Annotated in this window: 52 protein-coding genes, 5 tRNA genes and 2 pseudogenes (1 of these 59 cut by a window edge); 33 read left to right on the plus strand and 26 right to left on the minus strand. The window is 37.1% G+C overall.

Annotated elements, in window-relative coordinates; all coding sequences use genetic code 11:
* Positions 1-172 precede the first annotated feature (172 nt).
* Positions 173-820, plus strand: a complete 648-nt coding sequence (locus AC4PG0_RS08080) for a GntR family transcriptional regulator (RefSeq protein ID WP_492167702.1) — start codon at positions 173-175, stop codon at positions 818-820.
* A gap of 608 nt (positions 821-1,428) precedes the next feature.
* Here AC4PG0_RS08080 and AC4PG0_RS08085 read toward each other — a convergent pair.
* The 3 genes from AC4PG0_RS08085 to AC4PG0_RS08095 are packed head-to-tail and all read right to left on the minus strand — an operon-like array spanning position 1,429 to position 4,049.
* Positions 1,429-1,902, minus strand: coding sequence for a GNAT family N-acetyltransferase (locus AC4PG0_RS08085; protein ID WP_033532828.1), 474 nt, complete (start codon positions 1,900-1,902; stop codon positions 1,429-1,431).
* Positions 1,903-1,918: 16 nt separating this feature from the next.
* Positions 1,919-3,154 carry an ABC transporter permease gene (locus AC4PG0_RS08090; RefSeq protein WP_033532829.1) on the minus strand — a complete coding sequence of 412 codons (1,236 nt, stop codon included), beginning with the start codon at positions 3,152-3,154 and terminating at the stop codon, positions 1,919-1,921.
* A complete protein-coding gene (locus tag AC4PG0_RS08095) occupies positions 3,147-4,049 on the minus strand; it encodes an ABC transporter ATP-binding protein (protein ID WP_003763442.1) in 903 nt (300 codons plus the stop codon). Before AC4PG0_RS08095 ends, AC4PG0_RS08090 begins: the two co-directional genes overlap by 8 nt.
* Positions 4,050-4,243: 194 nt before the next feature.
* On the opposite strand from AC4PG0_RS08095, the gene AC4PG0_RS08100 reads away from it, so the two are divergent.
* From AC4PG0_RS08100 to AC4PG0_RS08125, 6 genes are read left to right on the plus strand one after another with little or no spacing between them, the layout of a single operon-like run.
* On the plus strand, positions 4,244-5,701 hold the full coding sequence (locus AC4PG0_RS08100) for a BglG family transcription antiterminator (protein WP_492167701.1): 1,458 nt from the start codon (positions 4,244-4,246) through the stop codon (positions 5,699-5,701).
* Positions 5,702-5,712: 11 nt separating this feature from the next.
* On the plus strand, positions 5,713-6,186 hold the full coding sequence (locus tag AC4PG0_RS08105) for a PTS sugar transporter subunit IIA (RefSeq protein WP_003769729.1): 474 nt from the start codon (positions 5,713-5,715) through the stop codon (positions 6,184-6,186).
* A gap of 12 nt (positions 6,187-6,198) precedes the next feature.
* Positions 6,199-6,510: a PTS fructose transporter subunit IIB gene (locus AC4PG0_RS08110; RefSeq protein WP_045553931.1), complete on the plus strand. Its 312-nt coding sequence runs from the start codon at positions 6,199-6,201 to the stop codon at positions 6,508-6,510.
* Between the two features lie 16 nt (positions 6,511-6,526).
* Positions 6,527-7,618 (plus strand): PTS fructose transporter subunit IIC, encoded by a 1,092-nt coding sequence (locus AC4PG0_RS08115; protein WP_077918186.1) that lies wholly within the window; start codon positions 6,527-6,529, stop codon positions 7,616-7,618.
* 17 nt (positions 7,619-7,635) lie between these two features.
* On the plus strand, positions 7,636-8,490 hold the full coding sequence (locus AC4PG0_RS08120) for a class II fructose-bisphosphate aldolase (protein WP_492167700.1): 855 nt from the start codon (positions 7,636-7,638) through the stop codon (positions 8,488-8,490).
* Between the two features lie 16 nt (positions 8,491-8,506).
* Complete coding sequence (locus AC4PG0_RS08125; RefSeq protein ID WP_003769725.1) at positions 8,507-9,406, plus strand: ketose-bisphosphate aldolase; 900 nt, start codon at positions 8,507-8,509, stop codon at positions 9,404-9,406.
* A gap of 40 nt (positions 9,407-9,446) precedes the next feature.
* Here AC4PG0_RS08125 and AC4PG0_RS08130 read toward each other — a convergent pair whose 3' ends face one another.
* Positions 9,447-10,148 (minus strand): Crp/Fnr family transcriptional regulator, encoded by a 702-nt coding sequence (locus AC4PG0_RS08130; RefSeq protein ID WP_010991081.1) that lies wholly within the window; start codon positions 10,146-10,148, stop codon positions 9,447-9,449.
* Positions 10,149-10,637: 489 nt separating this feature from the next.
* Here AC4PG0_RS08130 and AC4PG0_RS08135 point away from each other — a divergent pair, with 489 nt between their 5' ends.
* A complete protein-coding gene (locus AC4PG0_RS08135; RefSeq protein ID WP_153648668.1) occupies positions 10,638-11,339 on the plus strand; it encodes a Crp/Fnr family transcriptional regulator in 702 nt (233 codons plus the stop codon).
* A gap of 93 nt (positions 11,340-11,432) precedes the next feature.
* On the opposite strand, the gene AC4PG0_RS08140 is transcribed toward AC4PG0_RS08135, so the two are convergent.
* The 5 genes from AC4PG0_RS08140 to AC4PG0_RS08160 all read right to left on the minus strand — a co-directional run bounded on the left by AC4PG0_RS08140 (position 11,433) and on the right by AC4PG0_RS08160 (position 11,990).
* Positions 11,433-11,505: transfer RNA gene (locus AC4PG0_RS08140), tRNA-Lys, on the minus strand.
* A gap of 9 nt (positions 11,506-11,514) precedes the next feature.
* Positions 11,515-11,586 (minus strand) — tRNA-Gln (locus AC4PG0_RS08145).
* 11 nt (positions 11,587-11,597) lie between these two features.
* Positions 11,598-11,681 (minus strand) — tRNA-Tyr (locus AC4PG0_RS08150).
* A gap of 9 nt (positions 11,682-11,690) precedes the next feature.
* Positions 11,691-11,764 (minus strand) — tRNA-Thr (locus tag AC4PG0_RS08155).
* A gap of 154 nt (positions 11,765-11,918) precedes the next feature.
* Positions 11,919-11,990 (minus strand) — tRNA-Glu (locus AC4PG0_RS08160).
* A gap of 335 nt (positions 11,991-12,325) precedes the next feature.
* On the opposite strand from AC4PG0_RS08160, the gene AC4PG0_RS08165 reads away from it, so the two are divergent.
* The 3 genes from AC4PG0_RS08165 to AC4PG0_RS08175 all read left to right on the plus strand — a co-directional run bounded on the left by AC4PG0_RS08165 (position 12,326) and on the right by AC4PG0_RS08175 (position 16,086).
* Complete coding sequence (locus AC4PG0_RS08165) at positions 12,326-14,149, plus strand: APC family permease (RefSeq protein ID WP_003767874.1); 1,824 nt, start codon at positions 12,326-12,328, stop codon at positions 14,147-14,149.
* A 596-nt stretch (positions 14,150-14,745) separates the two neighbouring features.
* Positions 14,746-14,982, plus strand: coding sequence for a hypothetical protein (locus tag AC4PG0_RS08170; protein ID WP_003769712.1), 237 nt, complete (start codon positions 14,746-14,748; stop codon positions 14,980-14,982).
* 138 nt (positions 14,983-15,120) lie between these two features.
* Positions 15,121-16,086 carry a LacI family DNA-binding transcriptional regulator gene (locus AC4PG0_RS08175; RefSeq protein ID WP_003763422.1) on the plus strand — a complete coding sequence of 322 codons (966 nt, stop codon included), beginning with the start codon at positions 15,121-15,123 and terminating at the stop codon, positions 16,084-16,086.
* A 35-nt stretch (positions 16,087-16,121) separates the two neighbouring features.
* Here the strand turns inward: AC4PG0_RS08175 and AC4PG0_RS08180 are convergent, their stop codons facing one another.
* Positions 16,122-16,757, minus strand: coding sequence for a CPBP family intramembrane glutamic endopeptidase (locus tag AC4PG0_RS08180; RefSeq protein WP_003763419.1), 636 nt, complete (start codon positions 16,755-16,757; stop codon positions 16,122-16,124).
* Positions 16,758-17,001: 244 nt separating this feature from the next.
* Here AC4PG0_RS08180 and AC4PG0_RS08185 point away from each other — a divergent pair, with 244 nt between their 5' ends.
* The 9 genes from AC4PG0_RS08185 to glmM all read left to right on the plus strand — a co-directional run bounded on the left by AC4PG0_RS08185 (position 17,002) and on the right by glmM (position 29,599).
* A complete protein-coding gene (locus AC4PG0_RS08185; protein WP_492167600.1) occupies positions 17,002-18,777 on the plus strand; it encodes a glycoside hydrolase family 13 protein in 1,776 nt (591 codons plus the stop codon).
* Between the two features lie 214 nt (positions 18,778-18,991).
* Positions 18,992-20,251 carry an extracellular solute-binding protein gene (locus AC4PG0_RS08190; RefSeq protein ID WP_003724548.1) on the plus strand — a complete coding sequence of 420 codons (1,260 nt, stop codon included), beginning with the start codon at positions 18,992-18,994 and terminating at the stop codon, positions 20,249-20,251.
* Between the two features lie 87 nt (positions 20,252-20,338).
* Entirely contained in the window at positions 20,339-21,646 is a 1,308-nt protein-coding gene (locus AC4PG0_RS08195; RefSeq protein WP_003767867.1) for a sugar ABC transporter permease, read from the plus strand.
* Positions 21,647-22,498, plus strand: coding sequence for a sugar ABC transporter permease (locus AC4PG0_RS08200; RefSeq protein ID WP_003763416.1), 852 nt, complete (start codon positions 21,647-21,649; stop codon positions 22,496-22,498).
* A 27-nt stretch (positions 22,499-22,525) separates the two neighbouring features.
* A complete protein-coding gene (locus tag AC4PG0_RS08205; protein WP_003763415.1) occupies positions 22,526-23,359 on the plus strand; it encodes a DUF1189 domain-containing protein in 834 nt (277 codons plus the stop codon).
* Between the two features lie 15 nt (positions 23,360-23,374).
* Positions 23,375-25,636 carry a glycoside hydrolase family 65 protein gene (locus AC4PG0_RS08210; RefSeq protein ID WP_492167601.1) on the plus strand — a complete coding sequence of 754 codons (2,262 nt, stop codon included), beginning with the start codon at positions 23,375-23,377 and terminating at the stop codon, positions 25,634-25,636.
* A 174-nt stretch (positions 25,637-25,810) separates the two neighbouring features.
* The gene (gene dacA / locus AC4PG0_RS08215) at positions 25,811-26,632 is read left to right on the plus strand and encodes a diadenylate cyclase (RefSeq protein WP_003763411.1); all 822 of its coding nucleotides are present in this window, start codon (positions 25,811-25,813) and stop codon (positions 26,630-26,632) included.
* Positions 26,632-27,990 (plus strand): CdaR family protein, encoded by a 1,359-nt coding sequence (locus AC4PG0_RS08220; RefSeq protein ID WP_010991076.1) that lies wholly within the window; start codon positions 26,632-26,634, stop codon positions 27,988-27,990. The genes dacA and AC4PG0_RS08220 overlap by 1 nt, the downstream gene beginning before the upstream one ends.
* Before the next feature lie 256 nt (positions 27,991-28,246).
* Positions 28,247-29,599, plus strand: a complete 1,353-nt coding sequence (glmM, locus tag AC4PG0_RS08225; protein ID WP_003763407.1) for a phosphoglucosamine mutase — start codon at positions 28,247-28,249, stop codon at positions 29,597-29,599.
* Positions 29,600-29,635: 36 nt separating this feature from the next.
* Here the strand turns inward: glmM and AC4PG0_RS08230 are convergent, their stop codons facing one another.
* On the minus strand, positions 29,636-30,097 hold the full coding sequence (locus tag AC4PG0_RS08230; protein WP_187983895.1) for a GNAT family N-acetyltransferase: 462 nt from the start codon (positions 30,095-30,097) through the stop codon (positions 29,636-29,638).
* 61 nt (positions 30,098-30,158) lie between these two features.
* Between AC4PG0_RS08230 and AC4PG0_RS08235 the strand changes: the two genes are divergently transcribed.
* Entirely contained in the window at positions 30,159-30,992 is an 834-nt protein-coding gene (locus tag AC4PG0_RS08235) for a hypothetical protein (RefSeq protein WP_112120288.1), read from the plus strand.
* A gap of 17 nt (positions 30,993-31,009) precedes the next feature.
* Here the strand turns inward: AC4PG0_RS08235 and AC4PG0_RS08240 are convergent, their stop codons facing one another.
* From AC4PG0_RS08240 to AC4PG0_RS08255, 4 genes are all read right to left on the minus strand, one after another.
* A complete protein-coding gene (locus AC4PG0_RS08240; RefSeq protein ID WP_010991073.1) occupies positions 31,010-32,950 on the minus strand; it encodes an ABC transporter permease in 1,941 nt (646 codons plus the stop codon).
* Positions 32,937-33,704: an ABC transporter ATP-binding protein gene (locus AC4PG0_RS08245; protein WP_003763402.1), complete on the minus strand. Its 768-nt coding sequence runs from the start codon at positions 33,702-33,704 to the stop codon at positions 32,937-32,939. Before AC4PG0_RS08245 ends, AC4PG0_RS08240 begins: the two co-directional genes overlap by 14 nt.
* Positions 33,705-33,903: 199 nt before the next feature.
* Positions 33,904-34,659 (minus strand): hydrogen peroxide-dependent heme synthase, encoded by a 756-nt coding sequence (gene hemQ / locus AC4PG0_RS08250; RefSeq protein WP_003763401.1) that lies wholly within the window; start codon positions 34,657-34,659, stop codon positions 33,904-33,906.
* 82 nt (positions 34,660-34,741) lie between these two features.
* Positions 34,742-34,972 (minus strand): helix-turn-helix domain-containing protein, encoded by a 231-nt coding sequence (locus tag AC4PG0_RS08255; RefSeq protein ID WP_045552854.1) that lies wholly within the window; start codon positions 34,970-34,972, stop codon positions 34,742-34,744.
* Positions 34,973-35,094: 122 nt separating this feature from the next.
* Between AC4PG0_RS08255 and AC4PG0_RS08260 the strand changes: the two genes are divergently transcribed.
* Both AC4PG0_RS08260 and manA read left to right on the plus strand, forming a co-directional pair.
* Positions 35,095-35,826 carry an NADPH-dependent oxidoreductase gene (locus AC4PG0_RS08260; RefSeq protein ID WP_003763397.1) on the plus strand — a complete coding sequence of 244 codons (732 nt, stop codon included), beginning with the start codon at positions 35,095-35,097 and terminating at the stop codon, positions 35,824-35,826.
* 79 nt (positions 35,827-35,905) lie between these two features.
* A complete protein-coding gene (gene manA, locus AC4PG0_RS08265; RefSeq protein ID WP_070753774.1) occupies positions 35,906-36,862 on the plus strand; it encodes a mannose-6-phosphate isomerase, class I in 957 nt (318 codons plus the stop codon).
* 71 nt (positions 36,863-36,933) lie between these two features.
* Here the strand turns inward: manA and AC4PG0_RS08270 are convergent.
* From AC4PG0_RS08270 to AC4PG0_RS08280, 3 genes and pseudogenes are all read right to left on the minus strand, one after another.
* Positions 36,934-37,725, minus strand: a pseudogene (locus tag AC4PG0_RS08270) (alpha/beta fold hydrolase).
* Between the two features lie 41 nt (positions 37,726-37,766).
* Positions 37,767-38,909, minus strand: coding sequence for an N-acetylglucosamine-6-phosphate deacetylase (gene nagA, locus AC4PG0_RS08275; protein ID WP_045553921.1), 1,143 nt, complete (start codon positions 38,907-38,909; stop codon positions 37,767-37,769).
* A 5-nt stretch (positions 38,910-38,914) separates the two neighbouring features.
* Positions 38,915-39,676 (minus strand): DeoR/GlpR family DNA-binding transcription regulator, encoded by a 762-nt coding sequence (locus AC4PG0_RS08280; RefSeq protein WP_194317307.1) that lies wholly within the window; start codon positions 39,674-39,676, stop codon positions 38,915-38,917.
* Between the two features lie 219 nt (positions 39,677-39,895).
* Between AC4PG0_RS08280 and AC4PG0_RS08285 the strand changes: the two genes are divergently transcribed.
* The gene (locus AC4PG0_RS08285) at positions 39,896-40,750 is read left to right on the plus strand and encodes a metallophosphoesterase (protein WP_045552858.1); all 855 of its coding nucleotides are present in this window, start codon (positions 39,896-39,898) and stop codon (positions 40,748-40,750) included.
* Positions 40,751-40,780: 30 nt separating this feature from the next.
* Here the strand turns inward: AC4PG0_RS08285 and AC4PG0_RS08290 are convergent, their stop codons facing one another.
* The 3 genes from AC4PG0_RS08290 to AC4PG0_RS08300 are packed head-to-tail and all read right to left on the minus strand — an operon-like array spanning position 40,781 to position 43,188.
* Positions 40,781-40,963: a FeoB-associated Cys-rich membrane protein gene (locus tag AC4PG0_RS08290; RefSeq protein ID WP_003769684.1), complete on the minus strand. Its 183-nt coding sequence runs from the start codon at positions 40,961-40,963 to the stop codon at positions 40,781-40,783.
* Positions 40,964-40,969: 6 nt separating this feature from the next.
* On the minus strand, positions 40,970-42,964 hold the full coding sequence (feoB, locus tag AC4PG0_RS08295) for a ferrous iron transport protein B (protein WP_194317303.1): 1,995 nt from the start codon (positions 42,962-42,964) through the stop codon (positions 40,970-40,972).
* The gene (locus tag AC4PG0_RS08300; RefSeq protein WP_003722363.1) at positions 42,961-43,188 is read right to left on the minus strand and encodes a FeoA family protein; all 228 of its coding nucleotides are present in this window, start codon (positions 43,186-43,188) and stop codon (positions 42,961-42,963) included. Before AC4PG0_RS08300 ends, feoB begins: the two co-directional genes overlap by 4 nt.
* A 319-nt stretch (positions 43,189-43,507) precedes the next feature.
* Between AC4PG0_RS08300 and pta the strand changes: the two genes are divergently transcribed.
* Positions 43,508-44,485, plus strand: coding sequence for a phosphate acetyltransferase (gene pta / locus AC4PG0_RS08305; RefSeq protein WP_003769680.1), 978 nt, complete (start codon positions 43,508-43,510; stop codon positions 44,483-44,485).
* Positions 44,486-44,523: 38 nt separating this feature from the next.
* On the opposite strand, the gene pdxT is transcribed toward pta, so the two are convergent.
* Positions 44,524-45,090 carry a pyridoxal 5'-phosphate synthase glutaminase subunit PdxT gene (gene pdxT, locus AC4PG0_RS08310; protein WP_003769677.1) on the minus strand — a complete coding sequence of 189 codons (567 nt, stop codon included), beginning with the start codon at positions 45,088-45,090 and terminating at the stop codon, positions 44,524-44,526.
* A gap of 1 nt (position 45,091) precedes the next feature.
* Positions 45,092-45,979, minus strand: coding sequence for a pyridoxal 5'-phosphate synthase lyase subunit PdxS (gene pdxS, locus AC4PG0_RS08315; RefSeq protein WP_492167602.1), 888 nt, complete (start codon positions 45,977-45,979; stop codon positions 45,092-45,094).
* Between the two features lie 123 nt (positions 45,980-46,102).
* Here pdxS and AC4PG0_RS08320 point away from each other — a divergent pair.
* The 8 genes and pseudogenes from AC4PG0_RS08320 (at position 46,103) to AC4PG0_RS08355 (ending at position 53,668) form a co-directional block, all read left to right on the plus strand.
* Positions 46,103-47,547, plus strand: a pseudogene (locus tag AC4PG0_RS08320) (aminotransferase-like domain-containing protein).
* Positions 47,548-47,725: 178 nt separating this feature from the next.
* Positions 47,726-49,732: a BglG family transcription antiterminator gene (locus AC4PG0_RS08325; RefSeq protein ID WP_187983903.1), complete on the plus strand. Its 2,007-nt coding sequence runs from the start codon at positions 47,726-47,728 to the stop codon at positions 49,730-49,732.
* A 7-nt stretch (positions 49,733-49,739) separates the two neighbouring features.
* Positions 49,740-50,207, plus strand: coding sequence for a PTS sugar transporter subunit IIA (locus tag AC4PG0_RS08330; protein WP_033837769.1), 468 nt, complete (start codon positions 49,740-49,742; stop codon positions 50,205-50,207).
* A 5-nt stretch (positions 50,208-50,212) separates the two neighbouring features.
* Positions 50,213-50,488: a PTS sugar transporter subunit IIB gene (locus AC4PG0_RS08335; protein ID WP_003763365.1), complete on the plus strand. Its 276-nt coding sequence runs from the start codon at positions 50,213-50,215 to the stop codon at positions 50,486-50,488.
* 27 nt (positions 50,489-50,515) lie between these two features.
* Positions 50,516-51,865 (plus strand): PTS galactitol transporter subunit IIC, encoded by a 1,350-nt coding sequence (locus AC4PG0_RS08340; protein ID WP_003763362.1) that lies wholly within the window; start codon positions 50,516-50,518, stop codon positions 51,863-51,865.
* Between the two features lie 17 nt (positions 51,866-51,882).
* On the plus strand, positions 51,883-52,815 hold the full coding sequence (locus tag AC4PG0_RS08345; RefSeq protein WP_003769667.1) for a 1-phosphofructokinase: 933 nt from the start codon (positions 51,883-51,885) through the stop codon (positions 52,813-52,815).
* 1 nt (position 52,816) lies between these two features.
* Entirely contained in the window at positions 52,817-53,467 is a 651-nt protein-coding gene (locus AC4PG0_RS08350; protein WP_003767817.1) for a class II aldolase/adducin family protein, read from the plus strand.
* 3 nt (positions 53,468-53,470) lie between these two features.
* Positions 53,471-53,668 (plus strand): hypothetical protein, encoded by a 198-nt coding sequence (locus AC4PG0_RS08355; protein WP_492167603.1) that lies wholly within the window; start codon positions 53,471-53,473, stop codon positions 53,666-53,668.
* Positions 53,669-53,711: 43 nt separating this feature from the next.
* Here AC4PG0_RS08355 and AC4PG0_RS08360 read toward each other — a convergent pair whose 3' ends face one another.
* From AC4PG0_RS08360 to AC4PG0_RS08370, 3 genes are all read right to left on the minus strand, one after another.
* Positions 53,712-55,235, minus strand: a complete 1,524-nt coding sequence (locus AC4PG0_RS08360) for a glycine betaine uptake BCCT transporter (protein WP_003769664.1) — start codon at positions 55,233-55,235, stop codon at positions 53,712-53,714.
* 159 nt (positions 55,236-55,394) lie between these two features.
* Positions 55,395-56,765: an argininosuccinate lyase gene (gene argH / locus AC4PG0_RS08365; RefSeq protein WP_492167604.1), complete on the minus strand. Its 1,371-nt coding sequence runs from the start codon at positions 56,763-56,765 to the stop codon at positions 55,395-55,397.
* 3 nt (positions 56,766-56,768) lie between these two features.
* On the minus strand, positions 56,769-57,671 hold the 3' portion of the coding sequence (locus AC4PG0_RS08370; protein ID WP_003769660.1) for an argininosuccinate synthase. 312 nt of this gene lie beyond the right edge of the window; the window shows 903 of its 1,215 coding nt (coding positions 313-1,215); the start codon falls outside the window, past its right edge — the gene reads right to left on this strand; it ends in the stop codon at positions 56,769-56,771.

Here is a 57,671-nt window from a genome sequence, read left to right on the forward strand (position 1 = left end):
ATAACTATACATATTGTCGTTATTTTTTCAACATGTCAGCTAATTTCTTCTGTTACAACTATCTTTCTTGTAACAGAATGTACACATTTTTTTCGGAAAAATCATATCTAAATGGAATTTTTTCGTGTAAAATATAACATTGTAAGCAATCAAAATTAAAGAGGTTCAAATTATGGAAAAAAGTGGATTTGTTGCAGATCCTATATACGCAGAAATCAAGAATGAGATTATAACTAACACTTTGGAAAATGGCGATAAAGTGGACATAGAAGACATCATGAAACGATTTCAAGTCAGCAAACGAGTAGCTTTTGGTGCGCTCCAATGTTTACATAAAAGTGGTATTATTTGCAAAAACTCTGGAGAAAAAGGTTTTTCAGTGGCAATTCATAGTGAAGCTGAGCATCGCGAAAAATCTCGTTTAAAGTTAGCTTTTTTTCATCTCAATTATGCGGTACAAAAACTTCAAGAAAAAAACGCAGAAGTATGCGCAACGTGTCTTCGTAACGAGTTAGTTTATATTAAGCTAGCTGCTAGGGAGCAGGATATAAGTGTATTTAGTAATCACGTGAAAAACTTTTATGGTTGTATGATTCACTATACTGGAATGCCAGCACTTGAAAAAAATATCGATATTCTTAACCAGACAATTTTAAATATGAAGGATAACAATGAAAAATTGTGTTTTGAAGCTTTTATGATAGATTTAGCAGACTCACTAGAACAGTTAGTGCTCTCTTTAGAAGCGAAAGATTTTGAAAAATGCCACTTAGTCATTCAAAAATTCTACGATAAAAATATCTCAATCTTATTTTCCTAATCGAAAAACCCCGTATGGCAAATTCGCCACACGGGGTTTTTCTTTTCGGATGAGCTTGTCTTGCCACTCATCTGATGGGCCGGACCATGTCTGGATGTTTCTGAATAAACATACAACATTCGGAAAACGGTGAGGCATTTTCAAACAAGTAGGCGAATTCTTTGTCTTGCTACTTACTTCTCAAGATATTCTAACTTACGAATAAATGAGCGCCCGTAACTTGCTTAAATAGTGGCCATGAATGATACGATACTTTATTCGCTTATTTACCAATATAGTGAGGATAAAAAATATTGATAAACGAGCGACGTAACGAAATTCCGTCTTCCTACAACTAAGTTAGCGTAAAGTCCTTGACGCGGCGTATACTCCTCGCCTTCCTCCTGTAAACTAACCATAGTTGCTTGACACTAAAATCCTTCACCAGACGTTTTGCCGGCATATGACAAAGCTGAGAAAAAAATCAGCTTGTACACCAAGTTTTTGTCATTCGCATCACCTTTTTTTTGTTCGTTGTACTCTATATATAACCGTTCTAAAAAAATGTAAACGCTTTATTCTAAAAATGGTTATAAAGTCATAGTTGTAGTCTTAAATAGGGTCTTTTGTCAGAGGAAATAAGCCATTAAAATATCGTCTACATATTTATCTTGAATAATAAACTCTTTTTCGAGTCGACCTTCTTGTTTAAAACCATTTTTTTCATAAAAACGAATCGCCTTTTGGTTAATTGACAGTACCCGTAGCGAGATTTTTATAAAACCTTTTTCGCGTGCGACTTCTTTCATTTTGTCCATTAAAAGTTGACCGATGCCTTCGCGTTGATAATCTGGGTGAACGGCAATATCTATCTCTACTACATGTTTATTGGAGGGCAGTGGGATAGGCGATTTATAGCCGAGAATGCCAATTATTTTTTCATCTTTTTCAACGACTATTTTGGAGCCAGGTGGATTCTTTAATAAAAATTCAGCTTCACTATCGAAATGGACATCACCAGGAGTCGTCCCAGGCGTCCAAACTAAATGTTCTAATTCAATCATTGAGGCCGAGTCTTTTCTTTTAGATAGTCTGATTTGCATAATTTACCAACTCTCTTTATTTTCTTTTCGCGTAGGAAAGGGAGGTTTTCCAAGTTTTCCATAGGCCGTCATTACTGTAAAGCAGCACATTTCCTTGATAAAGACGAACAGTTAAGAAAAATGCCCCAACGACACTTGCGACTAAAATTGCTAATGAACTAAAAATACCAACCGTTGAAACAGATAATAAGTCCATCCGCGCTAACATCATCATCGGTGAAAAAGTTGGAATATACGAGCCGATAATAACAAGTAAATTGTCCGGCGCATTAGCAGCTGCAATGGAACCCCAGTAACCAATAATAGCGAGAATTGTCATTGGATAAATGAACTGAGCTACTGTTTCTACATTTGGCACCATCGATCCGATCATTGCTGCGAGTAAAATGTATAACAGTAAACCTAAAATAACAAATACTAAGTTTAAAACAAGATAGTAAGCTGGAAAAACAGCAATTTGATCTAAAACATTTTGGACCATATCCGTATTTCGTCCAGCAATAAGAACGACAGCTCCGCAAACAACATAAAAGCCAATTTGGGTAAGAAGCATGAAGATAATGGCTGTTAGTTTAGCAAATAAGTGCGTTCTAGCAGATACACTTGATAAAATAACTTCCATTATTCGTGTGCCTTTCTCTGTCGCGATTTCAGAAGCAACAATATTTGCATAACTCATAACGAAAATAAAAATAACAAGTGTTAAAATCAATACTGCTGCGCTCATAACGTCTTTTTCATGGTTAGTCAATTGATTATTTGATTCTAAATCATTTGTCACAGAAACAGGAGAAGTAATTGATTGTAATTGCTCATTGGTGATTTTATAGGCGGCCGCTTTTTCAGCAATCTTTGTTGCGGTGAGGTCTTCTGTTAAACGGGTTAAAACGTCTTGTCCTGCTGTTTCTTGCGTGGTATAAACTGCGCTAACCGTGTCATTTTTTTGTGTAATAGAGACGAATCCGTCAATTTTGCCGTTTTTTAGAGCGGACTGAGCGGATTTTTTGTCTTTAATGTCAGTATTTACTTTAAAATGGCTCTTGTCTTTAGCGAGCGACTGGGCGAAAACCGGATCATCAGAGAGTACAGCAATTTTTGTCATAGTTTTAGTAGAGTCGAAATAGTCTACCATTTTTGGAATACCAGCAATTAATGCGGCAATTAAAACAGGAAACAAAAGTGAAATTAAAAAGGATTTGGTTTTGACACGTCTTTTGTAAACTTGCTTTGTTATCACCCAAAATTTACTCATTAGATTCACCCGCTTTCCATTTGAAAATTTCTTCAAGCGTTGGAGCTTGGAGGCTGAAAGTTTGGATGAAGCCATCCTTTGTCACATATTCAAAAATCTTTTCTGCATCTGTTTCGTTAGCAATTTCAAGTTGGAGAACGCCGTTACGATGCTGTTGGACATTTAGCACACCAGGCAAAATAGCTAGTTCTTCTGCCGTATGAGTAGATTCAATTAAAATACGTTTGCGACCAAAAACAGATTTCACGGATTCAGTCGTACCTTGAAGCACCGTACTTCCTTTTTTCAGCATTAAAAGAGAATCACAAAGTTCTTCCACATTTTCCATTCGGTGACTTGAGAATATAATCGCTGCTCCGGATGCACGCAGGTCGAATACAAACTTTTTCAAAATCTCTGCATTAACAGGATCCAGCCCGCTGAATGGTTCATCTAAAATAACTAGTTTAGGTTGATGAATGATCGTGCTTAGAAGTTGTATTTTTTGTTGATTTCCTTTGGATAATGTTTTAATTAAGTCCGTTTTTTTACCGACAATTTCTGCGCGTTCCAACCAGTTATCGATTTCTGCTTTTATTTTTTGCTTCGGATAACCTTTTAGTTCAGCAAAAAAAATTAATTGTTCTTCAATCGTAACGTTAGGATATAAACCACGTTCTTCTGGTAAGTAGCCGATGATATTTGGATCAATTCTGCTTACTTCCTTACCATCCCAAGTGATTTTTCCTGAAGTTGCTTCTAAAAAATGTAAAATTAGCCGGAAAGTAGTTGTTTTACCAGCACCATTTTGACCAATTATTCCGAGTATTTTCCCTGGTTCTACTCGAAAAGATAAATCATTAACTGCGATTTTTTCCCCAAACTTCTTCGTAACATTATGTAGTTCAAGTGTCACAAAAGCACCCCTTTCTGAGTCTTCTCAAATTTCATTATACGGTTTTACTAGAAGATTGTCTTCTTAAAAGGGAAGTTTATTTCTAAAGCTACGTTCACAATCTTTGCCAAAAAATTGTCTAGTGTAGTGGACATAACTTGTTGTAACCGTTTTCTTTTATTTGTGTATAATAGACCGTAGAGGGAGGTGATGAAATGCTTCTAACCAAAACGGAGCGTGCATTAATTAACTTATTTTTAACGAAAAATGATTTTTTAACAGCGAATCAACTTGCTCTAATGCTCGAAGTTTCCTCTAAAACAATTTACCGTAAAATTAAAAATATCAATAGCGCCACTGATGAAAAAGAGATTATTATTTCGGAAAAAGGCCGCGGTTACAAACTAAATTATAAAGCATATATTCAGGCGAAATTAGAAACAACCAGTGATATTTTCGGTTATACACCATCCGAGCGTCGTGAAAAGATTTTACTTCAAGTATTGTTTAAATCACCTAAGTACTTAAATATTGCCAAACTATATGAAGGTTATTACGTTGGTTATAATTCGATAAAAAATGATTTTACGCTTTTAAATCAATCTATCGAGAAATACCATTTAGCTCTTGAAAAAAAGCAAAAAGAAATCCGTGTTGTTGGTACAGAAGAAAACATTCGTATCGCAATCAATGAAGTCATCAACAACTTAGACTTATCTAGTTACGACGATTTAAAGACAGAATACAGCAATCTCAATAATGCCGATGTACAGTTTATCGTTAGGCAAATGGAAATTATTGAAAATAAGTTAATGATTAGCATTCCGTATCCGTATGATATTAATATTTTTTCCCATTTGTACATTCTAATTAATCGTTTTCGCCAAGGAGAAGTGGAAGATTTTGACGAAACAAACGAGACTTACTTAGTGACAAATGAAAAATTGCATACTATTGCTGTAGAAGCCATTGAATCAATCGAACAATACTTAAAAATGAAATTACCTAAGCGTGAAACATTCAACTTTTTACAATACTTAATATCTTCTCGGTTTAATCATGAAATTGAATTAATCTCGAGTAATGTTTTACCAATCGTGGAGGAAATGACTGATTTTTATATTAATCAAGTTGCCGCGAAAATCGATATGCCTATTAATAAAAAGCAATTAAAAATCGAATTACTTAGTCATATGAAGCCAATGGTGAACCGAATGAATCATCAAATAAACATAAAAAACAACTTATTAAGCGATATTAAATTAGAGTACGGACAACTGTTTGAAATTATTAAAGAAACTGCTCGGGATGTTGCGGAGACGTTCAGGTTGAATACCATATCAGATGATGAAGTCGGTTATATAACGATATATTTCGCCAAACACATAGAAGAGTCCCCTCTTGTAAAACGAATTATTATTATGTGTTCAAGCGGTATCGGAACGTCGGAACTTTTAAAAGTAAAGGTCCAAAAAGCTTTTCCAGATGTCGAAATAGTAGACGTTTTATCATCTACTAGATTCAAAAATAGCTTGCAAGACTATCAGAATATTGACTTTATTCTAACAACAATCAACGCAGAAAGTACAAAAGAAATCCCTTCATTACTTGTAAGCGCGATGTTTACAGAAAAAGATAAAATGATGGTGAAAAAATTGATGGAAAGTTTATAGGAGGCGAATCGATGGATATTCAAGAATTAGATATAAGCAAAGTAATAAGTCCAGCACTTGTAAATTTAGAGTTACAAGCAACGACAAAATTAGAAGTAATTGAAGAATTAACAGATTTACTTGTCGAAACAGGTGCAGTAGCGGACAAAAAAGCTTTTATAGCGGATGTGTTGTACCGCGAAGAAGAAGGTAAAACGGGGCTCGGGGAAGGTGTAGCAATTCCACACGGGAAATCAGCAAGCGTCATAAATACGTCCATTGCTGTCGGTAGAACAAAAACCCCGGTAGAGTGGGAGTCGCTTGATGATAAACCAGTCAATATCATTATCCTTTTCGCTGTGAAAAATTCAGATGCTACGACAACACACATTAAGCTGCTTCAAAAAGTAGCGATTTTACTCGCAGATGATGAGGTGATAAGTCAGTTTCAAACTGTCCCAACAAAAGAAGCTTTTATTAAATTGTTAGCAAAAAACCAAGATTAGGAGGAGTTTGACATGAATATTATTGGAATTGCTGCTTGTACATCAGGAATTGCGCATACGTATATCGCAAAAGAAAAACTAACGAAAGCTGGTATTGCACTTGGACATACTATTCATATTGAAACACAAGGAACAATTGGGATTGAAGACGAACTTTCAGCAGAGCAAGTAAAAAATGCGGATGTCGTTATTATCGCAGCTGACATTAAAATTAGTGGCAAAGACCGTTTTAAAGGGAAGCGTATTGTCGAAATACCCACAGACTTAGCGATTAAAGCACCAAAACAAATTATTAATAAAATAGACAACGAAATAAATAACTAGGGAGTGAACTGGCATGATGAAAAAACTGCAAATCAAAAAACATGCACTTACAGCGATTTCGTATATGTTACCGTTAGTTGTTGCCTCGGGGTTACTTATTGCCATTGGAAATTTAACAAATGGGCAAGTGATTGAAAACTATAAAGCACCGTATTCTGTTCCAGATGCACTCGTTTCTCTCGGTGTTCTTGGTATGGGATTACTTGCGCCAGTTATTGCAGGAGCGATCGCCTATTCGATAGCAGATAGGCCAGGGATTGCTCCTGGATTGTTAATGGGACTTATCGCCAACTCAATTGGTGCAGGGTTCTTGGGTGGAATGCTCGGCGGGTACTTAGTAGGTTATTTTGTACTAATACTAGTGAAATATTTAAAAGTACCAAAGTGGGCACAAGGTTTAATGCCAATGATGATTATTCCGCTTATTAGTAGTTTAGTTATTGGATTGCTAATGTATTTTGTTGTAGGTGTACCAATCGTTTGGGCCACGGAGGCGATGACAAGCTTCTTACAAGGAATGCAAGGAAGCATGCGATTTGTTTTCGGAGCAGTGCTCGGTGCTATGGCGGCATTTGATTTCGGTGGACCGGTAAATAAAGTAGCTTCTTTATTCGCGGATGGATTACTGCTAGAGGGAGTTAAAGAACCAGAAGCCGTAAAAATTCTAGCTTCGATGGTACCGCCATTTGGAGTAACTCTATCTTGGGTAATCTCGAAATTAATTAAAAAGAGAAAATATACAAAATCAGAAGAAGATAATATCAAAATCGCTTTTCCAATGGGAATTTGTATGATTACAGAAGGCGTTATTCCGATTGCTGCCGTTGATCCGATACGCGTCATTATTTCTTGTACGCTTGGGGCTGCAGTTGGCGGAGGACTTAGTATGACATGGGGTATTGGCTCACCAGTACCATCAGGCGGAATGTTTATCGTCCCAGCAATGAACGAACCAATTTTATTCTGCTTGGCACTATTGATTGGAACTTGTGTGACCGCAGCAATGCTACTAATCTTAAAACGAGAACCAACAAAAGAAGAAGAGTTAATTGCAGATCAAGCTATAGAAGAGGAAGAAGTCGATTTGTCTGGAATTAAAATTTCATAAGGCGAGGAGATATAAAAATGTATGTTTCGATGAAAGGGATTTTAAAGCGTGCAAACGAAGGGCGTTACGCTGTCATGGCAATTAATTGTTTTAATTTAGAAACAGCGCGTGCGGTCATTGATGCCGCTCAAGAACTCCGTGCACCAATTATTATTGACTTGCTCCAAGATCATTTAACAAGCCACTTAGGAAGCCGTTTTTTAACGAAACCTATTATAAAAATGGCAGAAGAAGCAAGTGTAGAAGTAGCGATTAACTTAGATCACGGGCAGGATGTTGCCATCGTAAAGCAATGTTTAGAAGATGGTTTTTCAAGTGTGATGATGGATGCTTCCAGTTATCCTTATGAAGAAAACGTTGCAATTACGAAAAAAATGGTCGAATTTGCAGAAACTTATAACGCTAGTGTTGAAGCCGAAGTTGGAAATATTGGCGCGGTGACAGGAGAAAATTATACAAATCAAGCTATGTATACGGATCCTAAAATAGCTATCGATTTTGCTAACAAGACTGGAATCGATGCGCTCGCAATTTCTTATGGCTCTTCGCACGGTGATTATCCAGAAGGGTTTACGCCCGCTTTTCAGTTTGACATTGTTCGAGAAATTAAAGCCGCGACTAATATGCCACTTGTTTTACACGGAGGTTCTGGTTGTGGTGAGGAAAACATTTTGGAATCCATTCGGCTTGGTATTAATAAAATCAACGTTGGCTCAGACTTCATGAAAGCTCAAGTCGATAAAATAAAAACTAATTTAGAAGAAACGCCAACGATTAATTATGTCGACTTAATTAGCGATACGATTGCAGCTGGCAAAGAAGTTGTGCAATATTATATTCAATTATCCGGTTCTACTGGAAAATCACTTTAAAAGGAGAAATGAACACATGTTAGTAAATATGAAGCAATTATTAGAAGTAGCCAAAGAAAATAAATTCGCGGTAGGAGCATTTAATGTAGCCGATAGTAATTTTTTACGCGTAGTGGTAGAAGAAGCTGAAAAAAACAATGCTCCAGCGATTATCGCCGTGCACCCAACAGAACTTGATTTTACAAAAGATGATTTTTTCCAGTATGTTTTAGCACGAATTAAAAATAGCCCTGTACCATTTGTCCTTCATTTGGATCACGGTGATAATATGAGTGATGTGATGCGAGCTGTTCGCTGTGGTTTTAGTTCTGTCATGATTGATGGCTCACTATTACCATTTGAAGAAAATATTCGCGTAACAAAAGAAGTCGTGGATGTTTGCCACCGATTAGGCGTTTCCGTAGAAGGAGAGCTTGGAACTATTGGGAAAACTGGTAATAGTATTGAAGGTGGCGTTAGTGAAATTATTTATACGAAACCGGAAGAAGCGGAAGAATATATTTCGCGAACAGGTGTCGATACGCTCGCTGTAGCTATTGGAACGGCTCATGGGATTTATCCAAAAGACAAAGAGCCTAAATTACGCCTCGATATTTTACAAGAAATCAAAGACCTAGTTAATATACCGCTCGTGCTCCATGGTGGCTCGGCAAATCCTGACGCTGAAATTGCTGCAGCAGTTAAAATTGGAATTCAAAAAGTCAACATTTCCAGTGACTATAAATATGCTTTCTATAAAAAATGTCGCGAAATTTTAAGTACAACGGAATTATGGGATGCTAACGCGATTTATCCAGACTGTATTGATGCTGCAAAAGCAGTGGTAAAATATAAAATGGAACTATTCCAGTCTGTTAATCAAGTGCAAAAGTACCAATTAGCAGGTACAGCAGCTTGGCGGAGTGACGAAATCTAAACAGAAAAAACTAAGAGTAGCTACTACTCTTAGTTTTTTTCTATAATATTGCGAGTAAAGCTTCTGCATCAATCAATTCTTGTAGCTTTTGGACATCATTAATGCGCCAAGGCTTTTTTTGTGATTCTAAAATCCCTTTTTCACGTAGATTACTAAGCACTTTGGATGTGTAACTTTTTGAAGTGTTCGAGTTGTCAGCAAGGATTTGATAGGTTAAAAATTTAGGCAACTCGACTGCTTTTTCAGAAACACGTAAGCCGTAATCAATCATCGTATTTAAAGAAAAATAAATACTTTCGCGGGAACTTAATTTTTCTTGGACAGCGATGATATAAAGCCTTCTTCGCGTTTCAGCAAGTTGATGTAGCATTATGTAATTTCTAGGGTCTTCTAATTCCATCATTTCCTTGAAAAATTGAAATTCGATTTTCCACCAAACTACATCTGTTAGCGCTATTAGCATCATGTGTTTAGGAATATCCTCGGTATATACAGGGAGATGGGGAAAGGCGCCTTTTTGTAAGATATAAGAGAAGTTATGTTTATTCGTCCCTTCAAAAACAAGTTTCATAAAGCCATCTTCTATTATGTAGATATATTTTCTTCTTTTGTCAGATGTAATAACGGTTTCTTTCGGGAGGCGTTCTTGGATACAATATTTATTAAAGCCAGGACTTTTTTTTAGTAATTTAAGTATATTATTAATAGAAGTAAATTGATCCAACGTTTCTTTCAAATACATATGACTTCCCCCTTTTTACCTTAAATTCCCTTATTATTCTACAGTAAACGTAATCATAAATATTCTTGTAGGAGCATATTTTCCACAGAATAACCTTCATAAAAGAACAATTTGGCTAGCTACAAATATTCATAAAAGGTTCATAATTAGCTGGAAAAACAGGTGAAAACTACAATATTAGTCAAAAATAGTATTCAGTTAAATACTATTTTTGGCTTAAATATCAAAGTAATAATTTTGAACAAATTTAGGCGTTATCTAACAAGGAATATAATATAAATATCAAGAAAAACAGAGAAAATAATTTACTTAGTGAATAAGTTTTAAATGTGACGAAAAAGTCAAAAATAGTTGCTAAAAGGTGGAAGTTTGGTTTTGTTGTTGGGTTTCTTTTAAAAGTGTTTGGTAGTATCATCACTTGTAAGAAGCCACTCATCGCATTGTAAAACTATTTGCTTAAGACACAAAATAGAAATGAGATGACAAGACATGCAATCGCTATTTGAAGATTTATATAGTAAAAAAGTATTAGAAGAAGAATTTGGTTATAAACGATTTTTACAAACTTTAATTGATAACAGGATCCCGTATAAAAAAACAAAAATTTCAACCAATACAATTTTATTAACAGAAGATATTATAAATACAAAGGTTTACTTTATTGAAAAAGGGATTGTTTCATTAGAAAAGGAGAAAAATATAGTAAGCTTTCTAGGCTCCAACCAAATTGCTGGGTTAAATGACTATTTTATGGCGGAAGCTAATGTCTATACAGCAAAAGTCATCGAAACGGTTACAGCGTATGAATTCGATAAGGAGGATATCTTTTGTTCGATTATTGGGATGCAAGAGGGGTGGCTCTATTTATATCTTAATAATCGTAATCATGAAAATGTTTTAATCACGAAATGCAACTTAATGCGTGGGAATGGAGAAAGTCGATTAAGGGAGTCTTTAGAACAATTAGGGAGTTTTTTTGGAACAGAAAAAGAAGGCGTGGTTCGTATTCCAAAGTGTTTTACAAGGAAGTTAATTGCTAATTACGCCAACCTTTCAGTACGCTCGGTTACACATTTGTGTGGAAAACTGATAGAAACTGGTTTTTTAGCAGAAAATTCGAAGTCTTTTATTTTGTTAAAAAATTACGAAGGCAGCTGCAGTAGAATTCGAACTAAAGCAACATCTACGTAGTGAAACGAAAAAATCATTTAGCATTGTTTAAATGCTAAATGATTTTTTTGTATAAAAAAACAAGAAAAGAATTCTTTTCTTGTTCATTAAGGATGAGCCGTGCTGGGTTCGAACCAGCGACCCTCTGATTAAAAGTCAGATGCTCTACCAACTGAGCTAACGGCTCTAAATATGACTGGGCTAGCTGGATTCGAACCAGCGCATGACGGAATCAAAATCCGTTGCCTTACCGCTTGGCTATAGCCCAATAATAGAAAATGGTGGAGGGGAGTGGATTCGAACCACCGAACCCGAAGGAGCGGATTTACAGTCCGCCGCGTTTAGCCACTTCGCTACCCCTCCGCTATAAAATGCCGACTGCAGGAATTGAACCCGCAACCTACTGATTACGATTCAGTTGCTCTACCAGATTGAGCTAAGTCGGCGAAGAATCGCTCTCTACTGGCAAATCGAAATCTCTTGCATAATTAATTCTTTAAAACAGATACTAATACATGATATAACATTTTTAGTATTTTTACCAGCTTTTTTTTCAAAAAAATGAAATTTATTTTTCAAGCTGCTTTTTTTGATTAAAAGTGACCCGTACGGGATTCGAACCCGTGTTACCGCCGTGAAAGGGCGGTGTCTTAACCGCTTGACCAACGGGCCATTTAAATAAAAGTTTTTTACCGCTAGAAACTATTATATAAAAAAAGGTTATCATTTGTAAATACCCAAATTAAATTCTTTTTTTTCTGAAAATAAAAGCATGAAATACGGGTTATTTATCTTATTAATGGGTATGTATATTGAAAGGCATATGAAAAAAATATTTAGCTGGAATAAACGAAAAAGGAAGCTCTATGAACGACTATTCGAGTAGGGAATGATTAGGTGTATAAAATAATACAAATTAGTATTACAATCTAAAATCAGCTGTGCTATAATGTGTCTGGTCAACTTGGAGTTAGCTAAAAAATCACATAAAAAAGGTAGGGAATATAATGGCATCGCCGCTAAAAAGATTATTAATCGGCCGCCCTCTGAAAACATCAGAAGCTGGAGACCAAAAATTGGGGAAATTAAAAGCTTTAGCCGTTCTGTCGTCAGATGCACTTTCTTCTATTGCATATGGTACGGAACAGATTTTGTTGGTACTTGTGACTGTGAGTGCTGCAGCTATGTGGTATTCATTACCAATCGCACTTTGTGTCCTTGTTCTTTTGTTTGCACTGAATTTATCTTATAAACAAATTATTTACTCTTATCCGCATGGTGGTGGAGCATATATCGTTTCAAGAGAAAATTTAGGAAATAACGCTGGATTAATTGCCGGAGGATCTTTACTAGTAGATTATATGCTTACAGTTGCTGTAAGTGTGTCTTCAGGTACAGATGCAATTGTCTCAGCAGTGCCATCATTATATCCTTTTGCAGTGCCAATAGCCGTATTACTTGTTGTTGGTGTAACAATCATTAATCTTAGAGGAATCACTGAATCAGCTAGTTTACTTGCCATTCCAGTCTATTTATTCGTTTTTTCTATTATCGCTCTTATTTTTACAGGTTTATTTAAAGTATTAACTGGTATGGATGCAAGTCATGAAACAGCCGCAGTAGGAACTCACGTACAAGGTGTAACAATCTTTCTACTATTAAGAGCATTTGCTTCCGGATCGGCTTCTTTGACTGGTATTGAAGCTATTTCAAATGCTGTGCCTTTGTTTAAAGAACCGCGACCTAAAAATGCGGCTAAGACATTAACCTTAATGGCCGGACTACTAGGTTTCTTCTTTGTAGGGATTACGGTTTTAGCCTTTGTTTATGGAACTGTACCCGAATTGAAAGTAACGGTGCTATCACAAATTGCTGAAAATGTATTCGGCAGAAACTTTATGTTTTATTTCATTCAAGCTACAACGGCACTTATCTTAGTTTTAGCAGCTAATACAGGATTTTCAGCATTCCCAATGTTAGCTTTTAACTTAGCTAAAGATAAATTTATGCCTAGAATGTATTTAGCTAGAGGGGATCGGTTAGGCTATTCCAATGGAATTATTACTCTAGCAGTGGGATCTATCTTGCTAATTATATTATTTAAAGGGAAAACAGAGTTACTAATTCCGTTATATTCTGTAGGGGTTTTCATACCATTCACTCTGTCGCAAACAGGCATGATTGTAAAATGGTGGAAACAGCGTCCGAAAGGCTGGAAGAAGTCTTTATCAGCTAACTTACTTGGTGCGTCTATTTCATTTACCGTGCTTCTAGTATTATTCTTAACGAGAATTGAATCTGTATGGCCTGTATTTGTATTTATGCCGATTATGATTTATGTTTTCCATCGTACTAGACACCACTATCGTAAGGTAGGACCACAACTTAGAATTGACGAAACAATGGACTTGCCTGACTTCAAAGGAAATGCCGTTATCATTTGTGTGTCGGATACCACCAAAGTTGTAGAAGGAGCATTACAGTATGCTAAGTCTATTGGTGATACAGTCATTGCTGTTCATATTTCTATTGATAAAAAGCAGGAAAAAGAATTTGTTGAGAGATGGAATAGAGTTCATCCGGAAGTGCGTATGGCTAATCTTTATTCTCCGTATCGATCGATTTCAGATCCATTAATGAAATTTATTGATACAGCAAAACAAAAAGCAGATCAAGACAACTACTCACTTACGGTGTTAATTCCACAATTTATCCCTAGAAAAGGGTGGCAAAACGTCCTTCATAATCAAACAAGCCTATTGATTCGTACAAGACTTTTAATGAAAAGAGATGTCGTTGTTTCGACATATCCATATCATTTAAAAGAATAACAAGAGAAAAACGGAAGAGACCTTCGGGGGAAGAGGGGGATGCTCTTCCGTTTTTATAATGGAACAATATAAGCATAGCTGGATGAAACGGATTTGTAAAAAGTGGAAAATAAGATTTTAAGAGCACAAAAAGAAAGAAAATGCTTTTTTACCCTAAGCAAAAACCTTCTTTTGCGAGCAGAAAACGAAAATAAATTCCATTTTAAGCCAAAAAAAGATTTTTTCATGAAAAATAAAAAAAGTTGCCCGCTATAAAAGTGGGAAACTTTTTTTGTATATATTATAAAAAATACGAAGCTATAAATGAATCTATCATTAAATAAAAAGTAATACTTATATATATAAATGAATAAATATTAGCTGTATGCAAAATAAGTAAAAGGACTTAATTAATGTTACAAAGTGGTAACAAATTTTTCTTTTTGATGAATTCAGATTGAGTGGATTTTTAGTGGGTAGTAAAAGCCCTACATAGAGCCATTCTCACTTTTTTGAGCTAACTTTGAAATTCCTTCCAAGCCTTGAAAAAAGCCGGTTTTCGCGTTATAATTTCAGTAGTTGATAGGAGTCATTAATTTAGTAAAGGAGCGCTTGGGATGCAGGAACAGGACATTAGGTATTATGTACTACCTACTATTATCGTTTTTATATTGGGAATCGCTGCTATGAATACATCTAGTTTTCCATTTATTAGTTTTCTGACAACTACGCTCGTGGCTATCGCTATTGGAGTTTTAATCGGCGGAGCACATCAATTATGTCGCGTTATTATTAAAGCTTATCAACAAACAAAGGAACGCAGAGTTTCTCAAAAAAAGTGGCAAACACTTTAAAATGAGTCATTACATAATTATAATAAACCAAGCATTTTCGCGTTTTTGGGGAGAATGCTTTTTTTGTGGGTTAATTCTTATTTTTTTTTGTGTAAAAGATGGTACAATAAGGAAGATTATGAATGGAGGAGGTTGGAGATGGCGACTTTAGCAGATGTTGCGAAACGGGCAAATGTCTCCAAAATGACAGTTTCACGAGTTATTAATCATCCAGATCAAGTCTCAGATGAACTGAAAATGCTTGTTTATAGCGCAATGGAAGCTCTAGAGTATGTACCAAACTATGCTGCTAGGGCGCTTGTTCAAAATAGGACACAAGTTATTAAATTTTTGATTTTAGAAGAAATTGATACAGTTGAACCTTATTATATGAATTTATTAACAGGAATTAGTCGAGAGTTAGATAAGTATTATTATTCGCTTCAACTCGTTACACAAAGATCCAGGAATATTGGAGCTTATGACGGGCTTATTGTCACGGGAATACGTGATAAAGATTATGAATTAGGACTTTTAGATATTGATAAACCAGTTATTTTTTATGGTGAGAATAAACGCGGCTATGATTCTATAGATGTAGATAATAAAAAAGGAACGGCGCTTGCAACGGAGCACGTGGTAGAAATTGGCTTTTCGCGCATTGTTTTTTTAGGGATTGATTTGCTTGATGAACAATTTATGAAATCACGTTTAGAAGGTTACGAAGAAGTGGTGCGAAAACATGGACTTGAGCCGGAAAGTTATTTTATTGCAAATAGCTCGAGTGTTGCCGAAGAAAAAGCATTTGAATTATTACGTTATAACTCAGAAAAAATTGCGATTGTGTGCGCATCGGATCGAATCGCGATAGGTGTTGTTCGTGCAGCAGCAGCTTTTGGTCGTCGCTTTGGTGAAAATATTGCTGTAACAGGCTTTGATGGTGTTTTTTTAGACCGAATTTCTTCGCCAAAAATCACTACCGTTCGATCACCCGTTGTTGAAATGGGAGAAGAGCTTGCAAAGATGTTACTTGCTAAAATTAATGATCATGGAAAACCTCAAGGAAACCTATTATTTACTCCAGAATTACTGATACGAGCTTCTACAACTGGAAAAGAAGAGTAATAAAAACGCTAGGAATCTTTATTCCTAGCGTCTTTTTATTTGAGTAAAACTGGTAGAAATGCAATGAAATCAAAAATGAAATGCACGATGAAAGTAACCCAAATGGAGTTGGTTTTTTTGAATAAGTAGTTCAAAATGAGTCTAGCTGGTGCTAATGTAATGATGCATTGTAGGAAATTAAAATCATAAGAAGTTAAGTGCCAGGTTGCAAAAAGCAAGGCACATAATAAGGAAGCTTGCCAAAATTTCCAATTCCATTTTTTCCAAGCGGCGTAGAGTAAACTAATCGATAGCAATTCTTCGCCAAGTAACATGAACGGAATACTTGTAAAAACATAAGACCATGTAAGCACACTGTTGATACCATTTTCAGTAGTACTTCCTGCAAAGTAAGCCCAGGCAATGTTGAAAATAGAGCTGATAATAATTAATGCTGGAGCACCAATAATTATCCATTTGAAACTAAAATGTTTAAACCAATCGAGAAATTCTGCTTTAAGTATGATAAAAGCAATAATTCCCATGCATAGTGCATTGAAAAACGCGCCTATGAATTCTAACACTCCAATATTGGAAATGATGTGTGGCAAAAGAAGAAAAAGAACACCAATAATGATTGCGCTGGAAAATAACCAATACCCTTGTTTTTTTAAGCTTAATGTATTTTCCATTTTATCCTCCTTTTAGACCTTAATAATGACTCTCATTAGTCCATGAGTTATTATAGCTCTTTACTTTAAATCAGTAAAGTTACTAATTTGTCACTTTAAAGGAGGAGAGAGAATTGGCTTTCTTCTATAATATGTTACAGTGCCGAAAAATCTTGTTACCGTTAACGAGCGAGAAAAGGTTGCAAACGCTTTAATGGAAATGCTAATTTGAAATAGAACGATAGGTGATATAGGAGGAGAAAAAATGGAAAAAGCAGGGATTTATCATCAACCAGCGAGTAGCTATGCTTATAGTTATGACGCTAAAACACTACATATTAGAATTAGAACGAAACGCTTAGATATTAGCAAAGTTACTTTAATTGCTGCCGACCCTTACTTATGGAAAAACGAAAAATGGCAAAGTGAATCATATTCGATGCGCAAAATTGCAGAGACCGAAGAGCATGATTATTGGTTTTTCGCGATAACACCAGAACATAGACGCCTTCAATACGGCTTTTTACTAACAGATACAGAAGGAGAAACAACATTTTACGGCGGACGTGGTTTTTTTGAGCCGACTGAAGCGAATTTAGCTACGATGGATTATTACTTTAAATTTCCGTTTATCCATGCAGTAGATACATTTGAAGCGCCTGAATGGGTTGGAAATACCATTTGGTACCAGATTTTCCCAGAACGTTTTGCAAATGGTAACCCGGCTATTTCCCCTGAAAATGCCTTGCCGTGGGGAAGTAAAGATCCGAATACAAAAGACTTTTTCGGTGGAGATCTTGAAGGAATCATTCAGCACTTAGATTATTTAGCAGAGCTTGGCATCAATGGGGTATATTTAACGCCTGTTTTTGAAGCACCGACCAACCATAAATACGACACAATTGATTATAAAAAGATTGATCCGCATTTTGGTGATAAAGAAACCTTTAGAAAATTAGTTCAAGAAGCGCATAAACGCGGTATTCGTATTATGCTTGATGCAGTGTTTAATCATATTGGGGACACTTCTCTAGAGTGGCAAGATGTTGTCGAGAAAGAAGAAAAATCCGCATATCGTGATTGGTTCCACATCCATAGTTTCCCTGTTCGTCAAAATGAAAATGGCAATATTGAAGGAGAACCAACACTTTCTTATGATACCTTTGCTTTCACGACGCATATGCCAAAATTAAATACGGCTAACCCAGAAGTTCAGAAGTATCTACTGGATATTGCAACTTACTGGATTCGCGAATTTGACATTGATGGTTGGCGCTTAGACGTTGCCAATGAAGTTGATCATGCTTTTTGGAAAGAGTTCAAAAAAGCGGTCCAAGCGGAAAAAGAAGATATTTACATTCTTGGTGAAATTTGGCATGATTCGTGGATTTGGTTGCTAGGAGATGAATTCCACGCCGTTATGAACTATCCATTTACACAAACGATTATTGAAAACTTTATTGAAGAAAAAATCACGCCGGAGCAAATGGTTTCTGGTATTAATGAACAATATATGCGCTACCCTAATCAAGTGAATGAAGTAATGTTTAATATGCTTGATAGCCATGATACAGCACGCATTTTAACACGAGCGAATAATGATGAGGATAAAGTGAAACAAGCACTTGCCTTCATGTTCGCACACACTGGTTCGCCGTGTATTTATTACGGAACTGAAATCGGTATGGACGGCGGAAATGACCCTGGTTGTCGTAAATGTATGGAATGGGACGAAACAAAACAAAACCAGAATATGTTAGCATTTACGAAAAAATTGATTGCGCTTAGAAAAGAAAATCAAGCAATTATCACATCCGGCGAATTAACTTGGCTAGGTGCAAGTAAAGAAACAGGCATTACAGCATTTTCTAAAGAATTAAATGGTGAAAAACTGCATTTCCTTTTCAATCAAGCAAAAGAAGATAAGGATTTCACAATTTCATTTGAGAATACAGCGACAGATATTTGGAATAACCGAGCTGTAACAGAAAATCTTGTCGTCCCAGCAAAAGGATTTCTTGTTATTAAAGAAAACAGCTAAATCAATGGCGTAAAGGAATTTTTCACATGTTTACCGAAAAAATGTTGTTATCGGTAACATGTGAAATCTCCTTGTAAACGCTTTCGGAATCAGCATATAATAAATGCATAGGTTAACCTAATTCACAAACTTTAAAAAAAGAATTGAAAAAAGATGGGGACTTAGAAATCAGACATTATAGAGCGGCTTTTTTCATAAAGAGGAGGAAAAGTAAATGAAGCGTTTCAAAAAAGTGGGAATAGTTTCGGCGGTTTTAGTAATGGCTTTAAGCTTAGCAGCATGTGGTGGTGGAAAAGACACTAGTAAATCTGGCTCATCTGATGAAAAAACATTAACCGTTTCCGTTGACGCAGGCTACAAAGACTACGTGAACAAAATAAAAGGTGATTTTGAAAAAGACAATGACGTAAAAGTAAAAGTAGTCGAAAAAGATATGTTCGAAACATTAGAAGCTCTTCCACTTGATGGACCTGCTGGAACTGCTCCAGACGTAATGATGTCCGCATTTGATAGAATTGGAAGCTTAGGCCAACAAGGACATTTAGCTGAAGTAAAACTTGGTAATAAAGACGATTACGATGAAAAAGACCAAAAACAAGTAACAATTGACGATAAAATTTACGGCGCTCCAGCAATTATTGAAACACTAGTACTTTACTACAATAAAGATTTACTCGACAAAGCTCCAGCAACATTTAAAGATTTAGAAACACTTTCAAAAGACTCTCGTTTTGCTTTCACTTCTGAAAAAGGAAAAAATACTGGTTTCTTAGCAAAATGGACTGATTTCTACTTCTCATATGGACTACTTGCAGGATACGGCGGTTATGTATTCGGTGATGAAGGTACAAATCCAAAAGACATCGGTTTAAACAATAAAGGTTCTGTTGAAGGAATTACTTACGCAACAAAATGGTTCCAAGATGTATGGCCAAAAGGTATGCAAGACAATAAGAGTGCAGATGACTTTATCCAAGATCAATTTGTTAAAGGTAAAGCAGCAGCAATTCTAGGCGGCCCTTGGTCAGCAGCAAACTACAAAGAAGCAAAAATTAATTACGGCGTAGCAAAAATCCCAACACTAAACAATGGTAAAGAGTATTCTCCATTTGCAGGTGGTAAAGGTTGGGTTGTAAGTAACTATTCTAAAAACAAAGATGTAGCTCAAAAATGGTTGGATTATGTGACTAACCAAAAAAATCAAGAAACTTTATATGATATGACAAATGAAGTACCAGCTAACTTAAAAGCACGTGATACAGCGAAATCGAAAAATGACGAATTAACTAATGCCGTTATCGAACAATACAAAAATGCGCAACCAATGCCAAATATTCCAGAAATGTCGGAAGTTTGGACAGGTGCTGAAAACTTAATGTTTGATGCAGCTTCTGGTTCGAAAACTCCGCAACAATCAGCTGACGATGCAGTAAAAGTAATTGAAGATAACGTAACGCAAAAATATACTAAATAATAATGATTTGGCGGGGCAAAGATAGCGCGCTCCGCCATTTTTTTCAACTTAGCTAGTGAATCTATATCTAGAATTGAGGGTAACAAAATGAAACTAGAACAAAAACAAATTAAAAATGTTCGTCAAGCGACTTTGTTATCAATCATTCCGGGACTTGGTCAATTTTATAATAAGCAAAATTTTAAAGGGATTGTCTTTTTCGCACTATTTGCTTTGTTTATCATAGAATTTTTTGCAGTTGGGCTGAATGCACTGATTGGCCTTGTAACACTTGGATCTGTACCAGGTGTAGACCATTCCTTATTTTTAATGATTGAAGGTACTTTACAATTAATTGTGACATTACTATTTATAGGCTTTTGGTTTATAAATATTTTCGATGCAAGACGCGTGGCTATGCAGTGGAACCTAGGTGAAACTGTTAACCGTTCCGCTCTTGCTATTATAAAAAATATGCTCGACAAAGGTTTCCCGTACTTACTTACATTACCTGCATACTTAGTCATGACTTTTGTTATTATTTTCCCAGTTCTTGTTACTCTTTTCATGGCATTTACCAACTACGATTTTTACCATATTCCGCCAGCGAACTTAATTGACTGGGTTGGATTTAAGAACTTCTTTAATATTTTCTTCCTAAGTTCGTATCGCGACACGTTCCTAAGTGTATTTTCTTGGACACTTGTTTGGACGATTTGTGCGACTTCCTTGCAAATTGTTGTCGGGGTGTTCACAGCGATTGTTGCGAACCAAAGCTTTATTAAAGGGAAACGTCTTTTCGGAGTAGTTTTCTTACTTCCTTGGGCGGTACCAGCTTTTATTACAATTATGAGTTTTTCCAATATGTTTAACGACAGTATTGGAGCAATCAACTCACAAGTCATTCCGTTACTGAATCATCTTCCATTTGTTGATATCAATGCGATTGCTTGGAAAACAGATCCTTTCTGGACAAAAGTGGCGCTAATAAGCATTCAAGGGTGGCTTGGTTTCCCGTATATTTATGTCATGGTAACAGGTGTTCTTCAAGCGATTCCAGGCGAACTTTACGAAGCAGCTAGAATCGATGGAGCGAGCGCAATACAACGTTTCCGTAAAATTACATTACCGATGATTTTATTTGTGACAGCACCTGTATTTATTACGCAATATACGTTTAACTTTAATAACTTTTCGATTATTTACTTATTCAATGAAGGTGGTCCCGGAAGTGTCGGAGCAGGCGCTGGATCGACCGATATTTTAATTTCATGGATTTATAAACTAACAACTGGTACTTCGCCGCAATACGCTGTAGCCGCTGCTGTGACGTTACTTATCTCAATTATCGTTATCACGGTTTCGATGATTGCCTTTAAGAAAACGAATGCCTTTGGGAACGAGGAGATGATGTAAATGAGAGACTTTATGAAAGATCAGCGGACAACAAAGTTTTTAACACAGTTTTTCACGTATTTATTTTTAACCGTGCTAACGATTATTATTTTGTATCCGATTCTAATCACAGCATCTTCTGCCTTCAAACCAGGGAATATCGCAGCATTTACGCTTGAGTGGTCGGATAGCTGGACGTTGAATAACTTTACTAGACTATTTAATGAAACATTGTATCTTGATTGGTATAAAAATACATTGATTATCGCGGTTGTAACGATGATTATGCAAGTAACGATTGTGACGCTTGCTGGTTATACATATAGCCGTTACCGTTTTAAAGGACGTAAAAATAGTTTGGTGTTTTTCTTGATTATCCAAATGGTGCCAACAATGGCGGCTTTAACAGCTTTCTACGTGTTAGCAATGCTACTTGGCGCACTTGATCAATATTGGTTCTTAACATTGATTTACATCGGTGGCGGTATCCCAATGAACACTTGGCTGATGAAGGGATATTTCGATACAGTACCACGGGATTTAGATGAATCCGCAAAACTTGATGGTGCAGGACATTTCCGGATTTTCGCTCAAATCATCTTACCACTTGTAAGACCGATGATTGCGGTTCAAGCTTTATGGGCATTTATGGGACCATTCGGAGATTTCTTACTTGCTAAATTCCTACTAAGAACTCCAGAAAACTTAACGATAGCTGTTGGACTTCAAACATTTATCGCTAACCCGCAACAACAAAAAGTAGCATTATTCGCAGCAGGAGCAATCTTAGCGGCGCTACCAATTTGTTTACTGTTCTTCTTCTTACAAAAGAATTTTGTTTCTGGCTTAACTGCTGGTGGAACAAAAGGATAATTGATTTTTAAAAAGGCTGTGATACCAATGAAAAAAGTTCCGTTTATCATTCAATATGTAAAAAGTACACTTGGACCAAATGCGATTTTTGAAGGTCGGAAAGTACTGAAATTCTGGCAAATGGTTATCGTGTTTATTTTCTTAAATGCGCTCCTATTGCTACCTGTATCAGCACATTTTGCTAATCAGTCGAGTTTTGATTTACCAAGTTTAATGCCGGAAATGGCGACTCTTGGTACAGATCAATTCGCGACGGAACTTAGTGGTCTTTCGCTCGAAAACGGAGAATTAACTGACAAAAATGCGCATATCGTCGAAAAATCGGCTAATGGCGTGGCTGGTGTAAATTTAACGAAGGCAGAACTTGCCGGAGCTAAAAATATCATTAATTTCAAAGACCGAGAAATGACGCTTACAGATGCAAGTGGCTACACATTTGAAGTGAGCTATCCAAAAGATGCCACATTAAGTGAGATCACTTCTGGTGAATCGCTAGTAGACTGGGTTTCGGCGCAGTGGTACTTAGAGAATCAAGCATTTGTTTTCTTATCAATGGTGCTGATGATTGGCTCAATTATTTTCGTTAGCTCGCTGATGTTAGCTATTTTCACGACACTTTTCATTTGGATGACAAAACGGAGCAGTTTTTCTCGTATTGCTTCCTTTAAAGAATCATTTAATTTAACGCTAAATGCACTGGGAATTCCAGTGATTGCGGCTTGTATTATCGGTTTTATCTACTTTGATATTACGATTATTATGGCTGTTCAGTCGCTCGGAATGGTGTTAATGATAGCATGGACATTTTTAAAGACAAGATTTTATAAGACTAGTGAAAAAAGTATGGCTGCTAGTCGCTAATTAGGAGGTTTTAGTATGGCACAGAAGCAATTATTTGAAATCGAACCATGGACATTACGGACAACCAAACTAGATAAAGAAAATAAACGTTTGCAAGAAAGCCTAACTTCACTCGGTAATGGATACATGGGGATGCGCGGGAATTTTGAAGAAGGATACTCCGGCGATGGCCATATTGGAACTTATTATGCAGGCGTGTGGTTTCCAGATAAAACAAGAGTTGGTTGGTGGAAAAATGGCTACCCAGATTATTTTGGAAAAGTCATAAATGGACTTAATTTTATCGGGATTGAAGTACGTCTTGACGGTGAAAAACTCGATTTATTTGTAGATGAAGTAAGCGATTTTGAACTTGTGCTTGATATGGAAAAAGGCGTGTTAAGACGCCAGTTCACAGTAGTTAAAAATAATAAGACGTTTCGAATTTCAGCGGAACGATTTCTAAGTGTAGCTACGAAAGAACTTGCAGTAATTCGCTATCATGTAGAAGCTTTAAATGCGGCAAAAGTAGAATTAACGTCCTTTTTAGATGGTAATGTGCAAAATGAAGATGCCAACTACGAAGAAATGTTTTGGCAAGAAGTTGCAGAATCTTCCTCAGAAAGTCGCGGCTCACTTGTAACCAAAACAATTCCAAATAACTTTGGTACACCGCGCTTCACCGTTTCTGCAGTAATGGAAAATAAGGCTAATACGGCAAATGAAACAAACCAAACAAAAACACTTTATGCGGAAAATCGCTATCAATTTGATTTAAAAGAAAATGAAGTAGCGCAAATTGAAAAACGAGTAGTAATCACAACTTCCCGTGATTTTGAGGAAAGTGAACTTCTTCAAGCCGGAGAGGAAATCTTAAAAAATATAGCAACAAAATCATATGAAGACCTTTTAGAAGCGCATATCGCAGGATGGCGCGAACGATGGGATAAAGCAGATGTGGAAATAGCAGGAGATGATTCCGCTCAACAAGGCATTCGCTTTAACATTTTCCAATTATTTGCGACTTACTACGGGGAAGATGCTAGATTAAATATTGGTCCTAAAGGTTTCACCGGAGAAAAATACGGCGGGGCGACTTACTGGGATACAGAAGCATTTGCTCTACCAATGTATTTATCACTAACAGATAAGTCGGTTAGCCATAACTTACTTAAATATCGCCATAATCAATTAGATGGTGCCAAAATCAATGCGGAGAAAATTGGTCTAGGTGGCGCACTTTATCCGATGGTTACTTTTACAGGAGTAGAGTGCCACAATGAATGGGAAATTACCTTTGAAGAAATTCACCGAAATGGCGCGATTGCCTACGCGATTTATAACTATACGAACTACACTGGTGATGACTCTTATTTAAAAACAGATGGTATCGAAGTGTTAACTGAAATTACTCGTTTTTGGGCTGATCGAGTGCATTTATCGGATCGCTTAGATAAATATATGATTCACGGTGTTACGGGACCAAATGAATACGATAATAATGTTAGCAATAACTGGTATACCAACTATATTGCAGCTTGGACTATTCGATATACGCTAGAAAACCTAGATACAGAAGCGAAAAAACGTTTAGGTGTGACCGAGTACGAAATCGCCAAATGGGAAGACATCGAGCACCGCATGTACTATCCTTTTGACGAAAAATGGCAGATTTTTGTGCAACACGATACATTTTTAGACAAAGAGTTACGTTCCACTGATACGTTAAAACCAGAGGATATGCCAATTAATCAAAACTGGTCTTGGGATAAAATTTTACGGTCTTGCTTCATTAAACAAGCAGATGTACTTCAAGGTTTATATTTATTCTATGATGACTTTGATTTTGATACGAAACAACGCAACTTTGAATTTTATGAACCACTAACTGTACATGAATCAAGTTTGTCACCAGCTGTTCATGCGGTTTTAGCTGCGGAACTTGGTAAATATGATAAAGCTGTAGAACTTTATAAGCGCACAGCAAGACTTGACCTAGATAATATTAACAATGATACAGAAGATGGCCTCCACATTACATCAATGGCAGGAAGCTGGTTATCCATTGTACAAGGTTTTGCCGGAATGCGAGTAACATCAGGTGAGTTAAGTTTTGCGCCATTTTTACCTAATGGATGGGACAACTACCGTTTCAAAATTAACTTCCGCGACCGCTTATTAGAAGTGAAAGTAGAAGTAGGACAAGTAACTGTTAAATTATGTCACGGAGAACCAATTCATTTAGAAATGTATAAGAAAAAATATTTGCTGGAAACGGCTGTAACAGTAGAAATATAACCAAAAATAAACTTGTCAAAAACAATGAAAACTGTTTTTGGCAAGTTTTTTCTTTAACAAATCTTTCCAATTTTTAGCGGGATGATTGCTTTTTCCGCCTGCACTCTTATGCTATAATAAAGAAAGTGAACCATGTGATCATAAATGGTTTTCAAGAGGCACGGAGGTGAAGTGATGGATTTTTCCAATATGTCGATATTGCATTATCTAGCAAATATTGTAGATATTCTTGTCGTATGGTTTGTAATTTATAAAGTGATCATGTTAATCCGAGGTACGAAAGCAGTACAATTATTAAAAGGTATTTTTATTATCATTGCAGTTAAATTATTAAGCGGATTTTTTGGTCTCCAAACAGTAGAATGGATTACGGATCAGATGCTTACTTGGGGATTCCTTGCAATTATAATTATCTTCCAACCGGAATTACGCCGTGCTTTAGAGACACTTGGTCGAGGCAATATTTTTACTCGTTACGGTTCTAGAATCGAGCGAGAGCAACACCATCTGATTGAATCTATTGAAAAATCTACCCAATATATGGCGAAACGTCGTATTGGTGCGCTAATTTCAGTAGCACGCGATACCGGAATGGATGATTATATCGAAACCGGAATTCCACTCAATGCAAAAATTTCTTCTCAATTATTAATTAATATTTTTATTCCAAATACGCCGCTTCATGATGGTGCGGTAATTATCAAAGGAAATGAGATTGCATCAGCAGCAAGTTATTTACCACTTTCTGACAGTCCATTTTTATCCAAAGAACTTGGGACGCGTCACAGGGCTGCTCTAGGGATTAGTGAAGTGACAGACAGTATTACAATTGTTGTCTCCGAAGAAACAGGCGGAATTTCCCTTACTAAAGGCGGAGAACTTTTCCGTGATGTTTCAGAAGAAGAGTTACATAAAATTCTTCTAAAAGAGCTTGTCACAGTAACGCAAAAGAAACCTTCTATCTTTTCTAAATGGAAAGGAGGCAAAAGCGAATGATGGATCGAATTTTAAATAATAAATGGTCGATTCGGATTATAGCCTTGTTACTCGCAGCCATCCTTTTTACGTCAGTTAATGCAAATAATAATAACGCCACCACTTTTTCAACGACTTCTTCAAGTGATTCTGAGGTCATTGAGAATGTTCCTGTCAAAGTATATTATGATAAAACGAATTTATACATTTCAGGCATTCCAGAAACAGTCACTGTTACGCTTTCAGGGCCAAGAAGTATCGTTCAATCTGCTAAAGCACAACAAGATTTCACCGTATACGCAGATTTGAAAAATGCATCGATTGGAACGCAGGAAGTTAAACTCCAAGTAAAAGACGTATCTGACCGACTTAAAGTTAAAGTCAATCCAGCTACTGTTAACGTAAATGTTCAAGAAAAAGTAACGAAGAAATTCTCTGTAGATGTAGAGTTAAGTAAATCTGTTATTGCAGATGGTTATCAAGCAGGAACGCCGATTATCGATCCTAAAAAAGTTTCCATTACAGGTGCAAAAGACACGATCGAACAAATCGCTTATGTTAAAGCGACCCTCGAAAGTGATGGAAAACATAAATCGGAATTTACCGACAAGGCGACAGTATCCGTTTTTGATAGTAACCTGAATAAGCTGGATGTAGAGGTCAGTCCGCAAGAGGTTGAAGTGACTGTGCCGGTTGAGAAAGTCGGGAAATCAGTACCGGTTAAAATCAAGCAAGAAGGAACACCAGAAAGCGATATAGAGATTTCAAGCATGACACCTGATAAATCAGAAGTGGTTGTCGTAGGTGACGATGCGGTCCTTGACAAGATTAAAGAAATTGAAATCCCGATTGATGTTACAAAAATAAAAGCAGATACGGTCAAAGAAATTACTGTACCAGTCCCAACAGGCGCTAAATCAGTACAACCTACGACCATTGAGGTTAAAATAAAAACCGTAAAAAAGTCTGAAGCAAATAATGGAGCGACCACATCAAATAATAATCAAAACACAGAAGCAAATAATAACGATGCGACGGATGATTCTGAAACGAATGATTCCAAAACATCAAAATCTTTTTCTAATATGCAAGTATATATGAGTGGTCTGAAAAATACTTTCGATGCCCAGATGTTAACGCCAGCAAATGGCAAAGTTTCTGTAACCATCACCGGGGAGAAAAAAGTATTAGATGACATAACCGCAAAAGATTTAAGCGTTATTGCTAACCTTAGTAAAAGTAAAGCTGGCAGTTACAGCATTCCACTAGAACTAAACGGTTTACCCGATAACGTGGCTTATGTCATCAATCCTAAAAAAGCTGATTTTATTATTACCGAAAAAGAAGCACAAAATACAGTGCCTTCCAAAAACACATAAACCTGAGGAGTGTGGGGCCAGCGTGTCTCATACTCCTGCTTTTTTACAAAAGCTTCATATACATAGAATAGTTTGAAAAGTTACTAATGCCAACGTTTTATTATAGAGAGATGAAATTTTTTCTTAAAAAAGGTATAATAACAAATGTATGGTTGAGACTTAACAAAAAATAGAACCAGCATTTGAAAAAAAGTAAAACTAAAACGACAAACAAAAATCATTTAGATAATGAATGACTTAGAAGGAGAGTAATAAAATGGGTAAATATTTTGGTACGGATGGAGTTAGAGGGGTTGCAAACTCAGAATTAACACCAGAACTTGCATTCAGATTAGGTCGAATGGGTGGGTATGTTTTAACTCGTCACGTTGGTGAACACCCGCGTGTGCTTGTTGCTCGTGATACACGTATATCTGGAGAAATGCTTGAATCCGCTTTAATTGCAGGACTTGTATCTGTAGGAATTGAAGTTATGCGTTTAGGTGTCATTTCAACTCCTGGTGTCGCTTATTTAACAAAAGCGCAAGGAGCTTCTGCCAGCGTCATGATTTCTGCAAGCCATAATCCAGTAGATGATAATGGAATTAAGTTCTTCGGTTCAGACGGCTTTAAACTGTCAGACGATCAAGAAGAAGAAATTGAACAATTACTTGATACAGCAGAGGATACACTACCTCGTCCAAGCGGTGAAGGTCTAGGAACAGTTAGCGATTACTTTGAAGGTAAACAAAAATATATTCAATACTTAAAACAAACAATCGAGAATGACTTCAATGGTTATCATATTGCATTAGACTGTGCAAATGGAGCAACTTCTGGCTTAGCAACACATTTATTTGCTGATTTAGATGCCGATATTAGCTCAATGGGTGCTTCTCCAAACGGCTTAAATATTAATGATGGTGTTGGTTCTACACATCCAGAAGCCTTAGCTGCATTTGTATTAGATAAAAAAGCAGATGTTGGTTTAGCCTTTGATGGTGACGGAGACCGCGTGATTGCAATTGATGAAATCGGTCAAATTGTCGATGGCGATAAAATTATGTTTATTTGCGCGAAATACTTACGTGAACAAGGTCTATTAAATAGTAATACAATCGTTTCCACTGTTATGAGTAACTTAGGCTTCTATAAAGGCTTAAGAGAACTTGAAATTGAAGATGTTCAAACAGCTGTTGGTGACCGTTATGTTGTAGAAGCAATGCGAGAAGGTAATTATAACCTTGGCGGAGAACAATCTGGTCATATTATTTTCCTAGATCATAATACAACTGGTGATGGCCTGCTTTCCGGAATTCAATTAATTAACGTTATGAAAGCAACTGGGAAAAAATTATCTGAACTTGCTTCAGAAATGAAAACATTCCCACAAAAACTGGAAAATATCCGTGTAAGTGATAAAAATCATGTAACAGATAATCCAAAGGTAAGTAAAGTAATTAGTGAAGTTGAAGCTGAAATGGCTGGTAATGGTCGCGTGCTTGTTCGTCCATCTGGTACAGAACCATTAGTAAGAGTCATGGTGGAAGCTGCGACAAAAGAAGCAACAGACGAATATTGTGAACGTATTTCAGCGGTTGTTCGTTCAGAAATGGCACTTAACGATTAAAACTACAAACAAAAAATCCTGATGATATAAACTTCATCAGGATTTTATTTCTTTCGAAAGAATGATTTGGTCTACGCAAAGAATACCGTTTTCGACAATGGTTTGCCCTTTATAATGTTCTATAAAATAATTTGGAACAATTTGTTGCATCCGAAAGCCGTTTTTTTGATAAAAAGCAAGTTGGTCAATACTTGAATTACCTGTTTTAACAATGATTTCAGTGAAGTTGTTTTGTAAAGCATAATCAAACGCTTTTTCAAGGAGTATTTTACCAATTCCTTGATTTCTCTGGGTAGGTAGAACAGCAACATTCATAATTTCAAGTTGCTTATTATTTAATGGAAGCAAGCAAACGACGCCGATTGTTTTATCGGTATCATTTAGTTGGAAAACGCGTGATTTATCAAGGTATTTCGCAATTTGGTCTTCACTCGGATCAGCTTCTAGTAATAGTTCTAGTGGGGCAGGTTGTGTTTTATCCCAAATGGTCCAGTTCATTTTTATCACCTCGGTTTTAGAGTAACATGGGAAAACTTAAATAGGAAGGGAAGTGGGCAAATTGCCTGAAAAATTAAGAGGAATATGTGGTAGTTTGCTAATTGCGCTAGGTGTAACTCAACTATACAGCTTTGTGAGCGCCGTGGTTGGATATTTTAGTGCAGAGAAAGATAGCTTTACATTTGTTTGGAATTATTGGATGTTACTTATTTTTGGTTTAGCATTATTTATTGTTGGTTTTGGTCTCATTAAAAGAGAGAAGCTTCGATTAGTAAGTATTATTTTAATCAGTTGTTTTGCTTTATTTCAAGCGTTTTCGGTGTATTATTACCAACTAAGAATTTTTGCGAAATTGGAATATGCGCAGCCGTTTGAGTGGTCAGGAACGTTACTAGTTATCAGTAGTATTTTAGTGTTAATCGCGTTATTAATTGGCCCGAAATTCTCTTTAAAAGAGGGAAGCGAAGATCAGTCTTGGAAAAATAAATGGCGTTACGCAGCTGGCTTTTTCGCGATTATTGGTGCTGTTACGGCAATTTTTGCGGCAGTAACGATTTTTAAACAACTACATTCGGACAGTATTAAAGAAGGCTATTTATTTACAACTTCACTTGATGCTTACTTTGCTTGTTTTGTAGCCGTGATTTTCTTGGTTGTAGCAGTACTGGCATGGCGTAAAGTCTCGCTGTTATTAATTGGAATTCTTATGGGAGCAGCTTTCATTTTACTTACGAATTATTTATCTGTAACAAACTGGATTGATTTTGCAAAAGAAAATTTATCAATTACGTTTGGTAGTAATGAAAGACAAGTATTTGGAATGCAATTTTTAATGGGAGCATCCGCTTTTCTCTCTAGTATCTTTGCTTATATCGCAAAAAAGTCCTCTAAATAATTAGAGGACTTTTTTTATTATTTTTTACCGAAAACAATGTTCGTATAGCTATTTAGAGTGACAAAGTAATACACAATGTACATTAATGTGTAGACACCGGTAGAAATCACAACTGGGAGTGTTAAATCTAGTGCCAGCATATGTGAAAGTCCGATAAGGGCAAAACTACTGTGCGCAATTCCGATAACTAATGGAATCAAGAAGACTACGAGTAATTGTTTAGCAAGAATTTTGCGGATGTCTTTTTTAGTAAGACCAATTTTCTTCAAGATGTCAAATGTACCGATGTCGTTATATGCTTCTGTAAGCTGTTTGAAGTAGATTATACTTCCTGTCGCTGCTAGGAAAACAAAACCGATAAACATACCGATAAATAGAAGTACACCGGTTACTGTGATGATTTGTTGATAAGTAGCTGCGTAAGAAATGAGATTGCTATCTTTTGGAACTAGTGACTGCATTTTTTTATCTAAATCTTGCGCTTGTTTTGCATCTTTTACAGTAATAGATTCAACTGTTTGAGATGGGATATTCTTATCAGTCCCTATCATGGCAACTCTTTCATCAGGAAGAACGAGTAAGCCCATAACGGAAGCAATTGGTGAATTTTGAACAACTGATTTAATTTCAACATTTGGTTTGCTTGGTGAAGCTAATGTATATTTTTCGCCAATCATTTGTTTTTGCGCTTTTTCATCATAAGTGACTGAAAGTACCATTTGTGCTTCATTAGCTTTTAAATTAGCTGCATTTTCGGGGTTGCCTTGTTTTTTAACAAGTGAATTATATTCAGATTGAGAAATAACAGGGAAACCTTCATTTATATCATATTCTACAAAGTCTGGTCGAGTTCCTTCTGCCTTGACAGTGTAGTAAGTGCTCTTTTGTTCGTACTCAACTGGGTGATCAGAGTCACTTTCAGCTGTTTTCACGATTTTATCATTTAGTGCTTTGTCTGATGGAACTTGATACTCAAAACTTGATGGTGCAGAAGTGTTTGCTGATGTATTTGCTTGATAGTATATACTGCTTATCGTTCCAATAGCAGACAAGGTCGTTGCACTTAAAATAGAAATAATAATTAACGTTTTTGCATTGGATGAAATTCTAAAGTTCAACTGAGAGGTAGAAATGATATTACTACCTTTATAAAAAATCCGTTTGTTGTTTCTTAGCTTTGTAAGTAAATATGGTAAGAAAAAGGTAATAAACAAAGACGTACCAATAATTACTGAAGCTAAAATAACAAGCGCTCCGATAGAAAAACCTAATTGTGCCCATAATGAATTTTTAGAATCAAGCGGTTGCCCAGCGATGAAGTAACCAAGTGCGATTAATACGATGGAAAGTAGCGCCAAAATAAAAGAAGGTTTTGGGCTTTTTTCGCGTTTTGATTCGGAGTGGAATAGGTCTAACAATGTTGTACGATAGATAATTCGGTAGCCTGTGAAAGAAGTAAACAAAGTAATGATAATAAAAACAATACTTGTTTGTAAAACAGCTCCCCATGAAAAGGCAAAACCGCCAATGCTATCGAGATTAATTAAGTTAAGTAAGATCGTTACGAAAATTTTTGAAAGCAGTGTACCAGCCAAAATACCAATTACTAATGCGCCAAGACCCATAATGAAATTTTCATAAAATAACATCCGACCAATTTCTTTTTTACGAAGGCCGAGTAAAGAATAAAGACCGATTTCTTTTTTCCGTTTTCTTGTGAAGAAGTTGTTGGAATAAAGAATGAAAATTGCTACGAATATAAGCAAAATGACAGAGGAGCTAGAAAACGCGGTTGATAACTTAGAAGATTGGTCAATTCTAGCTACGACTGATGGATCCTTCGAAAGAACAAGGAAGGTAAAATAAATCATAATACTGAAAATCATCGATGCGAAATATAAAAAGTAATGTACGAAATTATGTCTAATATTTTTCTTCGCTAAATCAAATAACGTCATCTGTGTCGCCCCCCAGTTTTGCAAGGACGTCTAGAATTTTTTGGAAGAACTCCTTACGCGTTTTTGTTCCACGATAGATTTCTGTATATAATTCTCCGTCTTTAATAAATAAAATTCGTTTGCAGAAACTTGCTGCAAATGCATCGTGTGTAACCATCATAATAGTAGCTTTATCTTGTTCATTCAAGTCACGTAAGCTTTCAAGTAAGTTGGTTGCAGATTTGGAATCAAGTGCTCCAGTTGGCTCATCCGCAAAAATCAAACTTGGTGAAGTAATAATTGCGCGAGAGGCAGCTGTACGTTGTTTTTGACCACCAGAGATTTCACTTGGGTATTTATCAAGAATTTCTGTAATACCGAATTTTTCACTAATATTTGCTAATTTCTCTTCCATTTCTTTGACTGGGCGTTTTGCTAGTGCAAGCGGAAGGATAATATTTTCACGGATTGTGAGAGTATCTAGTAAGTTGTAATCTTGGAAAATAAAACCTAGTTTATCGCGGCGGAAAGTAGACATTTGTTGTTCATTCATGTTTTCAAGTTCTTGTCCGGAAATCATAATCTCACCAGAAGTTGGCTTATCAATAGTAGATAAAACGTTAAGTAAAGTAGACTTACCTGCCCCAGAAGGACCCATAATACCTGTAAATTCGCCTTCTTTAATATCAATACTGATATTTTCAAGTGCAGTATACACATTTCCTTTGCTTCCATAAATTTTTCTTACATTTTTTGCTTGTAGAACTGTCTCCATTATTTTCTCTCCTTAAAACTAGATTCATTTAGTATATGTATCATTCTATCGTTTAAAAAGGAGTGGTTCCATCGTATCAAATGACAATTACGGAAGATATCCTTACAAAATTGTTAGTTTTGTGAAATAAAAAACTGGAATTCGTTTCAATAAATCTTTGAAAAAAGACTTATTAAAGGGAATTCCAGCTTGTATTTGCTTAAATTGTAAATAATTTGGAGAGATTTTCGGATGGTAGAAGGTTTCCGATGAAGAAGGAACCAAACTCAGCATAACGCGCACTTGCTTCATCAAAACGCATTTCTGTCACGATTCGTTTGAATTCTAGTGCATCGTCTGAAAATAAGGTCACACCCCATTCGTAGTCATCAAAACCGATGGAGCCACCGATAATCTGTTGTACTTTTCCAGCATAGCTTCTGCCAATAAGACCGTGATCGCGGATAAGTTTTTGGCGTTCTTCCATTGGAAGCATATACCAATTATCAGCGCCGTCACGTTTTTTACTCATAGGATAGAAGCAAATGTGTTTTTTAGGCGGAAGAGCTGGGTAAAGTCTCGCACGAACGCCTTTATTTTGGTAAGGATCTTCGCCGCCAGCCATATGAGATGCAAGATAGTTACTTAATTCCACAACAGATATGTAGGAATACGTTGGTAATAAGTAGTCGGCAATGGCTAATTTATTAAAACGGTTTTCGACTTCATTTAATGCCTCTAAGGAATCGCGTAAAGTGAAGAATACTAAATCCGCTTTTTGACCAAGAATGCTGTAAATGGTATGTTCACCTTCACCGATATTTTTTGTAATTTCCATATCGCTTAAAAAGTGGCTTAGCTCATTTAACATAAGTTCTTGATTTCCTGGATTTAATTCACGCCACGCTGCCCAGTCAATCGAACGAAAATCATGTAGACAAAACCATCCATCTAAAGTTTTTACTGCTTCATTCATTATGTATCACTCCTTGTTTAGAATATCACTAACTAGAGTGTAACATATCGGAAGTGGTTCGTCCGTTTCGCTGTTTGTGAAATTAGGTTTCAAAAGGGCGGTACTTTTTGCGTAAACTTTGCTGGCTTTCTAACCGAAGTTCAATATCTATTCGGTGAAAAAGAACCATATTTCCTTTTTTTGTAAACGGGAGTAAATCACGTTTTGCTAAGGAAAGGAGAGCTTGCTTAGATATGCCTAAGTAAGTCGCGGCTTCATTTGTAGTCAGGAAGTTTTCTTCTAGCCATTTAAAATCTATTTGTTGTTGGCGCACATCTTTTCACCTCTTTTTCTTTAAGTGTAGAAAATATCTGATAGAAATACAAGAGAAAACATTAACAATTGCTGAAAAACAAGCTATACTTTAACTAAATGATAAATCTAGGAGGTACAAATATGAATGACGTATTAACTTTACTCAGAAATCATCGTTCTTTTCGGAAATATAAACAGGGTATCGAAATTCCGGAAGAAAAGCTCGATGCTATTATTCGAGCAGCTCAAGCAGCCCCGTCGTGGATTAATGGACAGCATTATTCCATTATTGCGATTAAAGATCAAGATCGTAAAAACAAAATGGCAGAACTTTGCGGGAATCAACCATACATAGCTGAATGTTCGGTATTTCTTTGTTTTGTAGCAGATTTCCACCGCGTAAAAGTGGCAAGTGAGCTGCACGGCAAAAGTTTCCAAATTGCTAGTGAAGAAGATTTGTTGATGGTTGCAGCAACGGATATAGGTTTGTGTATGCAAAATGCTTTAACAGCTGCTGAGTCGCTTGATTATGGGACAATTTGTATTGGTGGTTTACGGAGAAATATTACAGCTACTTCTGAGTTTCTTGCTTTACCAAAATATGTCATGCCGGTCGTTGGGCTTTGTATCGGGGTTCCGGATGTAGAAGCTCCTGTAAAACCTCGCTTGCCGAAAGAAGCCGTTTATTTTGAAGAAACGTACCAAACTGATGTTATGCCTTTACTTGAAGCTTATGACCAAGAAATTATCCCTTTTTCTGAGCGGGAAGGTTTTGTGTCTTATACCGAACGTTTAGCAAAATTTTATGATAAACCGTATTATCCGAATTTAACAGAACAAATAAAAGAAAGAGGCTTTTTAGGCGGAAAATAACTAGCATCTTAGCGGTTATTAGTATATACTTTTAAGTGACAAAACCCAGCAAAATCGCTGGAATGGAGGTAAGTGTATAATGAAAGAAGCATTATTTTTAAACCCTGTTTTTCAAGATCGAATTTGGGGTGGAACGAAATTACATGATTACTTTGGTTACGATATTCCGTCCAACACGACCGGAGAAGACTGGGCGATTTCCGCTCATCCAAATGGTCCTTCTGTCATCAAAAACGGGGAATATAAAGGGAAAACTTTAGCTGAATTATGGCAAGAAAAACCAGAACTTTTTGGCAATCCGAAAGAAGCTGTTTTTCCACTACTTACAAAAATCTTGGATGCAAATACGGATCTTTCTGTACAAGTTCATCCAAATGACGAATATGCCAAAGTACATGAAAACGGTGAACTTGGTAAAACGGAATGCTGGTATATTATTGACTGTGCTCCGGGTGCGGAATTAATTTATGGACATAAAGCAGCAAGCAGAGAAGAATTCGCTAGCTGGGCAAAAAATGGCGAATGGGATAAATTGCTTCGTAAAGTAGCGATTAAACCGGGTGAATTTTATTATGTTCCAAGTGGTACGATTCATGCACTAGGTACTGGCACTTTAGTACTTGAAACGCAACAAAGCTCTGACACAACTTACCGTGTATATGACTACGACCGTAAAGACGCAGAAGGAAACTTGCGCGAACTTCATTTAGATAAAGCAATTGACGTTACAACTGCGCCACATGTGGATGCGAAGTTAGATATTAAAACAGAAACGCGCGATGGTTTAACCGAAACTACTTTTGTATCGAATGACTTCTTTAGCGTTTATAAATGGGAAGTGGATGGCACGGCTGAATTTGCGGCCAAAGCGCCTTACACGTTAGTGAGTATTTTAGACGGAGAAGCGGTACTTACGATTGATGGTAACGAACAGGCTATTAAAAAAGGAGATCATTTCGTATTACCAAATGAAGTGAAATCTTGGGAAATAGCTGGCAAAATCACAGCAATTGTTTCTACACCTCCTGTAAAATAACAAATAAGCAGAAATCTTTGTATAAAAACTATACAAGATTTCTGCTTTTTTTACTTCTATGGAATTGCGGGCTACTTTTTTGAGTTACTTAAGATGAATGTATTAATATAGGTATCTATTTCGAGTTTATGTTTCTCTACATCAACAGTCTTAGGCGTGAGTTCATAATACTTTGCGTTTTCTATATTACGTGCATAAAATAAACTGTATTCCAACGGGTGAATCACATCATAGTTATTTGCAAGTATCAGTGTGGGCATCGTCACATTAGTTAATTCATTTTTGCTTTTTATTGGCCTATCTCTAGGTATATCAATAAATTTTTTATAGTAATTAACAGAGGCGTCGTCTTCAAAATATCGCTTAAAAGTATCAATTGCTTTAGGGTAGGTATCTTTTATCGATGGAAATAGCGGGTCTTGCTCAAATAACTGTGAACCATTTTTTTAGGTAAATATATACTTACGGTATTAAACCATTCTATCACTTGTTTTTTCATGGGCTCATCTGTCGCAGAGCTCCTAAGTAATATAAGCCCCATCACTTTATTTGCTGCATGGATTGCTAAATTCACCGCAACGCCAGCCCCCATAGATAATCCGCCGACATAAAAACGCTGTATGCCTAAATAATCCATTAACGCTAGTGCATCACTCGCCAAGCTATCGTAGCTAAGTTTTCTGGAATCAACTTTTCCCATGACCTCTTTGATCCAATGAAATTAATTGGATTTTTTCATCATTGTTAAATGTGTCAAAAGCAAATTTTAAATTATCACCTAGTCCATGAAGAAACAAAAAAGGGATACCTTCTCCTTGTATTTCATAGTTAAAGTAAGTTCCTTCGTGTTTAAATAATGGCATCGTTTATAAACCACTCCTTTGATGATATTGATCCAGCCAGTTTAGTATTTTTTACCATTAATCCATGTAGTTAGAACCTCGAATTTTTCATCGAGTAAAACTAAGTCAGCGATATAGCCTTTTTCAATGCGACCGAATTTTTTCATACCGAGGATTTCTGCGGGTGTACTTGTGGCCATTTGTATCGAGTCTTGTAAGCTAATACCAAATTCATTACTTAACCTTAACGATTTATTCATTGTCACGGTGCTTGAAGCTAGCGTTCCGTCTTGTAAGCGTGCGATTCCTTCCTTAACAGTTACTTGGTGACCGCCAAAAATATACTCGCCATCGCCAACTCCCATAGCTTGAAGGGCATCGGTCGTGAGAACAATCTTATCTGCTCCTTTAATTTTATGGATGAGACGCACAATCCCAGGATGAAGATGGACCCCGTCTACGATAGTTTGAACGCTTACCGCATCATTTTCCAAAGCCGCTGTAACAAGTCCGGGTGCCCGGTGATGGATTGCTGGCATAGCATTGAAGCAATGAGTTATATGTGTTGCTCCTTTTTCAAAAGCATCTTGCGCCTCTTCATAAGTTGCATTGGAATGCGCAATTGCAATAACAACTCCTCTTTTTTTCAAGAAGTCAATGAGTTCGATACCTCCGGGCAATTCTGGCGCAATCGTTACCATTTTAATCAGACCATCTGCTTCATCAAAAATCTGTTTCATTTCTTTTAAGTCAGGGTGTCTTAAATAAGCTGGATTTTGCATGCCCTTTTTTTCTATATTGAGGTAGGGGCCTTCTAAGTGAATTCCTGCAATTTTAGCACCTTGCTCTTTTCCAACCACTTTTTTTGTTTGCTTAATCATTTGAATCAAATCTTCCAAAGAAGAACTAACCGATGTGACTAAAAAACTAGTACATCCTGTTTCCGCACAAGCCATAGATACAGCTTGGATGCTTTCTGTTGAACCATCCATCATATCGTAATTCTTTGCACCGTGGATATGAACGTCAATCATTCCGGGTATGAGCAACTGACCATTTCCATCAAAAATTTGCTCTGTTGAATATTTTTCAGGAATAATTTTACTGGTTGGAAAAACTTCTGCTATCAGATTGCCTTCTGTAATAACTGTTGCATTGATTAACTCGTTTTCTTTGTAAACTTTTACGTTTTTGATAATCGCCATTATTTTCACAATCCTTTCAAAGATATAACTTCTACTTCTTTAGAAATAAGGTGTTGCATCAAATCTTTTGGCAGGGGCTCATTTGTTATGACGGCATCAATTCCAGAGAAATCAAGCTTGAATGCAGTCTTTGTATTCACTTTCGTATGATCAATTAACAGGTATACTTTTTCGGAATTTCTGATAATCTCTTGCTTTAGGTAGACATCTGTAAGCTCTGAATAAAAGATACCTTCATCCGTTAGCCCAGCACCGCCAATAAAAGCAACGTCAAAGTTAAATTGTTTGAGTTGGCCTAAAACGGGCTCGCCGGATAATACACGTGAATGGAAGTTGAAAAAACCGCCAAGCAAGTATACTTTATTAGCTTCATTCTGAGCTGCTGCGATTGCATTATCCATAGAATTAGTCACAACCAATAAATCATTTTGCTCAAGGTCTGAAGCCAAAAAATGAACTGTGGTAGAAACATCTAAATAGATAGTCATATGGTCTTTTATTACTTCGCCAGCAGCTGAGGCAATTGCTTGTTTCTGTTCACTCTGCTTCACTAATCTACTTGTATAACTTTCTATTTGAGGTTTTAAAATTGGTAGTGAAACCCCACCTGGATAGCGTTCTGCGAGTCCGCTTTCGACTAATTTTAAAATATCACGCCTTGCCGTATCTTTTGAAATGGAAAAAATCCGCATGAGTTCTTCCTGAGAAATAGTTTTCTTGCTCTCTAGTAGCTTCAGGGCTTCCACTATTCTTTCTTTTTGATTCATGATTTCCGCCACCTTTTATAATTTATTTTAAGTTTATTTTTATTTTAAATAAGTTTTTATAAGTTAATTATATACCTAATTATGTTTATGTCAAATTATAATTTTTGACTTAAGGGAGAAACTAGTTCTAGCAGTTTTTTCTTAGTGTGTTTTGAAATCTAGGTTATAATGGTAGTAATTGTGTAAAAGCATCAAAAACAGCAACATAGAGGTGAAAAGATGGCTATAAAGATGAAATGGGTTACTTTAGTTAGTATTATTATCGTGCTTTTAGTGGTGGGCTGGTTTCTAGGGACTAGGCTGACGGTGAAAAAATATGAAGTGAGCTCTACTAAAATTGAAAAAGAAATTAAACTAGTGCAACTATCGGATTTGCATTTTAGTGAATTTGGCGATAAAAATGAAAAATTGCTAGATAAAGTGGCAAATTTAAATCCAGATGTGATTGCGATTACTGGGGATCTTTTTGATAAACAAGGGGATAGTGTTCCTAAAGAACTTATTAAAAAGCTTACGAAGATTGCGCCCGTGTATTATTCACCTGGAAACCACGAATACGATGTTAAAAATGCCTATGAGGACGATTACAAGCCTTTTTTAGAAAAAATGGGTGTAGTTAACTTAGAAGACAAAACAGCTACTATCGATGTGGGCGGGCAGAAATTTCAGATGTCTGGTTTGCGGAGTAGTGCGAATTTAGATTATGATTATCCTTATTATAAAGAAGGTATAGCGGAGATAAAAACGCAGCAAGATTCGCAGTACTATCAAATTCTTTTGTCACATATGCCGGATTATTTTGAGCTTTATGTGGAAAATGGCTTTGATTTAACCTTAAGTGGTCATACGCATGGCGGAATTGTGCGGATTCCATATACAAATATTGGTGCGATTGCTCCTGGACCACAGCGAACACTGTTGCCGGAGTATGTTTACGGTGAGCATTCGAAAGATGGGAAGACGATGATAATTTCTGCTGGACTTGGCGCGGGGAGTCTTCATCAAAAAGCTTTTCCGCGGTTGGGGAATCCATATGAAATTGTTGCGGTTACGATAAAACCGGAGACGAAATAAAAAAAGAGCCTTGATGAAGGCTCTTTTTTGCTATTTAAATATATGATCCAAATTCGTATGTTCGTCTGACTCGCAATTACAAGCTTTTTCGAGTTCGCAGCCGCCGCATTTTCCTTCTTTGCTACGTTTTACAAATTTTATAATCGCGTAAATAGTATATCCAAAAATTGCTCCGCCAAGTAATAAATTAACGATAATACTCACGAAAAACATCCTCTCTTAAACGAATAGACTGCCGATTTGATAAACAAGAAATACTAACACGTAAGCTGTAACAAGTGGATAAGCGACAGAGAATGCGGTCCATTTCCACGAACTAGTTTCTTTTCGAATCGCCGCAACCGTTGCTAAACACGGAATATAAAGCAAGATGAACAACATAAAGCAATAAGCCGAAAGTGGCGTATAGAAGGTGCTAACGATGCTGCCAAGCGAACTTTCTCCAACTGCATAAATAATCGCCATTGTAGAAACGACTACTTCTTTTGCTAGAAAACCAGGAATCAGTGTCGCGCCAGCTTGCCAAGTACCAAATCCTAAAGGAACGAGCAGTGGTGCTAGCATTCCGCCGATTATTGCTAAGAAACTTTCGCCCATTGGTACATCGAGTCCGGATGGTCCGGCGTAGTTTAACAACCAAATAATAACCGAACCTGCAAAAATAAATGTGCCTGCTTTACGCAAGAATCCTTTTCCTTTTTCCCAAGTGCTGCGCCATAATGTTTTGAGTGAAGGTAAACGATACGGTGGTAGCTCAACGACGAATACGGAATTATCTTTTTTAAGTAAAGTTTTTGAAAGGATTTTAGTGACAATGAGTGCCATTAAAATACCGATAACGTAAAGTGAAAGTACTACGAGCGCCTGATGTTTCTCGAAAAACACGCCTACAAAAAGAGCATAAACAGGGAGTCGCGCAGAGCAGGACATAAATGGTGAAACGAGAATAGTTAGTGTTCGTTCTTTGGATTCTTCAATTGACCTGGCAGCCATAATTCCGGGTACGTTACAACCAAAACCAATAATCATTGGTATAAAAGCTTTCCCATTTAAGCCGAAAATTTCCATTACTCGGTCCATAACAACTGCTATTCTGGCCATATATCCAGAATCCTCTAAGACGGAAATAAAGAAGAAAATAACTAAGATTTGAGGGACGAAGACAAGAACCCCACCAACGCCAGCGATGATGCCATCTGCGACCAAATCAATGATAAACCCAGACGCACCAATAGTTGTTAAGAAAGATGTCACCCAGTCCGTAAGCGATCCGCCGATAAAACCATCAAGCAAGTCTGAGAGCGGGGCGCCAACCCAAGTAAAGGTTATCTGGAAAATTAACCACATAATTCCTAAGAAAATCGGAATACCTAATAATTTATGTGTAAAAATTTTATCGAGTTTGTCTGATAGTGGAATATCTGAATTACGGGTGTATTCGACCGAGGTCAAACAAATATCATGAATATAACTCGCGCGCACTTGGTGGAAATGATTTTCTAGTTTGCCGTTGAGTTCACTTTCTAACTCAGCACGGATTTGTTGCAACTGTTCGAACGCCGAATTAGATGTTAAAAATGCTTCCGTTACGTCATTTTTGGAAAGAAATTGAATTGCTAACCAGCGCGATTGTTTAGCAGGAATCAGTTCTTTTGTTAAAGCCTGAATTTCTTTGATTGCTTTCTCAGCTGGTTCGCCGTATTGTAAAACAAGCGGAATCGCTGGTGCCACGTGCTTTTCAGATAAAGTAGATAAAATATCCTCGGTTCCTTTTCCAGAACGCGCAACTACTGGCAAAATCGGAATGCGTAGTTTTTTTGCTAAGTTTTGGATGTTTAAATGAATGCCGCGTCCAGCAGCTACATCTATCATATTAAGACCCATCACAACAGGTGCGCCGTACTCAAGCAGTTGAACAGTTAAATTTAAATTGCGTTCAATTTGTGAGGAATCGACAATGTTTAACATGCAATCGAATTTTTCTTCAAGTAAAAATCTAGTGACAACTGTTTCATCACGAGAGATAGGGTTTAAATCATAAATACCGGGTAAATCAATTAATTTTCCTGTTTTAGAACGTAAAGTACCAACTTTCTTTTCAACGGTTACTCCGCTCCAGTTTCCTACATATTCATAAGAGCCAGTTAGTGCATTAAATAAAGAAGTTTTACCAGTGTTCGGGTTTCCGAGTATGCAATATGTATTTTGACTCATCTGCGTTCCACCATAATGGCACAAGCATCACATTGTCTAATACTAATATATTGTCCTTTTGTTTCAAAAGTGCATGGACCACCAAATAGTCCTTTTTGTTTGATACAAATATCACAACCTTCATCGCAACCAAGCGCAAGTAAGCGGCGTTTAAGCATCGCATTCTCGATTTTTAACTCTGAGATGCGAACTTTTTCACCAACAGCAGTTTCATTTAATTGCATAAGCTCGTAGGCCTCCTTTTATGTTATGTAGTGAACATGATAATCATTATCAACTATGTTCATTTTATCACGAATGCAATTTAATATGAAGTATTTTCTTGAATTTGTTCGGAAAGTAGCAAAATAGTAGGGTATAACAGCAAAAAAGTTTCCTAATGGGACAGTGCTCTTCTAACTGAATAGCATGCCTTTTTACCTCTGTATTGATACACGGAAATAAGTGCTGGAGCTGTTTTTAATCGCTTTTTTTCTATCAAGTTGGTTGTTTTTATAGTAAAATGGTAACTATAACATTTATATTAATGGAGGAAAATAGTACATGAGTGAATTATTTACTACTATCAAAGGACAAGTTACTGGGAAAAACGTGCGCATTGTATTGCCAGAAGGAACTGACGAACGTATAGTCGGAGCAGCTGCACGTCTGCAAAAGGAAAATATCGTAACACCAATTTTACTTGGAAACAAAGCTGAAATTGAAGCAAAAGCAAAAGAAATTGGCGTTTCTGTTGAAGGGATTACTATTCATGATCCTGCGACTGATCCACTTTTTGATGAATTAGTGGCTGCATTTGTAGAGCGTCGTAAAGGGAAAGCAACGGAAGAAGCTGCTCGTAAAATGCTCGTTGATCCAAACTATTTTGGAACAATGCTTGTATACACTGGAAAAGCAGAAGGTCTTGTAAGTGGCGCGGCTCACTCTACTGGCGACACTGTACGTCCAGCACTACAAATTATTAAAACAAAACCAGGCGTAAGTAAAGTTGCCGGCGCGATGATTATGGTTCGCGGTGAGGAACGTTATTTATTCAGTGATGTTGCTATCAATATTGCACCAGTTGCAGCAGACTTAGCAGAAAATGCGATTGTAAGTGCAGAAACAGCGGAAATCTTCGGCATTGATCCACGTGTTGCAATGCTAAGTTTCTCTACAAAAGGTTCTGCAAAATCCGATGAAACGGAAAAAGTGGTTGAAGCAACTGCTATTGCAAAAGAAAAAGCACCTGAATTAACGCTTGATGGTGAATTCCAATTTGACGCGGCATTTGTTCCAACTGTTGCGGAGAAAAAAGCGCCAGGATCCGTTATCAAAGGGGATGCAAATGTATTTATCTTCCCAAGTCTAGAAGCAGGAAACATTGGCTACAAAATTGCGCAACGTTTAGGTAACTTTGAAGCAGTTGGCCCAATTTTACAAGGCTTAAATGCGCCAGTAAACGATTTATCTCGTGGTTGTAATACTGATGACGTTTATAACTTAACGTTAATTACAGCAGCGCAAGCAGTGAATAAATAATATGCAAAAGCAGTAGACTAAATTGTCTACTGCTTTTTTTATACCATTTTTTCGAGGAAGTACTTCATCAAGCGATTGTCGTTAGTTAGTTCAGGATGGAATGCGGTGACTAAAATGTTGGCTTGTTTAGCAGCTACGATTCGGTTTTCAACGGTTGCGAGCACGGACACTTCATCACTCGGTTCAATTAAGTAAGGCGCGCGAATAAATACGGCTTCAAAAGGCGAATCATCAAATACTTCGACAGTTAATTCAGCTTCAAAACTTTCTTTCTGACGGCCAAAACCATTACGAATTGCTGTAGCATCAAGTAATCCAAGGCTTTCTTCGCCGCCTTCAATTTCTTTTGACAAAAGCACAAGTCCCGCACAAGTCCCAAAGATAGCTTTACCTTCCTTGGCAAATGCTTTAACAGGTTCCATTAAATCATAACGTTTCATAATCTTGCGCATCGTTGTACTTTCACCACCTGGTAAAACAAGTCCGTCAAGCCCAGCTAAATCATTTGAATGCTTTACTTTAAAAGCAAGAGCACCGGCTGATTCAATCATTTGGATATGTTCATCAACTGCACCTTGAAGCGCAAGGACACCAATTTTTTTCATATTAAAAACTCCGATCTTGCATTCTGTCTTCTGGATTAAGACGAGACATTTCGATTCCTTTCATCGGGGAACCTAGCTCTTTGGACAGTTTTCCGATTAATTCATAGTCTGTATAGTAGGTAGTAGCTTGAACAATCGCACTGGCAAATTTGGCAGGGTTATCGGATTTGAAAATACCTGATCCAACGAAAACACCGTCTGCTCCAAGTTCCATCATTAAAGCTGCATCAGCTGGAGTCGCAACACCACCAGCGGCAAAGTTAACGACCGGAAGTTTACCTAGCGTTTTAATTTCTTCTACAAGTTCATATGGAGCACCGAAATTTTTAGCGGCAACCATTAATTCATCATCTGTCATGCTTGCAATTTGGCGGATTTGGCCATTTACTTGGCGCATATGACGGACTGCTTCGACGATATTTCCTGTTCCGGGTTCCCCTTTTGTACGGAGCATGGCAGCACCTTCACCAATACGGCGGAGCGCTTCACCTATATCACGGCAACCACATACGAAAGGAACTGTGAAGTCTGATTTAAGTAAATGGAATTCATCGTCGGCCGGGGTTAATACTTCGCTTTCATCAATATAGTCGACGCCCATTGCTTCGAGGACACGTGCTTCTGTAATATGACCAATTCGAGCTTTTGCCATAACAGGGATAGAAACAGCATTCATTACTTCTTCCACAATACGAGGATCAGCCATACGAGCGACGCCACCAGCTGCACGAATGTCAGAAGGAACACGTTCAAGTGCCATAACTGCTACTGCACCAGCTTCTTCGGCGATTTTTGCCTGTTCAGCATTTACAACATCCATAATGACGCCGCCTTTTTGCATTTGCGCCATTCCACGTTTTACACGGTCTGTACCAACTTTTTTCTCCATACTAATAACCTCCATCAAAGTTAATTGAAAATACCTGATTATTATGATAAGCTAAAAGCCATTTCGTAAAAACAGCCAATTGGATGTTGTTTTCTCCATCCAATTTTAAAAGGGGTGTAGTAGATGTGGAAACTTACTGGAAATTCTAATTTACCGATTTATTTACAAATTGTTGATTTAATAGAAACAAAAATTATGAACGGCGAACTTTTACCAGAAGAAAAATTACCTCCAGAAAGGCAGTTGGCAGAACTTTTTGGTGTGAATCGCTCGACGGTCGTTCGGGCGCTTGATGAGCTTACTGCACGGGCTGTTATCGTCCGGAAGCAAGGTAGCGGAACAATAGTGAATGCGGAAAAGTGGGGGCTTTTTGCGGGGCAGTCAACGAATTGGCGCCACTATTTAACGCAAGGTGGTTTTACACCAGCTGTTCCTTATATTAGGCAAACAGGTGTAATGGAACGCGCTGATTTGGAACAAGTGATTGATGCTTCGACAGGGGAGCTTCCACTTGAAATGACTCCTAAGATGGAAACGCCAAGTCTTTCGTGGCAGTCGTTTATTGCCGAAGAACAACTGGAAGACGAAGCTGGCTACAGACCGCTTCGTGAAACTGTTCAAAAGCAAATGCAGGATGCCTATGGTTTAAATGCACGCCCGGAACAAATTTTTATTACATCGGGAGCGCAGCAAGCGTTATTTTTAATTACACAATGTTTATTAAAACCGGGTGATGCCGTGGCGATTGAGTCGCCATCTTACTTTTATTCGCTATCGTTATTTCAATCTGCGGGCTTGCGGATTTTTGCCTTACCAATGGATGATGATGGTGTGATTATTTCTGAATTACGCGATTTATATCATAAGCATCGAGTTAAAATGGTTTTTGTTAATCCAACTTTTCAAAATCCAACTGGACTTGTAATGAGTTTAAAACGGCGCAAGGAACTCGTGAAAGTTTGCGCTCATTTGCAAATTCCGATTGTAGAGGATGATCCGTTTTCAGAACTGGCAGCACTTGATAGTGAAATCCCCGTTCCTTTAAAACAACTAGATTCAGATAATGTTTTATATATTGGCTCGCTCTCTAAAATAATGGGGTCAACTACACGGATTGGGTGGCTAATTGGACCGGCGGCAGTGATTGAACGACTAGCTCTCGCAAGACAAGAGATGGATTTTGGACTAAGTATTTTCCCGCAAGTATTAGCTAATAGCGTTTTAAATACGGCTGGATATAGAGAACATTTAAAGCAATTACATCAAGTTTTAGAAGTGCGTAGAGATTATTTGATCGCGGCGCTAGAGGAAATTTTACCGAACGAACTAGAATTCATCAGGCCAAAAGGGGGCTTTCATTTATGGGTGAAATTACCGGTAGAATTTCGCTCCATTCGTGAGTTTGATATTTTTTTAGCGAACGATTTACTAGTGATGCCCGGGTTTTTATTCGGGGTAAAAGGGGCGGTTATTCGCGTAACATATGCCCGACTTGAGCAGGACGATTCAAGACAAGTAGCAAAAATAATAAAGCAAATATTAATAGAAAAAAGTGCGATGAAGCTTGATTGAAGGCTGATTCGCACTTTTTCATATTCCCCTTGAAAACCTTCTAATCTATAATAGAAAGTAACCCTAAAATATCATTCATCACAATAAATCTTTCTGCCAAAAGAGAAGTTGTGATGAATCATCATTTTTATGTAAGGGTTATCATTTACTATTAATATAAGGGAGGGAAAGTAGATGGAACAGGATTGTAAGGAATTAATTACTTATCTGCTCTTGAATCGGCAAGTGAATCTTAGAAATGTTTCCAAGAATTTTAAAGTATCCAAAGAAGCAATTGGCGCACAGATTACACAAATAAACCATCTACTAAAGTCAGAACCAATTTTAATTGACCATGACATGATTTTTGTTACAGATGTATGTAGGGAAGCTTGTTACCGGCTTTTAACTGCGGAAGAACAACAGCTATTTTCGTTTTATGAGGTGAATATTCGTCGCAAACTCATCATGATTAAATTACTGCTTCATAATCATTACATGTCACTCGGCGCACTTGCAGATTATGTTTATGTAAGTAAAAACACGATGTTAACCGATGTAAAAAGTATTAAAGAAAGCTTGCATGAGTTTGAAATTCAACTTGATTATTCACGAAAAGATGGTTATGCGGTTTCGGGTTCGGAATTTCTGATTCGTAATTTACTGGCAGAACTTATTCGCGAAGTCGTTCAAACCCCATACGGAAAATTCGTGCTGGATGAAAAAAAACTCATTACCGTAAGCGAAGTCTTTTTACTAAAGAAACGGCTGGAAAAAGTCGAAAGTAAGCTCCAAATTACATTCACCGATGAGCAAATGGAAGAATTGCCCTATATTCTCCACGGCATCATCAAGCGGGCCAAAGTAACGAATAGGAAATGGACTTTTAAAATTGAAATGTATGACATCAAAAATACCCGAGAGTTCCCGATAATGAAAGAAATGTTTTGGGGTTATGACTTTTTAAGTGAAAATGATTTGCTTTACCTATCGCTACAAGTACTTGCTTCGAACTTAGTCGAGTCGGCACTTCATTTCTCAGACAGTGAAGAAATCGCCTATGCAGTTGATGAGTTCATCGGATTACTTGAAATGTATTTTGCAACTGAAATCATGAAGAAAAATGAGTTTAAAGAAAAAGTGATTTTACATGTTAGACCAGCAATTTACCGGACGATTTTAGGTTTTCAAATCAATAATCCGCTTAAAAAACAGTTTATTAAAGAATATAATCCAACATTTAACATTGTAGAAAAAGCATCGAAACCATTTGAAAAGCTCGTTGGTCATAAGTGGTCAGAGGAGGAAATCGTGTATCTTTCTATGATTGTTCTTGGATGGATGTATCAAATTGAAGAAACAGAGCAGCCAATTTTCCGCGCCGTCGTTCTGTGCAAAAGCGGTACATCCATCTCCAAACTACTCTTAGAAAACTTGAAAATGATGTTCCCAAATATTGATTTTCAAGGAGCTTATGCGGTTCGGCAATTAAATTCAGTGGCACGTGATATTGATTTTGTTTTTACAACTGTGCCCGTTCAAAGCAGCGCGACCATTTTTGTTATTCCGTCGATTTTAAGTAAAGATAGTCGGCAAATCCTCAGAGAACAAGTTGATAAAGCTATTGAAATGGACAGCCATAAAAAAACCAAAGAACTGCTCGCTATGTTAAAAGATGATATTCCTGAAGAAAATATCCATTTAGTTCAAGAAAAAGTAGAATCATTTTTTAGTAAAAAAGAGCAACCTGCTGAGAAAAAAGAGCCAGAAAAGATGCAGATTACCCCAGAACAAATTCATTTTTTAGAAACGCCACTCAAGTGGGAAGAACTTGTTTTTGCAGCATTTTCACCAATGTTAGAACGAGGGACAGTGGCGGCAAGCTATATTAAGACTTGTGAAGAAATATTTTATCAAAACTATGAGCAGATGATGATCGGACCGAATATTTATTTGCCTCACGCCAAGCCGGTAAATGGTGTAATAAAGCAGGATATTCAGTTGATGATAATGAAAGCGGACACAAGAACGCCGGCAAATGAAACAGTTAAAATCATGATCGCACTAGCACCGTCCGAACAAAACAAACACATACCATTATTACTAAAATTGAACGAAATTTTCTTACAACCAGAGAAATTAGCGGAACTTCTCGCTTCTACTAACAAAAAGAAAATCGTTGAAATCCTTGAAAGGGGGTGAGCGTCACGTGGATTACCATGATTTGTTTCAAAAAGAGTTAACCCTGATAAATTCAAGCTACGAGAGTCAGGCAGAACTTTTTGAATGTACTAGCAATATTTTAGAAAAAGAGCAGTATGTAGAGGCGACTTTTAGAGAAGCAGTAACAAACCGAGAAGTTATTTTTCCTACTGGACTTGAGATGAATGGTATCAAAATCGCAATTCCTCATACCGATACGATTTATGTAAAACGACCTTTTGTACTCGTAAACAAGCTTTCTACACCAATTCCTTTTATTCAAATGGGATCAAGTGAGAAATGGATTGATGTTGAAGTAATTTTCATGTTAGGTATTAAAAATCCAAAAGATCAAGTTCCACTGCTTTCAAGTATCATGGAAAAATTTATGGAAGCAGACTTTGTGGAACAAATAAAGGAAATAAATGATAGCAGCGCATTATGTGATTTTCTAAAAAAACAATTTGGAGAGTGATTACAGTGAAAAAAGTTATCGTAGCGTGTGGATCAGGAGTGGCAACAAGTCAAACAGTTGCCTCTAAAGTAGAACGTATTTTAAAAGAAAAAGGAGTTCGCGCAACAGTAGAAGCAGTAGACATTAAATCATTAGACCAACATATTAAAACGAGTGATGTATATGTGGCGATTACTAAAGCGAATAAGGAATTTGATATTCCAACATTAAATGGTATTGCGTTCTTAACTGGCATGGGCATGGACGAAGAAACAGAAAAATTACTTAACGCCTTAAAATAAACAAGACAAAACAGGGAGCGTGAAAAAATGGAGTCATTACAATCAGTTATACAGTTTATTTTGAATCTTGGAGCTGCCGTTTTTGTTCCAGCATTGATGATTATTATTGGGCTTATTGTACGAATGAAAGTAAGAGATGCGGTAAGTGCGGGGATTATCCTCGGGGTTGCTTTCCTTGGGATGAATATCGTTATTGGCTTTATGATTGAAGCTTTAACGCCTGCAGCACAAGGTCTTGCAGAACGAACAGGAATTAATTTAAGCATTTTAGATGGTGGATGGACCTCAATGGCGACACTAGCTTGGGCATGGCCATTTGCCTTCCTAATGTTCCCACTACAACTGGGGATTAATGCTATTATGCTTGTCATCAACAAAACAAAAACCTTGAACGTCGATTTATGGAATGTTTGGGGTAAAATTTTGACAGCTGTACTTATTATTGGTGTAACGCAAAATGTTTATTTGGCTTTTATCGTTGCCGGAATTCAAATTGTTACTGAACTTATTCTATGTGATGCCAACCAACGTCAAATCCAAGAATTAAACGGCATTCCGGGTGTAACAGTTTCCCACGGTATGATGATTTTCTGTATTTTCTTAATGCCAATTGATTGGCTACTGAAGAAAATCCCAGCACTACGTAAAGACATGGATGCCAACGCGTTAAAAGATAAAATTGGTATTTTTGCAGAAAACCATGTAATGGGCTTTATTATCGGTGGACTTTTAGGGATTGCAGCAGGATATGATGTAGCAAAAACGCTTATGTTAGCCATGCAAGCAGCAGCGGCATTAACCCTTTTCCCAATGGTTGCGAAACTATTTATGCAAGCTTTATCACCATTATCTGATGGTATTTCTGAATTTATGAAACGTAAATTTAAAAATCGTGAACTCTTTATTGGACTAGATTGGCCGATTTTAGCAGGATGTAGTGAAGTATGGGTAGCAATCGTTCTTATGGTACCAGTTACACTTATCTTCGCGCTTATTCTACCAGGAAATGGCGTATTACCGTTCGCTGGGATTCTAAATATTTCCTTGTGTGCGCCGGCTCTGATTGTTACAGGTGGGAACTTGATTCGTATGATTATTCTTGGAACGATTACAACACCTATCTTCTTGTATGTATCTACATTTTTCGCAGGAACAATCACGGATTTAGCGCATTCTACAGGCGCGATTTCCCTGAAAGCTGGACAACAAATTACTTGGAGTACGCTTGAATATCCAGTGTTCCGTTATATTTTTGCAGAAGCAAGTCAGTTCACTATTTTAGGATTTATTTTTGTCGCAATTTGGGTATTATTACTAGTATTTTACGTGAAAATGATGAAAAAACGAACAATTGAACTAGAAAAAGCTAGCTCTTAAGAAATAGGAGTGATGAGATGATTTACACGATAACATTAAATCCAGCCATTGACCGGTTGCTTTTCATTCAAGGAGAGTTAGAAAAAAGGAAGACTAATCGAGTCAAAAAAACAGCGTATGATTGCGGGGGAAAGGGGCTTCATGTTTCAGGAGTGTTATCCAAATTCGGTATTAAAAATGAAGCACTTGGAATTGCGGGATCAGACAATCTCGACAAACTATATGCCATTCTAAAAGAAAAACATATCAACCATGATTTCCTTGTAGAAGCTGGAACTTCGACAAGAGAATGCTTCGTCGTCTTAAGTGATGACACGAATGGCAGCACGATGATACCTGAAGCTGGTTTTACCGTAAGTCAGACCAACAAAGACAATCTTTTAAAACAAATCGCTAAAAAAGTTAAAAAAGAGGATATGGTGGTGATTGCTGGATCTCCGCCTCCTCATTATACATTATCTGATTTTAAAGAACTACTAAGAACTGTCAAAGCAACAGGGGCTTTTCTCGGATGTGATAACTCGGGTGAATATTTAAATTTAGCGGTCGAAATGGGCGTCGATTTCATTAAACCAAATGAAGATGAAGTAATCGCCATTTTAGACGAAAAAACGAATTCACTCGAAGAAAATATCCGCACTTTAGCCGAAAAGATCCCTTACCTGGTCGTTTCACTTGGAGCAAAAGGGTCCATTTGTGCACATAATGGCAAATTGTATCAAGTTATTCCACCGAAAGTGCAGGAACGAAATGATACTGGGGCTGGCGATGTATTTGTCGGGGCGTTTATTGCAGGACTTGCGATGAACATGCCAATTACAGAAACATTAAAAGTTGCGACAGGTTGTTCAGCCAGTAAAGTCATGCAACAAGACAGTTCGAGCTTTGATTTAGAAGCCGCTGGAAAACTCAAGAATCAAGTAAGTATTATACAATTGGAGGAGAGATAATATGTTATACCAAAAAGAACGTGAAGATTTAGCCAAAATAGTGAAGACGATGTTTGACCGCTTTGAAACAAATGCTGCGGGAGGAAATGTAAGTGTGCGCATGAATAATGAGCATATTATTATGACACCAACGCTGATGAGCCAAGCAAAACTTTGCGATCTTTCCCCATATGAAATTCTTGTAGTAGATAACAATAATGAAGTCGTAGAAGGAGACGGAAGAATTACTCGAGAAATCAACTTGCACCGTGCCTGCTATGTAGAAAATCCAAAAATTGGCTGTGTTCTTCATGCTCATCCAAAAGAATCGATGTTATTTGCAACACTTGGTATGGAACTTCCGAATTTAACAGAAGCAACGCAAAAAATCGGTCGAATTCCAACACTTGAATTTGCACCAGCGACTAGTCCAGAACTTGCTGAAATCGTACGTAAACATGTCATCGAACTTGGTGAAAAAGCTGTTCCTAGTGCGAGTTTATTAAATAAACACGGCATTGTTGTTTTAGAAACATCCCTGCATAAAGCATATGATATGTTGGAACGGATTGAATACAATGCTTATATTGCAGAAAAGGCAATGGTCTTTGATGCTTTAGGTATTAAAAAATTAGCTCATGACCGCGAATTAAATTATAATTTGGAGGAGTAACTAATGGAAAAATTCCTTTTTAATGCAACCTTATTTGCCAGTGCTTTATTACTAATGGTCGGTATTTTTAGAAGTTCTATTCCAATTACTGCCATATCGCTTGTTTTAGCAGTAGTATCGCAACATTTCTTTCGGAAAAAATATCTTAAAAAAACACGTAGCTATCGTGAAATAATCGCGGCAAAGCAGAAAAAAGGATGAAAAAAGGGATGGAAATCTAGTTTTAGATTTTCATCCCTTTTTATTATAGTTTGGAACGTTGTGATTTTTTCGGTCGAACATACAGGCCGAGTTTTTCTTGTTCTTTTGTTAAAGAAACAAACAGTGAAACTATCATTAAGATAATCACTATCGAAAATGGAAAAGCGGCAATAATTGATGCGTTTTGTAGCGCTGTAAGACCGCCTGCATAAAGAAGTACACTCGCTATTCCAGACTGTAAAAGCCCCCATGTTACTTTTACCGAGTTTGGTGGGTTTAAAGAGCCACCAGTCGTTTGCATACCTAAAACAAAGGTCGCAGAATCGGCAGAAGTAATGAAGAACACGGCAATTAAAATCATCGCAACAATAGATAATACGATGCCAAATGGAAATTGATCAAATACCCCAAAAAGGACTTGTTCGGTCGCTAAAGTGGAAAGGGCCGTATCTTTGTATTGATCGACAAAAATCGCTGAACCACCAAACACTGCAAACCAGAAAATGCTAACTAACGCAGGAAGCACGATAACACCTAATAAAAATTGACGAATCGTCCGACCGCGCGAAATTCTGGCAATAAAGATACCGACAAATGGAGACCACGATAGCCACCATGCCCAGTAAAAAATGGTCCATGAATCAATCCATTTTCTAGCATCAGGCGCATTTGGTGCAGTTTGGAAACTCATTTGGATAATGTTCTGTAAATAATCACCAAACGAATTAGTGAAGTTATTCATAATAAAAAGCGTAGGTCCTAGAATTAACGTTAGAATAAGTAATACGCCAGCGACATAAATATTCACATTACTTAATAACTGAATTCCTTTATCTAAGCCAGACATTGCTGATAATAAAAATAAAACAGTGACAATGACAATGATGATTAGTTGCACTGTAAAGTTGTTAGGGACATGAAATAAATATGTAAGACCGCCATTGATTTGCTGAGCTCCAAGTCCAAGCGTGGTTGCTACTCCGATAACCGTAGCGAAAACAGCGATAATATCGATTAATTGTCCCAGTGGTCCTTTCGCATGTTTACCTAATATCGGATAAAGTGTGGCGCTTATTAGACCAGGAGTATCCTTTCGAAACTTAAAGTAAGCTAGCGCCAAGGCAACTATTGCATAAATGGACCAAGCGGAAATTCCCCAATGAAAAAAAGAATAACGAAGCGCATCTTTCATCGCAGCTTGAGAGCCAACTTCACCACCAGGGGCTTGAACGGCAAAATGGGATAGCGGTTCAGCAGCTCCCCAGAAAACAAGTCCAATTCCCATGCCGGCACTAAACAACATTGCGAACCAAGACTTATTACTATATCCTGGTTTCTCGCCGGGTTTCCCGAGTCGAATAGAGCCAATCGGGCTTAATATTAAAAATATGCAAAAAATGATAATGATTGCGACTACAAAAAGGTAGTACCAACCGAAATTACTTGTTAAAAATCTTTGGACATTTGTTGTAAGAGTTTCAAATTGTTCTGGCAAAAAAGCACCAAACAAAACTGCTATGAGAACTAATAGACTAGCTCCCCAAAAGACGTTCGTTAATTTTTTCATTGCATCACTTCCCTTTATAGTCTAAGTATGTATTTCCCCATGTTAGCACAAAGGTAACATCTATTTTATAGTAACAAAAAAAGTACTGCTCTGACAAATCAAACCACAAAGTCTGCTGGAATTAAAAAGCTGGAACGCATCTATGCATTCCAGCCAACTTTATAATGTTTTTTTCGCATTGGCGAGTGCAACGTGGATTTGATCAAACCCCGTACCGCCATATGAATTTCTCTTTTGAACCGCTGTTTTTGAAGCAAGAACAGTATAAATGTCTTCCTCAATAAGCGGATGGATTTCTTGGTAGTGGCTAAGTGCGACGTCTTGCAAATAAATCCCATTTTGCGTACATTCAAGCACCAATTTCCCAACAATCTCATGCGCTTCTCTAAATGGAACGCCTTTTTTCGCGAGATAATCCGCTAGTTCGGTCGCATTGGAAAAATCTTTTTGCGTCGATTCTTCCATTATATCTGCATTGACCTTCATCGTTTCAATCATTCCTGCGAATATATCTAAGCTTGTATGAACCGTCTCAAGCGTATCAAACATGCCTTCTTTATCTTCTTGTAAATCTTTATTATAAGCGAGCGGCAGCCCCTTTAAAACTGTTAACATGCCGAAAAGGTTTCCGTAAACACGACCCGTTTTCCCACGAATTAATTCGGCCATATCAGGATTTTTCTTTTGTGGCATAATCGAACTGCCGGTTGAAAAGGCATCGGTTAACACGACAAATTGAAATTCATGGCTCGTCCAAAGTATCAATTCTTCACAAAAACGCGATAAGTGCATCATTAAAATAGAACTGTTACTAAGAAACTCGATAATAAAATCACGATCGCTCACGCCGTCTAAGCTATTTTCATAAACAGCGGAAAAACCAAGAAGTTCAGCGCTATAGGCCCGATCAATTGGAAAAGTCGTTCCAGCGAGCGCCGCAGACCCAAGTGGCGAAATATCAATCCGTTTGACGCTTTCTTCTAAACGCTCTAAATCACGTGTAAACATACCAAAATAAGCTAATAAATGATGCGCAAAAGAGATGGGTTGGGCGTGTTGCAAGTGTGTATAGCCAGGCATAATCGTTTCGACGTTCGCCTCCGCTTTTTGGACAAGCACCGCGCGCAAATGTTTTAACGATTGAATAATTTCTGCGACTGCTTCTTTTAAATACAAATGCATGTCTGTTGCAACTTGGTCATTCCGACTACGCGCCGTATGAAGTTTTCCCGCGACAGGCCCGATTTCCTCGTGTAACAGTTTTTCGATATTTAAATGAATATCTTCGTTTACAGTACTAAATTCCAGTTCCCCAAGCGCTAATTTTTCTTGGAGGATTTTTAGCCCAGCTGTAATTTCACTCGCCTCAGAATCAGAAATAATACCACATTTTGCTAGCATTGCGACATGTGCCAAGCTTCCCGCCAAGTCTTCTTTTGCCATTTTTTGATCAAAAGAAATCGAAGCACCAAAGTCATCAATCCATGCTTCACTTTTCCCTTGAAAACGTCCGCCCCATAGTTTTTCCATTTTTTACACCTCAGTTGTTATTGTAACTTTTGAATTGACTTCTGCGCTCACTTTCGTTGGTAGTCCAAATAGCTTGATGAAACCAACAGCTGCATCTTGATCGAATGTATCGGAAGAAGTATAGGTTGCTAAATTTTCATCATAAAGCGAATTCGGTGATTTTCTTCCTTCGACGATGGCATGACCTTTAAATAGTTTTACACGAATCGTACCGTTCACGAATTTTTGCGTGGATTTTAAGAAGGCAATTAATGCTTCTGTTAAAGGCGAAAACCATAAGCCATTGTAAATTGTTTCACTGATTTTTTGTTCAATAATAGGTTTGAAATGTGCCACTTCACGAACAAAAGTTAAATCTTCTAATTCTTTATGTGCAGTAATCAAAGTGACTGCGGCGGGACATTCGTATACTTCACGTGATTTAATACCAACTAAACGATTTTCGATATGGTCAATTCTACCAACGCCATGTTTTCCAGCAATTTCGTTTAAAGTAAGAATTAAATTTGCTAGGCTCATATTTTCGCCATTAAGAGAAATAGGAATACCGGCATCAAATGTAATTTCGACAATATCCGCCGTGTCAGGTGCATCTTCTAAGCTAACAGTTAAATCGTAAGCCGCTTCTGGAGGTGTTGTCCATGGGTTTTCAAGCACACCACATTCGTTACTTCTGCCCCAAAGGTTTTGGTCAATCGAGAAAGGATTATCTAAATCAATTGGAACGGGGATGTTATGTTCTTTGGCGTAATTGATTTCTTCTTCTCTAGACCATTTCCAGTCCCGGACAGGAGAAACGACTTTTAAATCAGGAGCAAGGGCATGAATCGCAACTTCAAACCGAACTTGGTCATTTCCTTTACCAGTACAACCATGAGCGATAGCAGACGCGCCTTCTTGACGAGC

Source organism: Listeria sp. MAN/IMW/UF464, from assembly GCF_058683955.1.

What these genes read in the sequence shown, in the direction of transcription:
- AC4PG0_RS08080 (WP_492167702.1), top strand. Translation starts at nt 173, where the DNA reads ATGGAAAAAAGTGGATTTGTTGCAGATCCTATATACGCAGAAATCAAG.
- AC4PG0_RS08085 (WP_033532828.1), bottom strand. Translation starts at nt 1,902, where the DNA reads ATGCAAATCAGACTATCTAAAAGAAAAGACTCGGCCTCAATGATTGAA.
- AC4PG0_RS08090 (WP_033532829.1), bottom strand. Translation starts at nt 3,154, where the DNA reads ATGAGTAAATTTTGGGTGATAACAAAGCAAGTTTACAAAAGACGTGTC.
- AC4PG0_RS08100 (WP_492167701.1), top strand. Translation starts at nt 4,244, where the DNA reads ATGCTTCTAACCAAAACGGAGCGTGCATTAATTAACTTATTTTTAACG.
- AC4PG0_RS08105 (WP_003769729.1), top strand. Translation starts at nt 5,713, where the DNA reads ATGGATATTCAAGAATTAGATATAAGCAAAGTAATAAGTCCAGCACTT.
- AC4PG0_RS08110 (WP_045553931.1), top strand. Translation starts at nt 6,199, where the DNA reads ATGAATATTATTGGAATTGCTGCTTGTACATCAGGAATTGCGCATACG.
- AC4PG0_RS08115 (WP_077918186.1), top strand. Translation starts at nt 6,527, where the DNA reads ATGAAAAAACTGCAAATCAAAAAACATGCACTTACAGCGATTTCGTAT.
- AC4PG0_RS08120 (WP_492167700.1), top strand. Translation starts at nt 7,636, where the DNA reads ATGTATGTTTCGATGAAAGGGATTTTAAAGCGTGCAAACGAAGGGCGT.
- AC4PG0_RS08125 (WP_003769725.1), top strand. Translation starts at nt 8,507, where the DNA reads ATGTTAGTAAATATGAAGCAATTATTAGAAGTAGCCAAAGAAAATAAA.
- AC4PG0_RS08130 (WP_010991081.1), bottom strand. Translation starts at nt 10,148, where the DNA reads ATGTATTTGAAAGAAACGTTGGATCAATTTACTTCTATTAATAATATA.
- AC4PG0_RS08135 (WP_153648668.1), top strand. Translation starts at nt 10,638, where the DNA reads ATGCAATCGCTATTTGAAGATTTATATAGTAAAAAAGTATTAGAAGAA.
- AC4PG0_RS08165 (WP_003767874.1), top strand. Translation starts at nt 12,326, where the DNA reads ATGGCATCGCCGCTAAAAAGATTATTAATCGGCCGCCCTCTGAAAACA.
- AC4PG0_RS08170 (WP_003769712.1), top strand. Translation starts at nt 14,746, where the DNA reads ATGCAGGAACAGGACATTAGGTATTATGTACTACCTACTATTATCGTT.
- AC4PG0_RS08175 (WP_003763422.1), top strand. Translation starts at nt 15,121, where the DNA reads ATGGCGACTTTAGCAGATGTTGCGAAACGGGCAAATGTCTCCAAAATG.
- AC4PG0_RS08180 (WP_003763419.1), bottom strand. Translation starts at nt 16,757, where the DNA reads ATGGAAAATACATTAAGCTTAAAAAAACAAGGGTATTGGTTATTTTCC.
- AC4PG0_RS08185 (WP_492167600.1), top strand. Translation starts at nt 17,002, where the DNA reads ATGGAAAAAGCAGGGATTTATCATCAACCAGCGAGTAGCTATGCTTAT.
- AC4PG0_RS08190 (WP_003724548.1), top strand. Translation starts at nt 18,992, where the DNA reads ATGAAGCGTTTCAAAAAAGTGGGAATAGTTTCGGCGGTTTTAGTAATG.
- AC4PG0_RS08195 (WP_003767867.1), top strand. Translation starts at nt 20,339, where the DNA reads ATGAAACTAGAACAAAAACAAATTAAAAATGTTCGTCAAGCGACTTTG.
- AC4PG0_RS08200 (WP_003763416.1), top strand. Translation starts at nt 21,647, where the DNA reads ATGAGAGACTTTATGAAAGATCAGCGGACAACAAAGTTTTTAACACAG.
- AC4PG0_RS08205 (WP_003763415.1), top strand. Translation starts at nt 22,526, where the DNA reads ATGAAAAAAGTTCCGTTTATCATTCAATATGTAAAAAGTACACTTGGA.
- AC4PG0_RS08210 (WP_492167601.1), top strand. Translation starts at nt 23,375, where the DNA reads ATGGCACAGAAGCAATTATTTGAAATCGAACCATGGACATTACGGACA.
- dacA (WP_003763411.1), top strand. Translation starts at nt 25,811, where the DNA reads ATGGATTTTTCCAATATGTCGATATTGCATTATCTAGCAAATATTGTA.
- AC4PG0_RS08220 (WP_010991076.1), top strand. Translation starts at nt 26,632, where the DNA reads ATGGATCGAATTTTAAATAATAAATGGTCGATTCGGATTATAGCCTTG.
- glmM (WP_003763407.1), top strand. Translation starts at nt 28,247, where the DNA reads ATGGGTAAATATTTTGGTACGGATGGAGTTAGAGGGGTTGCAAACTCA.
- AC4PG0_RS08230 (WP_187983895.1), bottom strand. Translation starts at nt 30,097, where the DNA reads ATGAACTGGACCATTTGGGATAAAACACAACCTGCCCCACTAGAACTA.
- AC4PG0_RS08240 (WP_010991073.1), bottom strand. Translation starts at nt 32,950, where the DNA reads ATGACGTTATTTGATTTAGCGAAGAAAAATATTAGACATAATTTCGTA.
- AC4PG0_RS08245 (WP_003763402.1), bottom strand. Translation starts at nt 33,704, where the DNA reads ATGGAGACAGTTCTACAAGCAAAAAATGTAAGAAAAATTTATGGAAGC.
- hemQ (WP_003763401.1), bottom strand. Translation starts at nt 34,659, where the DNA reads ATGAATGAAGCAGTAAAAACTTTAGATGGATGGTTTTGTCTACATGAT.
- AC4PG0_RS08260 (WP_003763397.1), top strand. Translation starts at nt 35,095, where the DNA reads ATGAATGACGTATTAACTTTACTCAGAAATCATCGTTCTTTTCGGAAA.
- manA (WP_070753774.1), top strand. Translation starts at nt 35,906, where the DNA reads ATGAAAGAAGCATTATTTTTAAACCCTGTTTTTCAAGATCGAATTTGG.
- nagA (WP_045553921.1), bottom strand. Translation starts at nt 38,909, where the DNA reads ATGGCGATTATCAAAAACGTAAAAGTTTACAAAGAAAACGAGTTAATC.
- AC4PG0_RS08280 (WP_194317307.1), bottom strand. Translation starts at nt 39,676, where the DNA reads ATGAATCAAAAAGAAAGAATAGTGGAAGCCCTGAAGCTACTAGAGAGC.
- AC4PG0_RS08285 (WP_045552858.1), top strand. Translation starts at nt 39,896, where the DNA reads ATGGCTATAAAGATGAAATGGGTTACTTTAGTTAGTATTATTATCGTG.
- AC4PG0_RS08290 (WP_003769684.1), bottom strand. Translation starts at nt 40,963, where the DNA reads ATGTTTTTCGTGAGTATTATCGTTAATTTATTACTTGGCGGAGCAATT.
- feoB (WP_194317303.1), bottom strand. Translation starts at nt 42,964, where the DNA reads ATGAGTCAAAATACATATTGCATACTCGGAAACCCGAACACTGGTAAA.
- AC4PG0_RS08300 (WP_003722363.1), bottom strand. Translation starts at nt 43,188, where the DNA reads ATGCAATTAAATGAAACTGCTGTTGGTGAAAAAGTTCGCATCTCAGAG.
- pta (WP_003769680.1), top strand. Translation starts at nt 43,508, where the DNA reads ATGAGTGAATTATTTACTACTATCAAAGGACAAGTTACTGGGAAAAAC.
- pdxT (WP_003769677.1), bottom strand. Translation starts at nt 45,090, where the DNA reads ATGAAAAAAATTGGTGTCCTTGCGCTTCAAGGTGCAGTTGATGAACAT.
- pdxS (WP_492167602.1), bottom strand. Translation starts at nt 45,979, where the DNA reads ATGGAGAAAAAAGTTGGTACAGACCGTGTAAAACGTGGAATGGCGCAA.
- AC4PG0_RS08325 (WP_187983903.1), top strand. Translation starts at nt 47,726, where the DNA reads ATGGAACAGGATTGTAAGGAATTAATTACTTATCTGCTCTTGAATCGG.
- AC4PG0_RS08340 (WP_003763362.1), top strand. Translation starts at nt 50,516, where the DNA reads ATGGAGTCATTACAATCAGTTATACAGTTTATTTTGAATCTTGGAGCT.
- AC4PG0_RS08345 (WP_003769667.1), top strand. Translation starts at nt 51,883, where the DNA reads ATGATTTACACGATAACATTAAATCCAGCCATTGACCGGTTGCTTTTC.
- AC4PG0_RS08350 (WP_003767817.1), top strand. Translation starts at nt 52,817, where the DNA reads ATGTTATACCAAAAAGAACGTGAAGATTTAGCCAAAATAGTGAAGACG.
- AC4PG0_RS08355 (WP_492167603.1), top strand. Translation starts at nt 53,471, where the DNA reads ATGGAAAAATTCCTTTTTAATGCAACCTTATTTGCCAGTGCTTTATTA.
- AC4PG0_RS08360 (WP_003769664.1), bottom strand. Translation starts at nt 55,235, where the DNA reads ATGAAAAAATTAACGAACGTCTTTTGGGGAGCTAGTCTATTAGTTCTC.
- argH (WP_492167604.1), bottom strand. Translation starts at nt 56,765, where the DNA reads ATGGAAAAACTATGGGGCGGACGTTTTCAAGGGAAAAGTGAAGCATGG.